General features: G+C 70.5%; 56 protein-coding genes and 1 pseudogene (1 of these 57 running past the window's edge). 23 read left to right on the top strand and 34 right to left on the bottom strand.

Annotated elements, in window-relative coordinates; translation table 11 throughout:
• Together H295_RS0141445 and H295_RS0141440 are read left to right on the top strand one after the other, a co-directional pair.
• Window positions 1-106: the final stretch of an aldehyde dehydrogenase family protein gene (locus H295_RS0141445; RefSeq protein WP_020141259.1), read on the top strand. Its footprint begins 1337 nt before the window's first position; the window shows 106 of its 1443 coding nt (coding positions 1338-1443); the start codon falls outside the window, past its left edge; its stop codon occupies window positions 104-106.
• On the top strand, window positions 99-986 hold the full coding sequence (locus H295_RS0141440) for an aldehyde dehydrogenase family protein (RefSeq protein WP_028810222.1): 888 nt from the start codon (window positions 99-101) through the stop codon (window positions 984-986). The genes H295_RS0141445 and H295_RS0141440 overlap by 8 nt, the downstream gene beginning before the upstream one ends.
• Window positions 987-1093: 107 nt before the next feature.
• Here H295_RS0141440 and H295_RS0141435 read toward each other — a convergent pair whose 3' ends face one another.
• Window positions 1094-1486, bottom strand: a complete 393-nt coding sequence (locus H295_RS0141435; RefSeq protein ID WP_020141257.1) for a hypothetical protein — start codon at window positions 1484-1486, stop codon at window positions 1094-1096.
• A 60-nt stretch (window positions 1487-1546) separates the two neighbouring features.
• On the opposite strand from H295_RS0141435, the gene H295_RS0141430 reads away from it, so the two are divergent.
• Both H295_RS0141430 and H295_RS0141425 read left to right on the top strand, forming a co-directional pair.
• Window positions 1547-2251, top strand: coding sequence for a uridine kinase (locus H295_RS0141430; RefSeq protein ID WP_078616902.1), 705 nt, complete (start codon window positions 1547-1549; stop codon window positions 2249-2251).
• 58 nt (window positions 2252-2309) lie between these two features.
• Window positions 2310-2642, top strand: a complete 333-nt coding sequence (locus H295_RS0141425) for a DUF6281 family protein (protein ID WP_020141255.1) — start codon at window positions 2310-2312, stop codon at window positions 2640-2642.
• Window positions 2643-2824: 182 nt separating this feature from the next.
• Here H295_RS0141425 and H295_RS0141420 read toward each other — a convergent pair whose 3' ends face one another.
• The gene (locus tag H295_RS0141420; RefSeq protein WP_020141254.1) at window positions 2825-3568 is read right to left on the bottom strand and encodes a SigE family RNA polymerase sigma factor; all 744 of its coding nucleotides are present in this window, start codon (window positions 3566-3568) and stop codon (window positions 2825-2827) included.
• A 230-nt stretch (window positions 3569-3798) separates the two neighbouring features.
• Here H295_RS0141420 and afsQ1 point away from each other — a divergent pair, with 230 nt between their 5' ends.
• The 5 genes from afsQ1 to H295_RS0141395 all read left to right on the top strand — a co-directional run bounded on the left by afsQ1 (window position 3799) and on the right by H295_RS0141395 (window position 7777).
• Window positions 3799-4476, top strand: a complete 678-nt coding sequence (afsQ1, locus tag H295_RS0141415; RefSeq protein WP_020141253.1) for a two-component system response regulator AfsQ1 — start codon at window positions 3799-3801, stop codon at window positions 4474-4476.
• Window positions 4473-6050, top strand: a complete 1578-nt coding sequence (locus H295_RS0141410; RefSeq protein WP_020141252.1) for a sensor histidine kinase — start codon at window positions 4473-4475, stop codon at window positions 6048-6050. The genes afsQ1 and H295_RS0141410 overlap by 4 nt, the downstream gene beginning before the upstream one ends.
• 197 nt (window positions 6051-6247) lie before the next feature.
• Window positions 6248-6841 carry a hypothetical protein gene (locus H295_RS0141405; RefSeq protein ID WP_028810221.1) on the top strand — a complete coding sequence of 198 codons (594 nt, stop codon included), beginning with the start codon at window positions 6248-6250 and terminating at the stop codon, window positions 6839-6841.
• Window positions 6842-6932: 91 nt separating this feature from the next.
• Window positions 6933-7484 (top strand): VanZ family protein, encoded by a 552-nt coding sequence (locus H295_RS0141400; RefSeq protein WP_028810220.1) that lies wholly within the window; start codon window positions 6933-6935, stop codon window positions 7482-7484.
• 92 nt (window positions 7485-7576) lie between these two features.
• Window positions 7577-7777, top strand: a complete 201-nt coding sequence (locus tag H295_RS0141395; RefSeq protein ID WP_020141249.1) for a PspC domain-containing protein — start codon at window positions 7577-7579, stop codon at window positions 7775-7777.
• 82 nt (window positions 7778-7859) lie between these two features.
• On the opposite strand, the gene H295_RS0141390 is transcribed toward H295_RS0141395, so the two are convergent.
• Window positions 7860-8222, bottom strand: coding sequence for a hypothetical protein (locus H295_RS0141390; protein ID WP_020141248.1), 363 nt, complete (start codon window positions 8220-8222; stop codon window positions 7860-7862).
• Window positions 8223-8360: 138 nt separating this feature from the next.
• Window positions 8361-9524 carry an adenosine deaminase gene (locus tag H295_RS0141385; protein ID WP_020141247.1) on the bottom strand — a complete coding sequence of 388 codons (1164 nt, stop codon included), beginning with the start codon at window positions 9522-9524 and terminating at the stop codon, window positions 8361-8363.
• 113 nt (window positions 9525-9637) lie between these two features.
• Between H295_RS0141385 and H295_RS0141380 the strand changes: the two genes are divergently transcribed.
• Window positions 9638-10396 carry an alpha/beta fold hydrolase gene (locus tag H295_RS0141380; protein WP_043218854.1) on the top strand — a complete coding sequence of 253 codons (759 nt, stop codon included), beginning with the start codon at window positions 9638-9640 and terminating at the stop codon, window positions 10394-10396.
• Window positions 10397-10431: 35 nt separating this feature from the next.
• Here the strand turns inward: H295_RS0141380 and H295_RS0141375 are convergent, their stop codons facing one another.
• Window positions 10432-11382 (bottom strand): LysR family transcriptional regulator, encoded by a 951-nt coding sequence (locus H295_RS0141375; RefSeq protein WP_020141245.1) that lies wholly within the window; start codon window positions 11380-11382, stop codon window positions 10432-10434.
• Window positions 11383-11445: 63 nt separating this feature from the next.
• Here H295_RS0141375 and H295_RS0141370 point away from each other — a divergent pair, with 63 nt between their 5' ends.
• Together H295_RS0141370 and H295_RS0141365 are read left to right on the top strand one after the other, a co-directional pair.
• A complete protein-coding gene (locus H295_RS0141370) occupies window positions 11446-12729 on the top strand; it encodes an MFS transporter (RefSeq protein WP_020141244.1) in 1284 nt (427 codons plus the stop codon).
• A gap of 348 nt (window positions 12730-13077) precedes the next feature.
• Entirely contained in the window at window positions 13078-14094 is a 1017-nt protein-coding gene (locus H295_RS0141365; protein ID WP_020141243.1) for a sigma-70 family RNA polymerase sigma factor, read from the top strand.
• Here H295_RS0141365 and H295_RS46365 read toward each other — a convergent pair.
• Entirely contained in the window at window positions 13978-14364 is a 387-nt protein-coding gene (locus H295_RS46365) for an STAS domain-containing protein (RefSeq protein WP_158691132.1), read from the bottom strand. The genes H295_RS0141365 and H295_RS46365 overlap by 117 nt on opposite strands.
• 143 nt (window positions 14365-14507) lie before the next feature.
• On the opposite strand from H295_RS46365, the gene H295_RS0141355 reads away from it, so the two are divergent.
• Window positions 14508-15431 carry an AEC family transporter gene (locus tag H295_RS0141355; RefSeq protein ID WP_020141242.1) on the top strand — a complete coding sequence of 308 codons (924 nt, stop codon included), beginning with the start codon at window positions 14508-14510 and terminating at the stop codon, window positions 15429-15431.
• A 1-nt stretch (window position 15432) separates the two neighbouring features.
• On the opposite strand, the gene H295_RS0141350 is transcribed toward H295_RS0141355, so the two are convergent.
• The 9 genes from H295_RS0141350 to H295_RS0141310 form a co-directional block, all read right to left on the bottom strand.
• Window positions 15433-16038 (bottom strand): Uma2 family endonuclease, encoded by a 606-nt coding sequence (locus H295_RS0141350; RefSeq protein ID WP_020141241.1) that lies wholly within the window; start codon window positions 16036-16038, stop codon window positions 15433-15435.
• 57 nt (window positions 16039-16095) lie between these two features.
• The gene (locus H295_RS0141345) at window positions 16096-17379 is read right to left on the bottom strand and encodes a thymidine phosphorylase (protein ID WP_020141240.1); all 1284 of its coding nucleotides are present in this window, start codon (window positions 17377-17379) and stop codon (window positions 16096-16098) included.
• Window positions 17380-17400: 21 nt separating this feature from the next.
• The gene (locus H295_RS0141340; protein ID WP_020141239.1) at window positions 17401-17793 is read right to left on the bottom strand and encodes a cytidine deaminase; all 393 of its coding nucleotides are present in this window, start codon (window positions 17791-17793) and stop codon (window positions 17401-17403) included.
• Window positions 17790-19073 carry an ABC transporter permease gene (locus tag H295_RS0141335; protein WP_020141238.1) on the bottom strand — a complete coding sequence of 428 codons (1284 nt, stop codon included), beginning with the start codon at window positions 19071-19073 and terminating at the stop codon, window positions 17790-17792. The genes H295_RS0141340 and H295_RS0141335 overlap by 4 nt, the downstream gene beginning before the upstream one ends.
• A complete protein-coding gene (locus H295_RS0141330; protein WP_020141237.1) occupies window positions 19073-20200 on the bottom strand; it encodes an ABC transporter permease in 1128 nt (375 codons plus the stop codon). Before H295_RS0141330 ends, H295_RS0141335 begins: the two co-directional genes overlap by 1 nt.
• The gene (locus H295_RS44470; protein WP_020141236.1) at window positions 20197-21690 is read right to left on the bottom strand and encodes an ATP-binding cassette domain-containing protein; all 1494 of its coding nucleotides are present in this window, start codon (window positions 21688-21690) and stop codon (window positions 20197-20199) included. Before H295_RS44470 ends, H295_RS0141330 begins: the two co-directional genes overlap by 4 nt.
• 275 nt (window positions 21691-21965) lie before the next feature.
• Window positions 21966-23024: a BMP family lipoprotein gene (locus H295_RS0141320; RefSeq protein ID WP_020141235.1), complete on the bottom strand. Its 1059-nt coding sequence runs from the start codon at window positions 23022-23024 to the stop codon at window positions 21966-21968.
• Between the two features lie 345 nt (window positions 23025-23369).
• Window positions 23370-24590: a M20 family metallopeptidase gene (locus H295_RS0141315; protein ID WP_020141234.1), complete on the bottom strand. Its 1221-nt coding sequence runs from the start codon at window positions 24588-24590 to the stop codon at window positions 23370-23372.
• A 620-nt stretch (window positions 24591-25210) separates the two neighbouring features.
• The gene (locus tag H295_RS0141310) at window positions 25211-25612 is read right to left on the bottom strand and encodes an ATP-binding protein (protein WP_020141233.1); all 402 of its coding nucleotides are present in this window, start codon (window positions 25610-25612) and stop codon (window positions 25211-25213) included.
• 202 nt (window positions 25613-25814) lie between these two features.
• On the opposite strand from H295_RS0141310, the gene H295_RS0141305 reads away from it, so the two are divergent.
• The 4 genes from H295_RS0141305 to H295_RS0141290 are packed head-to-tail and all read left to right on the top strand — an operon-like array spanning window position 25815 to window position 27787.
• Window positions 25815-26669 (top strand): helix-turn-helix domain-containing protein, encoded by an 855-nt coding sequence (locus tag H295_RS0141305; protein ID WP_020141232.1) that lies wholly within the window; start codon window positions 25815-25817, stop codon window positions 26667-26669.
• 8 nt (window positions 26670-26677) lie between these two features.
• The gene (locus tag H295_RS0141300; protein ID WP_043218863.1) at window positions 26678-26878 is read left to right on the top strand and encodes a DUF397 domain-containing protein; all 201 of its coding nucleotides are present in this window, start codon (window positions 26678-26680) and stop codon (window positions 26876-26878) included.
• Complete coding sequence (locus tag H295_RS46360; protein ID WP_028810218.1) at window positions 26875-27075, top strand: DUF397 domain-containing protein; 201 nt, start codon at window positions 26875-26877, stop codon at window positions 27073-27075. Before H295_RS0141300 ends, H295_RS46360 begins: the two co-directional genes overlap by 4 nt.
• Window positions 27076-27127: 52 nt before the next feature.
• Window positions 27128-27787, top strand: a complete 660-nt coding sequence (locus H295_RS0141290) for a class I SAM-dependent methyltransferase (RefSeq protein ID WP_020141230.1) — start codon at window positions 27128-27130, stop codon at window positions 27785-27787.
• A 70-nt stretch (window positions 27788-27857) separates the two neighbouring features.
• Here the strand turns inward: H295_RS0141290 and H295_RS0141285 are convergent, their stop codons facing one another.
• The 9 genes from H295_RS0141285 to H295_RS0141245 form a co-directional block, all read right to left on the bottom strand.
• Window positions 27858-28889, bottom strand: coding sequence for a DUF1266 domain-containing protein (locus H295_RS0141285; protein WP_020141229.1), 1032 nt, complete (start codon window positions 28887-28889; stop codon window positions 27858-27860).
• 253 nt (window positions 28890-29142) lie between these two features.
• On the bottom strand, window positions 29143-29592 hold the full coding sequence (locus H295_RS0141280; protein ID WP_020141228.1) for a hypothetical protein: 450 nt from the start codon (window positions 29590-29592) through the stop codon (window positions 29143-29145).
• 13 nt (window positions 29593-29605) lie between these two features.
• A complete protein-coding gene (locus H295_RS0141275) occupies window positions 29606-34342 on the bottom strand; it encodes a putative T7SS-secreted protein (protein ID WP_020141227.1) in 4737 nt (1578 codons plus the stop codon).
• Window positions 34342-34932, bottom strand: a complete 591-nt coding sequence (locus H295_RS44465) for a hypothetical protein (protein ID WP_020141226.1) — start codon at window positions 34930-34932, stop codon at window positions 34342-34344. The genes H295_RS0141275 and H295_RS44465 overlap by 1 nt, the downstream gene beginning before the upstream one ends.
• A complete protein-coding gene (locus H295_RS0141265) occupies window positions 34929-35279 on the bottom strand; it encodes an SseB family protein (protein ID WP_020141225.1) in 351 nt (116 codons plus the stop codon). Before H295_RS0141265 ends, H295_RS44465 begins: the two co-directional genes overlap by 4 nt.
• Window positions 35280-35460: 181 nt before the next feature.
• A complete protein-coding gene (locus tag H295_RS0141260) occupies window positions 35461-36534 on the bottom strand; it encodes a hypothetical protein (RefSeq protein ID WP_020141224.1) in 1074 nt (357 codons plus the stop codon).
• Window positions 36535-36638: 104 nt separating this feature from the next.
• Window positions 36639-37580, bottom strand: a complete 942-nt coding sequence (locus tag H295_RS0141255; RefSeq protein WP_020141223.1) for an N-acetylneuraminate synthase family protein — start codon at window positions 37578-37580, stop codon at window positions 36639-36641.
• 14 nt (window positions 37581-37594) lie between these two features.
• On the bottom strand, window positions 37595-38815 hold the full coding sequence (locus H295_RS0141250) for an N-acylneuraminate cytidylyltransferase (protein ID WP_020141222.1): 1221 nt from the start codon (window positions 38813-38815) through the stop codon (window positions 37595-37597).
• Between the two features lie 50 nt (window positions 38816-38865).
• Window positions 38866-40227, bottom strand: coding sequence for a DUF6716 putative glycosyltransferase (locus H295_RS0141245; RefSeq protein WP_020141221.1), 1362 nt, complete (start codon window positions 40225-40227; stop codon window positions 38866-38868).
• A gap of 198 nt (window positions 40228-40425) precedes the next feature.
• Between H295_RS0141245 and H295_RS0141240 the strand changes: the two genes are divergently transcribed.
• The 4 genes from H295_RS0141240 (at window position 40426) to H295_RS0141225 (ending at window position 45023) form a co-directional block, all read left to right on the top strand.
• Entirely contained in the window at window positions 40426-41412 is a 987-nt protein-coding gene (locus H295_RS0141240) for a glycosyltransferase family 2 protein (RefSeq protein WP_028810215.1), read from the top strand.
• Window positions 41412-42755 carry an alpha-2,8-polysialyltransferase family protein gene (locus tag H295_RS0141235; RefSeq protein ID WP_020141219.1) on the top strand — a complete coding sequence of 448 codons (1344 nt, stop codon included), beginning with the start codon at window positions 41412-41414 and terminating at the stop codon, window positions 42753-42755. Before H295_RS0141240 ends, H295_RS0141235 begins: the two co-directional genes overlap by 1 nt.
• A 183-nt stretch (window positions 42756-42938) precedes the next feature.
• Window positions 42939-44072 (top strand): acyltransferase family protein, encoded by a 1134-nt coding sequence (locus H295_RS0141230; protein WP_020141218.1) that lies wholly within the window; start codon window positions 42939-42941, stop codon window positions 44070-44072.
• Window positions 44073-44150: 78 nt separating this feature from the next.
• A complete protein-coding gene (locus tag H295_RS0141225; protein ID WP_020141217.1) occupies window positions 44151-45023 on the top strand; it encodes a class I SAM-dependent methyltransferase in 873 nt (290 codons plus the stop codon).
• 33 nt (window positions 45024-45056) lie between these two features.
• On the opposite strand, the gene leuE is transcribed toward H295_RS0141225, so the two are convergent.
• Window positions 45057-45707 carry a leucine efflux protein LeuE gene (gene leuE, locus H295_RS0141220; protein WP_020141216.1) on the bottom strand — a complete coding sequence of 217 codons (651 nt, stop codon included), beginning with the start codon at window positions 45705-45707 and terminating at the stop codon, window positions 45057-45059.
• A 17-nt stretch (window positions 45708-45724) separates the two neighbouring features.
• Window positions 45725-47305: an acyl-CoA mutase large subunit family protein gene (locus H295_RS0141215; protein ID WP_020141215.1), complete on the bottom strand. Its 1581-nt coding sequence runs from the start codon at window positions 47303-47305 to the stop codon at window positions 45725-45727.
• A 174-nt stretch (window positions 47306-47479) separates the two neighbouring features.
• Between H295_RS0141215 and H295_RS0141210 the strand changes: the two genes are divergently transcribed.
• Window positions 47480-48319 (top strand): L,D-transpeptidase family protein, encoded by an 840-nt coding sequence (locus H295_RS0141210; RefSeq protein WP_020141214.1) that lies wholly within the window; start codon window positions 47480-47482, stop codon window positions 48317-48319.
• Between the two features lie 225 nt (window positions 48320-48544).
• On the opposite strand, the gene H295_RS0141205 is transcribed toward H295_RS0141210, so the two are convergent.
• Both H295_RS0141205 and H295_RS0141200 read right to left on the bottom strand, forming a co-directional pair.
• Window positions 48545-49723, bottom strand: a complete 1179-nt coding sequence (locus H295_RS0141205; RefSeq protein WP_020141213.1) for a hypothetical protein — start codon at window positions 49721-49723, stop codon at window positions 48545-48547.
• Window positions 49723-50385 (bottom strand): RNA polymerase sigma factor, encoded by a 663-nt coding sequence (locus H295_RS0141200; RefSeq protein WP_020141212.1) that lies wholly within the window; start codon window positions 50383-50385, stop codon window positions 49723-49725. The genes H295_RS0141205 and H295_RS0141200 overlap by 1 nt, the downstream gene beginning before the upstream one ends.
• Before the next feature lie 17 nt (window positions 50386-50402).
• On the opposite strand from H295_RS0141200, the gene H295_RS47405 reads away from it, so the two are divergent.
• Window positions 50403-50606 carry a hypothetical protein gene (locus tag H295_RS47405; RefSeq protein WP_158691131.1) on the top strand — a complete coding sequence of 68 codons (204 nt, stop codon included), beginning with the start codon at window positions 50403-50405 and terminating at the stop codon, window positions 50604-50606.
• A gap of 272 nt (window positions 50607-50878) precedes the next feature.
• Here the strand turns inward: H295_RS47405 and H295_RS0141195 are convergent, their stop codons facing one another.
• The 6 genes and pseudogenes from H295_RS0141195 to H295_RS0141170 all read right to left on the bottom strand — a co-directional run.
• The gene (locus H295_RS0141195; protein ID WP_020141211.1) at window positions 50879-51295 is read right to left on the bottom strand and encodes a nuclear transport factor 2 family protein; all 417 of its coding nucleotides are present in this window, start codon (window positions 51293-51295) and stop codon (window positions 50879-50881) included.
• Window positions 51296-51308: 13 nt separating this feature from the next.
• A complete protein-coding gene (locus H295_RS0141190; protein ID WP_020141210.1) occupies window positions 51309-52706 on the bottom strand; it encodes an FAD-binding oxidoreductase in 1398 nt (465 codons plus the stop codon).
• 81 nt (window positions 52707-52787) lie between these two features.
• Complete coding sequence (locus H295_RS44460; RefSeq protein ID WP_020141209.1) at window positions 52788-53024, bottom strand: acyl carrier protein; 237 nt, start codon at window positions 53022-53024, stop codon at window positions 52788-52790.
• 86 nt (window positions 53025-53110) lie between these two features.
• Window positions 53111-54130 carry a beta-ketoacyl-ACP synthase III gene (locus H295_RS0141180; RefSeq protein WP_020141208.1) on the bottom strand — a complete coding sequence of 340 codons (1020 nt, stop codon included), beginning with the start codon at window positions 54128-54130 and terminating at the stop codon, window positions 53111-53113.
• A 66-nt stretch (window positions 54131-54196) separates the two neighbouring features.
• Window positions 54197-55210: an AvrD family protein gene (locus H295_RS0141175; RefSeq protein ID WP_020141207.1), complete on the bottom strand. Its 1014-nt coding sequence runs from the start codon at window positions 55208-55210 to the stop codon at window positions 54197-54199.
• Window positions 55211-55241: 31 nt separating this feature from the next.
• A pseudogene (locus tag H295_RS0141170) lies at window positions 55242-55601 on the bottom strand (ketol-acid reductoisomerase); the annotation flags it as partial.

The raw sequence follows: 55601 nt of genomic DNA, 5'->3' as shown, positions 1-55601 counted from the left end.
CACCTTCAACAAGTTCGACCCGACCTCGCCCTTCGGCGGCTACAAGGAGTCGGGCTTCGGCCGCGAGGGCGGTCGCCACGGCCTGGAGGCATACCTCGATGTCTGACCGCTTGAATGTGCTCAAGACCTACAAGCTGTACGTCGGCGGGAAGTTCCCGCGTTCCGAGAGCGGCCGGGTGTACGAGGTGACCGACGCAAAGGGCAAGTGGCTGGCGAACGCGCCGCAGTCCTCCCGCAAGGACGCCCGTGACGCGGTCGTGGCCGCGCGCAAGGCGTTCGGCGGCTGGGCGGGCGCCACCGCGTACAACCGCGGCCAGGTCCTGTACCGGGTCGCGGAGATGCTGGAGGGCCGCAGGGCGCAGTTCGTCCACGAGGTGGCCGACGCGGAGGGCCTGTCGAAGTCGAAGGCCGCCGAGCAGGTGGACGCGGCGATCGACCGCTGGGTCTGGTACGCCGGCTGGACCGACAAGATCGCCCAGGTGGTCGGCGGCGGCAACCCGGTGGCGGGCCCGTACTTCAACCTGTCCTCACCGGAACCGACCGGCGTGGTCGCGGTCCTGGCCCCGCAGGAGTCCTCGCTCCTGGGCCTGGTGAGCGTCCTCGCCCCGGTGATCGCCACGGGCAACACCGCGGTCGTGGTGGCTTCGGAGAGGTCCCCGCTGCCCGCCCTCTCGCTGGCGGAGGTCCTGGCCACCTCGGACGTCCCCGGAGGCGTGGTCAACGTCCTCTCGGGCCGTACGGCGGAGATCGCGGCCCCGCTCGCCTCCCACCAGGACGTCAACGCGATCGACCTGGCGGGCGCGGACGAGGTCCTCGCGAAGGAGCTGGAGATCGCGGCGGCGGACAACCTGAAGCGGGTCCTGCGTCCACAGCCTGTGGACGACTGGGCGGCGACGCCGGGCATCGAGCGCCTGACAGCCTTCCTGGAGACGAAGACGGTCTGGCACCCGACGGGTTCGCTGGGCGCCGGGGGCTCCTCGTACTGAAGACAGCGGCCTCAGGCCGCGTCTTCAGGGGCGCGGGGAACTGCGCGACCAGCCACGACGCACCTTCACCCGGCAACGGTCCGCCGCTCCCCGCCGCCCCCTCCGTGTCACCCGCCGAGCAGCCCCGCCACCTGCCCCACCACCGGCAGCGACCCGATCGACTGCGCCTGCGCGACCGGTCCCGTCAGCGCCTGCGTGGCCAGCGGCTGGAAGTCGGCGAGCTGGGTGCCGACCCCGTTGTCGAGCGGGTCGACTCCCGTGCCCGCGAGCGGGTTGGGCTTGAGTCCGGCCACCGGCCCGGTGACGTATCCGACCGTGCCGGTGAGGCCCTGCAACCCCGCCTGCGGGTCGACGTTCCCCAGGGAGGTGGGCCGGGTGCGCATCACGTCGACGACCGGTTCCGCGGCTGAGGCCGCCGCCGCTCCGGCGCCGAGCGCCACTCCCGCGGTCGCCAGGGCGACCAAAGCCCGCTGGGCGGTCGGGTTCTCGTATCGGGCCATCGTTGCTGCCACCTTCTCCGTACGCGGGGTAATCGAGTCGGCACGAAGGGTAGTTGAAGTGTGACGCGCGCTTCAAAGCCGACCCGCGGGGTCGATGAACAGCAGGTGAATGCCTCACACTGGTGTCCCGTGAGCTCCCAACCGCCCATACCGACGCGAGTCGTGCTGCTCTGCGGCCCCTCCGGCTCCGGCAAGTCCCTCCTCTCGGCCCGGTCCGGCCTTCCGGTCCTCCGGCTCGACGACTTCTACAAGGAGGGCACCGACCCCACGCTGCCGCTGGTGGCGGGGAGCTCCGACATCGACTGGGACCATCCCGGGTCCTGGGACGCGGACACCGCGGTCGCGGCGATCGTGGACCTGTGCCGTACGGGCCGTACGCACATCCCCGTCTACGACATCTCGCTGAGCGCCCGCACCGGCGAGGAGGCGGTCGACCTGGGCCGCACCCCGCTGTTCATCGCGGAGGGCATCTTCGCCGCGGAGATCGTCACGCGCTGCCGGGAGCTGGGGGTGCTGGCCGACGCGCTGTGCCTGAGCCGGGGCCCGGTGCGCACCTTCCGGCGCCGGTTCCTGCGGGATCTGCGGGAGGGCCGCAAGTCGGTGCCGTTCCTGCTGCGTCGCGGCTGGCGGCTGATGCGCCTGGAGCGCTCGATCGTCGCCCGCCAGACCGCCCTCGGCGCCCACCCCTGCGACAAGGACGAGGCCCTCGCCCGGCTCACCGCCGCGGCGGCCCACCCCCGCCCGGCGGCGACTCCGGCGGCCTGAACGCGAACGGCTCCTTCTCCGTCGTAGGACCGGAAAACGGTCCCTCGAAAGGAAGCCGATGACAACTGCCCTGCGGGTCCTCGCGTTCGTCCTCCTCGCAGCCGTCGCCGGCTGCGACCCGGCCGAGGAGCACGGTGCGGCCGCCTCCTCCTGCGCGGGCACTGTGCGGTACGAGAACCGTGTCTATCTGCCTGCCGGAGAGATCGGCTTCACGGTGGGCGAGCGGCTGGGGATTGCCGAGATCCCCGAGTGCGACGACACCCCGGGCGACTCCGAGGTCACGATCCCGCGGGGCACCACCGTCGCGTACGCCGTCGAGGGGCGCGAGCCCGCCGAGGCCGTCGCCGTCGGTGACACGCCCGCCGGGGCCCGGCTGATGGAGGCCGGCTGACCGGAAAACGGCGAAGCGGGACTGGACGGACCCCCCGGCCCTCCAGTCCCGCTTCCTGGTGCTTCCCCGTTGTCCCCCGCCCGGGTACCGGCCCCCCAGCCGATACCCGGTCCCCCACTCTGTGGTGCGGTCCCCCCGCTTGTGGTGCTCTCCCCCACTGGTGGTGCTGTCCCCCCGAACCCTCAGGCCACGAGCTCCCCGAAGGCGTTCTCCTCGTCACGGCCGAAGCTGAGGACCTCGTCCTCGCGCAGCCGGCGGAGCGACCGCCAGATGCTGGACTTCACCGTGCCGACACTGATGTCGAGGATCTCCGCGATCTCCGGGTCGGTGCGGCCCTCGTAGTAACGGAGGACCAGCATCGTGCGCTGGAGTTCGGGGAGCCGGGCGAGCGCCTGCCACAGGACCGCGCGCAGTTCGGTGCCGCGCATCGCGTCCGTGTCGCCGGGCGTCTCCGGCAGTTCCTCGGTCGGGTACTCGTTCAGCTTGCGGCGGCGCCACGCGCTGATGTGCAGGTTCGTCATGGTGCGGCGCAGGTAGCCCCCGACCGCGGCCTTGTCGCTGATCCGGTCCCACGCCCGGTATGTCGAGAACAGCGCGCTCTGGAGCAGGTCCTCGGCCTCGAAGCGGTCACCGGTCAGGTGGTAGGCGGTGGCGTACAGGGAGGCGCGGCGCTCCTGGACGTAGGCGGTGAACTCCGCCTCCGACAGCGAACGACGCTCCCCCGAGCCCTCCCTGTACGACGATCCCCCGTGCGTTTCCCCCGTGCTGGTGTCAACCACCGACATGTACGTCGTGTGCTGACGCCCGGTGCCGCGAGCGCACCCCCGCCCGCTTGCGGCACCGGACTTCTCCGGACCCCGGCCCCCGTTCACGTCGTGGAGACGCGTGATCACTGCGCCAGTGTTGGTGCTGTGCAGCGTGTTCATCTCGCGCCCCCCGTCGTGGACTTCCGGTGTTCGGTCGTTCCGGGCGGTACTTCCTTGCCCGTGCCGAGAAGCTTGCCCTCGCACCTTCATGGCCGTGTCCGCCGACTGTCACAGACCTGTCACAGGGCACCGTTGCAGGAATCGCACAGGACGGGCACAGAGAGCAGCGGTATGCGCACGCACGTGTACAGGTGTCGATACCCGACCGTGCCATGGGCCAGAATGAGCCCGTGCCTTCCCTGTTGCTGATCGAGGACGACGACGCCATCCGTACGGCCCTGGAGCTGAGTCTCACGCGCCAGGGCCACCGGGTTGCCACCGCTGCCACCGGCGAGGACGGCCTCAAACTGCTGCGTGAGCAGCGGCCGGACCTGATCGTGCTGGACGTGATGCTGCCCGGTATCGACGGGTTCGAGGTGTGCCGGCGCATCCGGCGCACGGACCAGTTGCCGATCATTCTGCTGACCGCGCGCAGCGACGACATCGACGTGGTGGTCGGGCTGGAGTCCGGCGCCGACGACTACGTGGTCAAGCCGATCCAGGGACGGGTCCTCGACGCCCGGATCCGGGCCGTGCTGCGCCGCGGCGAACGCGAGTCGACCGACGCGGCGAGCTTCGGGTCCCTGGTCATCGACCGTGCGGCCATGACCGTCACGAAGAACGGCGAGGACCTCCAGCTCACGCCGACCGAGCTGCGGCTGCTCCTGGAGCTGAGCCGGCGGCCCGGACAGGCGCTGTCCCGGCAGCAGTTGCTGCGGCTGGTGTGGGAGCACGACTACCTCGGCGACTCGCGCCTGGTGGACGCCTGTGTGCAGCGGCTGCGCGCCAAGGTCGAGGACGTGCCGTCGTCCCCGACGCTGATCCGGACCGTGCGGGGCGTGGGCTACCGGCTGGACACACCTCAGTGACCGAAGCGCAAGGGGGGCTCCGCGGCTGGCTCGCGGCGCGCAAGGGTGCGTGGTCACGGCTGCGCTTCACCAGTCTGCGGCTGCGTCTCGTCGTGGTGTTCGGGCTGGTGGCGCTGACCGCGGCCGTGTCCGCGTCCGGTATCGCCTACTGGCTCAACCGCGAGGCGGTCCTCACCCGCGCCCAGGACGCGGTGCTGCGGGACTTCCAGCAGGAGATGCAGAACCGCGCGGGCGCACTGCCCGAGGAGCCCACGCAGGACGAACTCCAGCAGGCGGCGGGGCAGATGGCGGGCAGCAGCCAGCGCTTCAGCGTGCTGCTGGTGGGCACCGACGGGAACGGCAAGACGGTGTACGGCACTTCGGGCGCCCTGGACGGGTTCACGCTCCAGGACGTGCCGGTGTCGCTGCGCGAGGCGGTGAACGAGAAGCAGAGCGTCAACTCCTCCAACAAGTCCGCCTACCACCTGTACTGGCAGCGGGTCGTCGACCACGACACGCCGTATCTGGTCGCCGGCACGCGCGTGATCGGCGGTGGCCCGACCGGGTACATGCTCAAGTCCCTGGAGCCGGAGGCCAAGGACCTCAACTCCCTCGCCTGGTCGCTGGGGATCGCCACCGGCCTCGCCCTGATCGGCTCCGCGCTGCTCGCGCAGGCCGCCGCGACGACCGTACTGAAGCCGGTGCACCGGCTCGGGGTCGCCGCCCGGCGGCTCGGCGAGGGCCGCCTCGACACCCGGCTCAGGGTGTCCGGCACCGATGAACTCGCGGACCTGTCAAGGACGTTCAACTACGCGGCCGAGGCGCTGGAGAAACGGGTCGACGACATGGCGGCCCGGGACGACGCCTCGCGCCGTTTCGTGGCGGACATGAGCCATGAGCTGCGGACGCCGCTCACCGCGATCACCGCGGTGACGGAGATCCTGGAGGAGGAGCTGGAGGCGGAGTCCGGCTCGATCGACCCGATGATCGAACCGGCGGTGCGTCTGGTGGTCAGCGAGACCCGCCGGCTCAACGACCTCGTCGAGAACCTGATGGAGGTCACCCGCTTCGACGCGGGTACGGCCCGGCTGGTCCTGGACGACGTGGACGTGGCGGACCAGATCACCGCGTGCATCGACGCGCGCGCGTGGCTGGACGCGGTGGAGCTGGACGCCGAGCGTGGTATCCACGCCCGTCTCGACCCGCGGCGCCTCGACGTCATCCTCGCCAACCTCATCGGCAACGCGCTCAAGCACGGCGGCTCCCCGGTGCGGGTGGCCGTCCGGGCCGCCGACGACGAGGTGGTCATCCGGGTCCGGGACCACGGCCCCGGCATCCCCGAGGACGTCCTGCCGCACGTCTTCGACCGCTTCTACAAGGCCAGCGCCTCCCGCCCGCGCTCCGAGGGCAGCGGCCTCGGCCTCTCCATCGCCCTGGAGAACGCCCACATCCACGGCGGCGAGATCACCGCGGCCAACTCCCCCGACGGCGGTGCCGTGTTCACCCTCCACCTCCCCCGCGACGCCTCGGCCCTGACGGAACAGCCGACGGATGCCGAGAAGGACGAAGCCGGGGCGACGAAGGGGGACGCGTGATGACCGGGCAGCGGGAACAGCGGGGCCGGGGCAGCCGGGCGACACGGACGCTGGCCGCCTCGCCGGTGCCTCCCGCGGCCTCGCCGGTGCCTCCCGCCGCTCCCTCGCTCGACGGCCGCGCGGCCCGTCAGGGCGGCGGTTCGCCGTCGCGGCGGCCGGACGCGGAACAGTCCCGGACGCGGCGCCCCGGTGTCACCGTGCGGCGGCTGCTCGCCGTGCCCCTGCTCGCCGTGCTGGTCGCCGGGTGCGGCATCCGCTCCACCGAGGTGCCCACCGACTTCGGCCCCGCGCCCTCCCGGGTGCGCTGCTCGCTGTCGGAGTCGGGGGCGGCCCAGGCGACCGGAGGACTCGACGTGCAGGTGTTCCTGCTGTGCGGGTCGTCACTGGTCGCCGTGGACCGGACCGTACGGGTACCGGACGGCACCGAGGACTCCGCCCGGCGGGTGCTGGTCGCCCAGGGACTCCTCGATCAGCTCGCCGAGGCGCCGTCCGCCGCGGAACGGGACGCCGGCTACCAGACGTACGTCCGCGGCGGCACGACCGTCAGCGGGCCGCGCCCCAGGGACCCCGAGGACACCCTCCGGCTGAGCACCCCGCCCACCGAGCTCTCCCGCTACGCCCTCGCCCAGCTCGTGTGCACGTTCTCCGGCTCGGCCGCGGCCGAGGGCGACGGCTCCGTCATCCTGGGCGGCCCCGGCACCGCCCCCGTGCGCCGCTACGACTGCACCGACGAGGTCCGCTCCCAGCCGGGCAGCCACCAGCCGCCGTCGAGCGAGGTGACGAAGGGCTGACGGGGGGCCTGACCACCACGTGTGGCGCAGACCTCACCCAGGTACCTCGGGGTGTTCCGGAACCGATCGTGCCGAGCCCGGCGTCTACGCGATCGTGCAGCAAGGCTTCATCGGCGGCAATGCCGCCCTTCGCGTCCGTGTGGCAGGAGGTGTCCTCCTCGTCGCACATCTCGCGTTCGTCGCCTGGTTCACCCTGCGCCCCCTCGACGTCCCCTGGGTCGTCCCCGCCAACCTGCACCCCCTGGCCGGCATCCGCGCCGACCTCGCCCTCGGCTGGCAGGAGGCGGCCCGCCGGATCGGCGAGGGGCTCGCCCTGCTCGCCCCGCTCGGCATCCTGATCCCGATGGCGCACGGCAGGCTCTGGGCGTCCACGCTGGGCTCCCTCATCCGTACGTCCGCCGCCGGCGCCCTGATCTCCCTGGGCATCGCGCTGCTCCAGACCGGTGTCCCCGGCCAGGTCGTCGACATCGACTCGCTGCTCCTGAACACCGCCGGTGTGGCGCTCGCGCACCTCGCGGTCGTGCCGGCCGCCCGCCACTGGCTCCGCCGCGGGACCGGACACGGCCCGCGCCCCTCCGTCCGCCAGGAGGAGCCGGCTCAGGGTAGGACCCCGACGATTCCCAGGGTCGGGATCGCCCCGTAGAGCGACGCTTTGTGTCTTTCGTCTCCGTAGCGTGGAAAGCAGTTGGGACGGGTCACTCGGACTCCCCCACCGACGCTCACGAAGGAGCCGCAATGTCCCGCCTCGCCCGCCCCACCAACGGCCGCATGATCGGCGGCGTGTGTGCCGCGCTGGCACGGCGCTTCGGCACCTCCGCGACCACCATGCGCGTGATCTTCCTGGTCTCCTGCCTGCTGCCGGGCCCCCAGTTCCTGCTCTACATAGCGCTGTGGATCCTGTTCCCCTCGGAGGAGAAGGCACAGACCGCCTGGTGACATCCCGTGCGCACGTACGCCGGTGGGGCGCACCCCGTGTCCAGGGGTGCGCCCCACCGGCGCGTGCGAGGAGCGGCGGGCGTCAGCCGAGCGGCAGGCCGTTCACACCGGTGCCGGCGCCGCCGCCGGGCAGGACCTTGCCGATCGGCAGGCCGCCGAGGAGACCGGCGACGGGCGCGGTCGGACCGTCGGCAAGCACACGCTCGGCGGCGGGCTGCGCGGCCGCGAGGCCCGCGCCGAGAGCCGGCTGGGCCTGCGCCAGCGCCTCACCGGCACCCGGCAGCGCCTTGGTGAGGTTCTCGGTGGGGAGCCCCTGGGAGACGGAGCCCAGCGCCTGGGTGGCGTCCGGGACCGCCGGAGCGGCGTTCGCGGCACCCGCGCCGGCCGCGGCGAAGGCGGCACCGAGGGCGGCGACACCGAGGGTCTTGGCAGCAGACTGCTTCATGAATTGCGTCCTCGAAATGGGTTTACGGGGATGTGAGCGGTCCACGACCGTAAACATGCACACCCGCCCGCCGCAAACATCGAAATGCGGACGGATTGTGAACACCCGCCCGCATTCCGCACCAGGGAATTCCCGCGCTCAGCCTTCCTCGGCGACAGAACCGCTGGTGGAGGCCGTCTGCTGGAACAGCCATTCGGACTTCAGCTCGGCATATCCGGGCTTGATGACGTCATTGATCATGGCGAGTCGTTCATCGAAAGGAATGAACGCTGATTTCATCGCATTGACGGAGAACCACTGCATGTCGTCGAGCGTATAGCCGAACGCATCGACCAGGTGATCGAATTCGCGGCTCATACCGGTACCGGACATCAGCCGGTTGTCGGTGTTCACGGTCGCCCGGAAGTGCAGCCGCCGCAGGAGTCCGATCGGGTGCTCGGCGTACGAGGCGGCCGCCCCGGTCTGGAGGTTGGAGCTGGGGCACAGCTCCAGCGGGATCCGCTTGTCCCGGACGTAGGAGGCGAGCCGGCCGAGCTTGACCGTGCCGTCCTCGTGGACCTGGATGTCGTCGATGATGCGCACCCCGTGCCCGAGCCGGTCGGCGCCGCACCACTGGAGGGCCTGCCAGATGGACGGCAGCCCGAAGGCCTCGCCGGCGTGGATCGTGAAGTGGTTGTTCTCGCGCTTGAGGTACTCGAAGGCGTCGAGGTGCCGGGTGGGCGGGTAACCGGCCTCGGCGCCCGCGATGTCGAAGCCGACCACCCCGAGGTCGCGGTAGCGGTTGGCGAGTTCGGCGATCTCCAGGGCCCGGGCCGCGTGCCGCATCGCGGTGAGCAGGGCGCCGACGCGGATACGCCTGCCATTGGCCCGCGCCCTGCGCTCGCCCTCCCGGAAGCCCTCGTTGACGGCCTCGACGACCTCTTCGAGGGTCAGGCCCTTTTCGAGATGCTGTTCGGGGGCGTACCGCACCTCCGCGTAGACGACGCCGTCCTCGGCGAGGTCCTCGGCGCACTCGGCGGCCACCCGCACCAGCGCCTCGCGGGTCTGCATGACGCCGACGGTGTGCGAGAAGGTCTCCAAGTAGCGTTCCAGCGACCCCGAGTCGGCGGCCTCGCGGAACCAGACGCCGAGCCGGTCCGGGTCGTCCTCGGGGAGGCCGGTGTACCCGGTCTCGCGGGCGAGGTCGACGACCGTGCCGGGGCGCAGCCCGCCGTCGAGGTGATCGTGCAGCAGAACCTTGGGTGCTCGGCGGATCTGGTCCGAGCTCGGGGAGTTCCCCGTCCGGTCAGTCGTGCTCGTCATTTCCGCACTCTAACGCCTACGCGCGTAGATCGCCCGTTGTACGAATCCGTCGATACGTAACGGTGACCGCCCCGCCCCGTGTCGTCCACTCGCACTTCTGACACTGTTCTGTCATGGCACAGCAAGCGACGCCGGTTCGCAGCGCCCGACTGGGCAGGACACTCGGCCCGGAGCCGGCGGCGGTGAGCGGTGTGGTGCTGCTCCTCCCGAGCGGCGACGAGACCTCTCTGCGCAGGCCCTCCGCCATGCGACTGCCGTGCGCCGCACGGGCGTTGGGGCGGCGACTGGCCCGCGCGGGCCGGCGGGACGGGCTGGCGGCGCACCTGGTGCACTACCGCTACCGCGGGTGGAACGGCAGCGAGGCGCATCTCGCGCACGACGCCAACTGGGCCGCGGACGAGGTCGTACGGCGCTACGGGGACGTACCCGTGGCCCTGGTCGGTGTCGACATGGGCGGGCGGGCGGCGCTGCACGCGGGTGGGCACGAGGCCGTCAACTCCGTGGTGGCGATCGCACCTTGGCTGCCCGAGGAGGACGTGGCGGCCTCGCCCGAACCGGTGAAGCAGCTCGTGGGGCGGCGGGTGCTCCTGGTGCACGGCACGAACGACCGGCGCACCGACCCCGAACTGTCGTTCCGGCTCGCCTCGCGGGCGAAGAAGGCGAACCGGGAGGTGTGCCGGTTCGAAGTCCACTCCGACGGACACCGGTTGCACCAGTACCGCTCCGAAGTCCAGGCGCTCACCGAGGACTTCGTGATGGGGGCGCTGTTCGGGCGGGCGCTGTCCCGTCCGGTGCAGGACGCGCTGGCGGCGCCCCCGCCACTGGGGCTGCGGATGCCGCTCGCTTCGGGGTTCGGGGCACGGCGGCGGTAGGTCGGGGCGGGCGGTAGGTCGGGGCGGGCGGCAGGTCAGGGCAACAGGCTGCCCCTTCTCGACAGCAGGAACTTCTTGAAGGCGGCCACCGGGGGTGTGTCCGGGTGGCCGTCCAGCCAGGCGACGCCGATCTCCCGTACCGCTCGTGGCGCGGTGACCGTCAGTTCCGAGACCCCTGGCCGGGGGAAGGCCGGCGGCGGAAGCAGCGCGACCCCGAGTCCCGCCGCCACCAGGCCCCTCAGGGTCTCCGCCTCCTCCCCCTCGAAGGCGATCCGCGGTTTGAAGCCCGCCTCCTGGCAGAGGTCGTCGGTGATGCGGCGCAGGCCGTAGCCGGGTTCCAGGGTGACGAAGACCTCGTCGGCGGCCTCGGCGAGGCGGACCCGCTTACGCCCGGCCAGGGGGTGGTCGGCGGGGACGACGAGCCGCAGCTTCTGCTCGTCGAGGCGGCGGGCGACGAGGTCCGGGGCGTCGGGGACCGGTGAGGTCAGGCAGAGGTCGAGTTCGCCCGCGCGCAGGCGCTCGATCATCGCCTCGCCGTAGTTCTGGACCAGGCTGAAGCGGACCCGGGGGTGGTCGGCACGGAAGGCGCGGATCAGGCCGGGCACGGTCTCCGAGCCCATCGTGTGCAGGAACCCGAAGGCGACCTTGCCGGTGGCCGGGTCGGCGTCGGCCCGGACCTCGTCGGCGGCGCGCTCGATCTCGGCGAGGGCCCGCTCGACGGAGGCGAGGAAGGTGCGTCCCGCGGGGGTGAGCGAGACCGTACGGCCGATGCGGGCGAACAGGTCGACGCCGAGGTCCTGCTCCAGCCGGACCATCGCACGCGAGAGCGTCGACTGGGGTACGTCCATCTCCTGGGCGGCGCGGGTGACGTGTTCGGTGCGGGCGACACCGGCGAAGTAGGCCAGGCGGGGCGCGAGGAGGGGGACGATGTCTTCTGTGTCACTGGACGGTGACAGGCGAGCCTGTGACCTCTGCTGATGCACCATGGGAACGATTATGGCGAATCCATGCATTGGACGGATGAGAGGAACCGTACGTAACTTCGAGGCATGCCTGCCAGTACCGAGGCGTCCACCCGCGTGGACGCCGTGTCACCCGTCTCCGCCTCCGACGCCCCCGACTCCCCCGACTCCCGTATGGCCCCGGGCGGCCCCGGCTACCGCCGGATGAGCTTCGCCCTCTTCCTCGCCGGTGTCGCGACCTTCGCGCTGCTGTACTCCACGCAGGCCCTCCTCCCGCTGATCTCGGGCGAGTTCGGGGTGGCGGCGAGCGAGGCGAGCTGGACGGTGGCGGCGGCTACCGGCGGACTGGCGCTGTTCGTGCTCCCGATGAGTGCCCTCTCCGAGCGCTTCGGACGCCGTACGGTCATGACGGCCTCGCTGGCGGTCGCGGTGACGGTCGGTCTGCTGGTCCCCTTCGCGCCCTCGCTGCCCGCGCTGGTCGCGCTGCGGGCGGTGCAGGGGGCGGCCCTGGCGGGGCTGCCGGCCTCCGCGACCGCGTATCTGGCGGAGGAGGTCCGCCCCAAGGCCCTGGTCACGGCGATCGGCCTGTTCGTCGCCGGCAACAGCGTCGGCGGGATGAGCGGCCGGGTCATCACGGGCTGGGTCGCGCAGGAGTGGGGCTGGCGGGTGGCCGTCGGGGTCATCGGCGCGCTCGCGGTGGCCTGTGCGGTGGCGTTCCGCCTGCTGCTGCCGGCGCCGAGGCACTTCACGGCGGGCTCGCTGCGGCCGCGTGTGCTGCTCGGCACGGTCCGCGGACACCTCTCCGACCCTCTCCTGCGCCGCCTCTACGCCATCGGCGCGCTGTTCATGACGGTCTTCGGCGGCGTCTACACGGTGATCGGCTACCGCCTGACCGAGACGCCCTTCTCGCTGCCCCAGGGCATCATCGGCTCGATCTTCCTGGTCTACCTGGTGGGCACGGTGTCCGCGTCGACGGCGGGCCGCCTGGTCGGCCGCCTCGGCCGCCGGGGTGCCCTGTACGCGGCGGGCGGCACGACGGCGACGGGTCTGGTCCTGTCCCTCGCGGGCTCCCTGCCGCTGGTCCTGCTCGGCCTGGTCCTGATCACGGGCGGCTTCTTCGCGGGGCACGCGGTCGCGTCCTCGGCGGTGAGCAAGACAGCCGTCCACGGCCGCGCCCAGGCCTCGGCCCTCTACCAGTCCGCCTACTACATCGGCTCCAGCGCGGGCAGCACGATCGGCGCGCTCGCCTTCCACGCGGGCGGCTGGACCGGAACGGTCACGGTAGGCCTCCTCGCGGTGCTCGGCGTGGTGTCGATCACCGTCCTCGGAACACGTGCGGCCCGGACGGAGCAGCGGCTCGCGACGGCCTGAGCCGCACGTTTCTCTTCCCCCTGACCGGGGTCGGCCGGTCAGGGGGATTTTTTGACCCTGCCGCCCTGTCCGTCCCGCCCCTGGGGGCTGCGCCCGCAGACCCCCATCGGCCCGAAATGCCTCGTCCTCAAACGCCGGACCGGCTGAAGTCAGCCCCTCCGGCATTTGAGGAGCGGGGGTCGGAGGGGGCAGCGCCTTCTGGTGACGGGACCGGTAGGGGCGGAGGGGGCGAGAAGCCTCCGACCTGCACGTTCTTCCACTCCGCACGCCATTGTCAGACCCCTGCGGTAGTTTCCGAGTACTGGGCGCAAAGGCGCGAGACAGCACGGCCACAGGGGTGGGTGGACGATGACGGACAGCACGGCGACGACGACGGACCTCGACATCAGGCTCGAGAAGCACCGCACCGAGCTCACCGGGTACTGCTACCGCATGCTCGGCTCCTCCTTCGAGGCCGAGGACGCCGTCCAGGACACGATGGTGCGGGCCTGGCGCAGCTACGACAAGTTCGAGGGCCGCTCCAGCCTTCGCTCCTGGCTGTACCGCATCGCGACCAACGTCTGTCTGGACATGCTGACGGCCGGCAACAAGCGCGCCCGCCCCATGGACCTCTCCGAGTCGACGCCCCTCGCCCAGGCCGCCCTCTCCCCCCGCCCGGACCACACCTGGCTGGAGCCGATGCCCGACAACCGCGTCCTGCCGACCGTCGAGGACCCGGCCGAGGCGGCCGTCGCCAAGGAGACCGTGCGTCTCGCCTTCATGGCCGCCCTCCAGCAACTGCCCCCCAAGCAGCGCGCGGTGCTGATCCTTCGCGAGGTCCTCGCCTGGAAGGCGAGCGAGGTCGCCGAGCTGCTCGACACCTCCGTCGCCTCGGTCAACAGCGCCCTCCAGCGCGCCCGCGCCACCCTCGCCGAGCGGGAGCAGCAGGGCGCCGACGCGGCCGTCTCCGACCCGCTGGACGAAGAGCAGCAGAAGCTCCTGGACCGCTATGTGAAGGCGTTCGAGGGGTACGACATGACGGCCCTGACAGCCCTCCTCCACGAGGACGCCATCATGACGATGCCGCCGTTCGACCTGTGGCTGACGGGCCACGACGACATCACCGGCTTCATGACCACCCTGGGCTCCGCCTGCGAGGGCTCCCGCCTGATCCCGGTCCAGGTCAACGGCCTGCCGGGCTTCGCCCAGTACAAGCCGGACCCCGAGAAGGGCGGCTACGCCCCCTGGTCGATCCAGGTGCTGGAGATCTCAGACGGCCGGCTCACCGGGTTCCACTTCTTCCTGGACACCCAGCGCTGGTTCCCCCTGTTCGGTGTCCCCCTCCACCTCGAAGCGGAGGCCGACGAGGTCGAGGAGGGCGTGTAGTCCGGGGTCGGGATCGCGGAGTCTGATCCGGCCGCCGGCCCGCCGGGCGGCCAGCTGGAGCCGGGCGAGCAGGTCCACCGCACCGAGCCCGGGCGGCCCGAGCCCGGCGACATCGCACACCACGACCCGGGCACCGGTGGCCCGCAGCAGCGTTCGCACCTCGTCGCCGAGCCCCGTCACCTCGTCCCGGGTGACGGGGCCGGTCAGCACGAGCACAGCGGGTGTCATGGCGTCCACGATCGGTAGACCGGGCGGGTCGGCGTAACTCATCGGCCCCGCGTGAGGACGGCCCGCTCGGCGCGGGCAGGATCACGTTGACCTGGGCGGCGGCTTCCCCCGAGGGTTACCTGTATGCGCCACCCATCAGCACCTCCCTGGATACGCCACCCCCTCCTCACCCTTGGGGAGTCCCCGTGCAGGGAGTGCTGACCGGCTTCGCGGTGATCGCGGTGGTGATCGGGGTCGGCTATCTCATCGGCCTGCGCGGCTACCTCGGCGACCAGGGCCGCGAGGTCCTGACCAAGCTGGCGTTCCATGTGGCGTCCCCGGCCCTGCTGTTCACCACGCTCGCCCGGGCCGACCTGTCGGTGATCTTCTCCAGCCGCCTGCTGGTGACCGCGCTCAGCACGGCAGCGGCGGCGGGCGTCTTCGTGGCGGTGGGTGTCGTACGGGGCTGGGGTCTTGGCCGTACGACGATCGGCGCGCTGTGCTCGTCGTACGTCAACTCCGGCAACCTCGGCATCCCGATCGCGGTGTACGTCCTCGGCGACGCGTCCCTCGTCGCACCCGTGCTGTTGTTCCAGCTGGTGGGGGTGACACCGGTCGCGCTGACGGTCCTCGACCTGGCCTCGGGCGAGGGTGCGAAGGGCCCTGTGTGGCGACGGCTGCTCACTCCGCTGCGCAATCCGATCGCGGTGGGCTCGCTGGCCGGGGTGGCGGTCTCGGCGGCGGGCCTGAAGGTACCGGCCCCCGTGATGGACCCCCTGACCCTCATCGGCGGCATGTCGGTCCCGGCGGTCCTGCTCGCCTTCGGCATCTCCCTGTGCGGCAGCACGATGCCCGGCCGGGGCCCGGACCGCGGGCTCGTCCTGCTCTCGGTCGCACTGAAGTCGGTGGGTCAGCCGGCCGCGGCCTGGGCGCTGGCCGCCGGGGTCTTCGGCCTCCACGGAGCGCAACTCCTCGACGTGGTGGTCACCTCGGCGCTCCCGGCCGCGCAGAACCTCTACACGTACGCGTCGACCTACGGCGTGGGCGAGCGGTTGGCCCGGGATTCGATCCTGGTGTCCACCGTGTTCTCGGTGCCGGTGCTGGTGGTCGTGGCGACGCTGCTCGGTTGACTCACGTCTCGGGGAACTCGCCGGTGTCGATGACGAGGTCGAAGGGCGCGGGGAGGGTGAGCAGCTCACCGAACTTGGCGACGGCCAGCGGGCGGTAGACGTCTCCCTGGGGCTCTCCGTAGAGGGTCGCGGTGGGGCCTTCGGGTGCCCAGCGGTCGACGAGGAGGTAGAGGGGGATGCCGGCGGAAGCGTACGCGGCGGGCTTGCTCACACGGTCGTGGCGGGCGGTGGCCCGGGAGGTGACCTCGACGACGAGTTCGGCCCTACCGGCGTCCACGAAGCCGGGGTCGGTCGTGCGCAACGCGTCCTCGGGCACCACGGCGGCATCGGGGACGTAGAGACCGAGTCGTGGCGGCACCGCGAGAGCCAGTCGCTGGTAGACGCCCCAGTCCTCCGGGAGTCCCTCGTAGAGGCGCCTGTGCAGGTGTTCGATCGTGCCGTGATGAGCCTGCGCGGAGTACGGCGTCACGGTGACCAGCCCGTCGATGATCTCCAAGCGGCAGCCTCGGGGAACGTCGGACTGGCGCCAGACCCAGACCAGTTCGTCCCACTCGCTGTCGGTCATGATGTAGTCGCCGTCGAGCACGTCCATGGCGTCGGCCAACATGCCGAACGGGACCGGCGCGCAACCGCACCGATCCCGTTCACCCGAAAGAGCCTCTGCTCAGGCGATGCGCTCCAGCACCACCGGCGACGCCGTGAACGCCGTACCCGGCGCCTCGATGTCGTAGGAGCCCTCGATCGACTGGAGGGCGTACTCGAAGCGTTCCGGGGTGTCCGTGTGCAGGGTCAGCAGGGGCTGGCCCTCCGTCACCGTGTCGCCCGGCTTCGCGTGCATCTCCACGCCCGCGCCCGCCTGCACCGGGTCCTCCTTGCGGGCACGCCCCGCACCGAGGCGCCAGGCGGCCACGCCGATGCCGTACGCGTCGAGACGGGTCAGGACGCCCGAGGACGGCGCCTTGATGACGTGCTGCTCGCGCGCCACCGGCAGTTCCGCGTCCGGGTCGCCGCCCTGGGCCGCGATCATCCGCCGCCAGGCGTCCATCGCGGAGCCGTCGGCCAGCGCCTTCGCCGGGTCGGCGTCCCGGATGCCCGCCGCGGCCAGCATCTCGTGGGCCAGCGCGACGGTGAGCTCCACGACGTCCGAGGGGCCGCCGCCCGCCAGGACCTCCACCGACTCGCGGACCTCGAGGGCGTTGCCCGCCGTGAGGCCGAGCGGGGTCGACATGTCGGTGAGGAGCGCGACCGTCCGGACGCCGTGGTCGGTGCCCAGGCCCACCATCGTGGACGCAAGCTCGCGCGCGTCCTCGATGGTCTTCATGAAGGCGCCGGTGCCGACCTTGACGTCGAGCACGAGCGAACCCGTGCCCTCCGCGATCTTCTTCGACATGATCGAGGAGGCGATCAGCGGGATCGCCTCGACCGTGCCGGTGACGTCCCGCAGGGCGTACAGCTTCTTGTCGGCCGGGGCCAGGCCGTCGCCCGCCGCGCAGATCACCGCGCCCGTCCCCTCCAGAACGGAGAGCATCTCCTCGTTGGACAGCAGGGCGCGCCAGCCGGGGATCGACTCCAGCTTGTCGAGCGTGCCGCCGGTGTGGCCGAGGCCCCGGCCCGAGAGCTGGGGCACCGCCGCGCCGCAGGCCGCCACCAGGGGCGCCAGGGGCAGCGTGATCTTGTCGCCGACACCGCCCGTGGAGTGCTTGTCGGCGGTCGGGCGGGAGAGGGACGAGAAGTCCATCCGCTCGCCCGAGGCGATCATCGCGGCCGTCCAGCGGGCGATCTCGCGGCGGTTCATGCCGTTGAGGAGGATGGCCATCGCGAGCGCGGACATCTGCTCGTCGGCGACCTCCCCGCGGGTGTACGCGTCGATGACCCAGTCGATCTGCTCGTCGCTGAGTTCGCCGCGGTCCCGCTTGGTGCGGATGACGGAGATGACGTCCATGGCCATGCAGGGCTTTCCTTCCGGGAATTACTTGGTGAGGTGCTCAGGGCCGAAGGCCTGCGGGAGCATCTCGGAGAGCGGCAGGATCCCCTCCGGGGTCTCCAGGAGGAGATCGGCGCCGCCGAACTCGTAGAGCAGCTGGCGGCAGCGGCCGCACGGGACGAGGACCTCGCCCCGGCCGTCCACACAGGTGAAGTGCGTGAGGCGGCCGCCTCCGGTGTTCTGCAGCTCCGAGACCAGACCGCACTCGGCGCACAGGCCGAGGCCGTAGGAGGCGTTCTCGACGTTGCAGCCGGTGATGGTGCGGCCGTCGTCGACCAGGGCGGCGACGCCGACCGGGTAGCCGGAGTACGGGGCGTACGCCCGGGACATGGCGTCCCGGGCCGCAGCCCGCAGCGCACCCCAGTCGACGCCCGTCACTTGCCCTGGCCCTTCCGGTAGCGCATGCCGTCCGCCTTGGGCATCCGCAGGCGCTGCGCGGACAGCGACAGCACCAGCAGGGTGACGACGTACGGGGTGGCGCCCACGAAGTCGCTCGGGACCTCGTCGGTGACCAGGTACCAGACCAGGACGCCCGCGGCCACCAGGAGGCTGATGCCGCCCTGCCAGTGCGCCTTCTTGTACAGCTTCCAGCCGGCCATCGCCAGCAGCAGCACGAACAGCAGGAGCAGCAGCGCGTGGACGGTCTCGCCGCCGTTGCGCAGCTGGAGCGCGTCGGAGTAGCCGAACAGGCCCGCGCCCATGGCGAGGCCGCCGGGCCGCCAGTTGCCGAAGATCATGGCGGCGAGACCGATGTAACCGCGTCCGCCGGTCTGGCCCTCGAGGTAGGTGTGCGAGGTGACCAGCGCGAGGAAGGCGCCACCGAGACCGGCGAGGCCGCCGGAGACGGCCACGGCCACGTACTTGTACTTGTAGACGTTGACGCCGAGGGACTCCGCGGCGATCGGGTTCTCGCCGCAGGAGCGCAGGCGCAGACCGAACGCGGTGCGCCACAGCAGCCACCAGCTGCCGACGAACAGCGCGAACGCGATGACCGTCACCACGGACAGGTCGGTGACCAGGCCGCCGAGGATGCCGGCGATGTCGGAGATCAGGAACCAGTGGTGGTTCTCGATGGAGTGCAGTCCGCTGGACAGGCCCGGGATGTCGAAGTTGGGCAGGGAGTCGACCGGCGGGGACTGCTTGGGGTTGCCGCCCGCCTCGGCCGCCTTGCCGTCGACGAAGAACAGCTTGGCGAGGTACTGGGTGGTGCCGAGCGCGAGGAGGTTGATGGCCACACCGGAGACGATGTGGTCGACGCCGAAGGTGACGGTGGCGACCGCGTGCAGCAGACCGCCGACGACGCCGAAGCCGACACCGCACAGCAGGCCGAGCCAGGGGCTGGACTGCCAGCCGATCCAGCCGGCGCCGAAGGTTCCGAGGATCATCATGCCCTCGAGGCCGATGTTGACCACGCCGGAGCGCTCGGACCACAGACCGGCGAGACCGGCGAGGCCGATCGGCACGGCGAGGCTGAGGGCGGCGGAGACCTGGCCCTCGGAGGTGAGCTGGTCGGAGCCGGAGATGACGCGGACCGCGGCGACGAGCAGCAGCGCGCCGGCGACGATCATCAGGATCTGGCCGAACGAGCGGCCCGACCGGGCGGCGGAGTCCGCCTTGGGTGCCGCGGGGGGCGGCGTCTCGGTCATCGTGGCAGTCATCACGCCACCTCCTGCTTCTGGGTCGGGGTGGCGGCCTGGGCGGCGAGCTCGGCGCCGACCCGCTGCTGCTGACGCTTGAGTCCGTAGCGTCGTACGACCTCGTAGGCGATGACGACGCACAGGACGATGACGCCCTGGATCACGCCGAGGATCTCCTTGTCGTAGCCCTCGAACTCCAGGTGGTTGGTGGTGCGCTCCAGGAAGCCCCAGAGCAGGGCGCCGAGCGCGATGCCGACCGGGTTGTTGCGGCCGAGCAGGGCGATGGCGATACCGGTGAAGCCGATGCCGACGGGGAAGTCGTTGCTGAACTGGTGGCTGTCGTTGAGCAGGGTCGGCATACCGATCAGGCCGGCCACCGCGCCCGAGATCACCATGCTGGTGGCGATCATCTTCTTCACCGAGACACCGCTCGCGGAGGCGGCGGACTCGGACTGGCCGACCGTGCGCAGGTCGAAGCCGAAGCGGGTGCGGCCGAGCACGAACCAGTACGCGATGCCGACGATCACGGCGATCACGATGAAGCCCCACAGCTCGCCCGCGGCACCGGTGTCGATCTGGAAGAAGTACGACGACTCCGGCAGCGGCTTGGTGGAGACGACGGTGCCGCCGGCCTGGAGCTCGGCGAGCTTCCCGGGCTGGAGGAGGTAGGCGATGATCGCGGTGGCGATCGAGTTCAGCATGATCGTGGAGATGACCTCGCTGACCCCGCGGGTCACCTTGAGGACGCCCGCGATGGCCGCCCACAGGGCACCGGTGGCCATGGCGCACAGGATGATCAGCGGGATGGAGATCCAGCCCGGCGTGGTCAGCGCGCCGCCGAGGACCGCGGCGAAGAACGCGGCGATGCGGTACTGGCCGTCGACGCCGATGTTGAACAGGTTCATCCGGAAGCCGATGGCCACCGAGACACCCGCCAGGTAGTACGTCGTCGCCTTGTTGAGGATGTAGACCTGGCTGTCGCTCGCGGAGCCGTAGGTCAGCATGTCGCTGAACGCGGCGCCCGGGTTCTTGCCGGTGGCGAGGATGACCAGGGTGGTGACGACGAGCGCGGCGACGACCGCGAGCAGCGGGGCCGCGATGCCGAGGAGCAGCCGCTCCTTGTCGATGCGTTGGGTCAGCTTGTTCATCGGGCGTCCTCGTCGTCCTCGGCGGAGACCGCTGCGGAGTCGTCTGCGGAGCCCTCTGCGTGCTCCAGGTGGCCGGTGACCGCACCGGTCATGGCGGAGCCCAGCTCCTCGGGGGTGATGGTGGCGGGGTCGGCGTCGGCGACCAGCCGGCCGCGGTACATCACCCGCAGGGTGTCGGACAGGCCGATGAGCTCGTCCAGGTCGGCGGAGATCAGCAGCACGGCCAGGCCCTCGCGGCGGGCCTCGCGGATGTGGTCCCAGATCGCGGCCTGCGCGCCGACGTCCACACCGCGGGTGGGGTGGGCGGCGATGAGCAGTTTGGGCGCGTGGCTCATCTCGCGGCCGACGATCAGCTTCTGCTGGTTGCCGCCGGAGAGGGAGGCGGCGGTGACGTCGATACCGGGGGTGCGGACGTCGTACGCCTGGATGATGCGCTCGGTGTCGGTGCGGGCGCCCTTGATGTCGAGGAGCTGGCCGCGGGAGTTGGGCTTCTCGGTGACATGGCCGAGGATGCGGTTCTCCCACAGCGGCGCCTCGAGGAGCAGGCCGTGGCGGTGGCGGTCCTCGGGGATGTAGCCGACGCCGGCCTCGCGGCGGTGGCGGGTGGGGACGTGGGAGATGTCGGTGGCGTCGAGGGTGATCGTGCCGGCGTTCAGGGCACGGATGCCCATGATGGCCTCGACGAGCTCGGACTGGCCGTTGCCCTCGACGCCGGCGATGCCGAGGACCTCGCCCTTGTGGATGGTGAAGTCGATGTCGTCGAGGATGATGCGCTCGACGCCGTCGAGGTCGGTCTGGGCCAGGCGCAGGCCGTCCACCTTGAGCAGCGGGACGTCCGTGACCGTGGACTCCTCGGTCGCCGGCGTGGGCAGTTCGCTGCCGACCATGAGCTCGGCGAGCTGCTTGGTCGTGGTGCCGGCGGGCTCGACGGTGCCGACGGTGGTGCCGCGGCGGATGACGGTGATCTCGTCGGCCACCGACAGGACCTCGCCGAGCTTGTGCGAGATGAAGATGACGGTGAGGCCCTCGGCCTTGAGCTCGCGCAGGTTGTCGAAGAGCGCGTCGACCTCCTGGGGCACGAGGACGGCGGTGGGCTCGTCGAGGATGAGGGTCTTGGCGCCGCGGTAGAGGACCTTGAGGATCTCCACGCGCTGGCGGTCGGCGACGCCGAGCTCCTCCAGGAGGACGTCGGGGCGGACGTTCAGGCTGTACGCGTCGGAGATCTCGCGGACCTTCGCGCGGGCGTTGGCGCCGATGCCGTACAGCTTCTCGGCGCCCAGGACGACGTTCTCCAGGACGGTGAGGTTGTCGGCGAGCATGAAGTGCTGGTGCACCATGCCGATGCCGCGGCCGATGGCGTCGGCGGGGGTGTGGAAGGTGACCGTCTCGCCGTTGACCGTGATGGTGCCCTCGTCCGGCTGCTGCATGCCGTAGAGGATCTTCATCAGGGTGGACTTGCCGGCACCGTTCTCACCGCACAGGGCGTGCACGGTGCCCGTGCGGACGGTGATGTCGATGTCCTTGTTGGCGACGACGCCTGGGAATCGCTTGGTGATGCCGCGCAGTTCGACGGCAGCGGGAGGGCTGGACGCGTTGATGGCGCACTCTCCTCGGGGAAAAGGGGCTGCGTAGGGGAGGGCAGGCGTCGGCGACGCTAGCGCGGCAACTCCGTGCTACACGCGTAGAGTTGACACATTGTTATGGCTCGACGAGGGGGTTGTCGAGGCCCCCTCGCCGAGCCCGGGTTCCGGCGGGAACCGTCAGGTCAGCTGGTCTTGACCGTGATGGTGCCGTCGACGATCTTCTTCTTCGCGGCGTCCAGCTGCGGCTGGATGTCGTCGATGAAGCCACCGCTGGTGGAGAGGCCGACACCACCCTTGGCGAGGGAGTAGAGCTGGTTGCCGGTCAGCGGCTTGCCCTCGTGGACGGACTTGATGAAGTCGTAGACACCGACGTCGACGTTCTTGACCATCGAGGTCAGGATCGAGTTCTTGAACTTGGCCAGACCCGGGATGTTGTACTGGTCCGAGTCCACGCCGATGGCCCAGGCGCCCTTGACGCCGGAGACGGCCTCGATCGAGCCGTTGCCGGAGGAGCCGGCCGCGGCGTAGATCACGTCGGCGCCGTTGTCGAGCATGCCGGACGCGGCCTCCTTGCCCTTGGCGGGGTCGGCGAAGCCGGAGAAGTCCGAGCCGTGGGTCAGGTACTGGACGTCGACCTTGACCTTGGGGTTGGTGTCCTTGACGCCCTGGGCGTAGCCCGCCTCGAACTTCTTGATCAGCGGGGTGTCCACGCCGCCGATGAAGCCGACGTGGTCCTTCTTGGTCTTCAGCGCCGCGGCGACACCGGCCAGGTAGGAGCCCTGCTCCTCGGTGAACGTGATGCTGTCGACGTTCGGGGACTTCGCGACCGAGTCGATGAGGCCGAAGTTGACCTTCGGGTACTTGGGGGCGACCTTGTCGACCGAGGTGGCGTAGGAGAAGCCGACGGCAACGATCGGGTTGTAGCCGGCGTCCGCCAGGTCGGTCAGACGCTGCTCACGGTCGGCCTCGGTGTCGGAGCTCTTGGCGGTCAGCTCCTTGATGGAGCCGCCGAACTCCTTCGCCGCCTTGTCGGCACCGCGCGCGGCGGAGTCGTTGAAGGAGCGGTCACCACGGCCGCCGACGTCGTAGGCGAGACCGATCTTGATGCCGCCCTTGCCGCCGCCGGACGACGAGGAGGACGAGCTGTCGTTCTCGGAGGAGGTGCTGCCACACGCGGTGGCAGTCAGTGCGAGAGCTGCGGTGGCGATACACGCAGCAGAAAGCTTGGCTACCCGGCGCACGGGAGGCTCCTTCACCTGACCTGAGCGCCTTGTCGGCGCTTCATGTGAGCACCATGCCAGTGCTCGGGCCTGGACGCCCCTGCGGCGTCGGCTTCGCGGCATCGTAACGCGCGTAGATGTCGGAAACAGACCTCTTCCGAAGCCGTTATCGATTCGAGGCAAACAGGGTCTGAACTGAGGGTCTTCGGCCTTCGCACAGCGGGATTGCGAAGAGTGCACGATTGGCTTACGAGCATGTTGCGCCGGGCGGCGGAACGGCCCCCGAGGGGGCCGTTCGTCTGCGTCGGGGCGGGATCGGCGGGCGGCGTCGAGCAGGGCGGACCGTTGTCCGGCCACCGGGCCGGGTCAGCTCGCGGCGTCGAGCAGGGCCGCCGCCGTGAACATCTCCACGCCCACGGTGATCGCGGACTCGTCGGCGTCGAAGTCGCCCTGGTGGAGGTCGCGCACGGTCCGCTCCCCCGGCGTCCGCACGCCGAGGCGGGCCATGGCGCCCGGCACCTGCTGGAGGTACCAGGAGAAGTCCTCGCCACCCAGGCTCTGCTCGGTGCTCTCGACGGAGTCGGCTCCGCGCCGGGCCGTCATGGCCGCACGGATCAGCCCGGTCACCTCGGCGTCGTTGACCACGGGCGGGACACCGCGCACGTAGTTGATCTCGGACTTGGCCCCGTGCAGATTGGCGACCTCGTCGATCGCGGCCACGACGACGTCCGGGGCCTGCCGCCAGGTGTCCAGGTCGAGGCAGCGCACGGTCCCGGAGAGCTCGGCGTGCTGCGGGATGACGTTCGGGGCGTGCCCCGACTCGATCCGGCCCCAGGTCACGGCGAGCCCGGCCCGGGTGTCGACGCGCCGGCCGACGATCGCGGGCACGTCGGTGACGACACGGGCGGCGGCGGTGACGAGGTCGGTGGTGAGGTGCGGCCGGGCGGTGTGCCCGCCGGGGCCGTTCAGCGCGATCTCCAGCCGGTCGCAGGCGGAGGTGATGGCACCGGTCCGCAGCCCGATCTTCCCGGCGTCGACGCGGGGGTCGCAGTGCACCGCGATGATCTTCCCGACGCCTTCCAGCACCCCGCAGTCGATGGCGTCGGCGGCGCCGCCGGGCAGCACTTCCTCGGCGGGCTGGAAGAGCAGTCGTACGGGCCGGGGCAGCAGCCCCTTCCTGTCCAGCTCGGCGAGGACGAGACCGGCGCCCAGTACGACGGTCGTATGAACGTCATGCCCACAGGCGTGCGCGCGATCCGGCACCGTCGAACGGTACGAGCACTCGGTCTTCGTGTCCGGGATGGGCAGGCCGTCGATGTCGGCACGCAGCGCGAGCATGGGCCTCTGCCCGTCCCACTCGCCGATGTCACAGACGAGCCCGGTCCCCATGGCGAGCACACGGGGCTTCAGCCCTGCCCGCTCCAGCCGCTCCTTGATCGCCGCGGTGGTGCGGAACTCCTGGTTGCCGAGCTCCGGGTGCATGTGCAGGTCACGACGGAAGTGGACGAGTTCGGCGTGCAGCGCGTCACTCAGCACGCCGGGAAGCACGGCTTCCCCGGGCAGATCGACCTCGGACTCCAGTGACATCAGTTGCTTCACCCTCTAAAGGGTAGGACGCCGGGGCGACCGACCGACCCGAGATCAACAAAACTTCAACCCTCACCGGGAAGAAAATGTGGCCGCGCGACGCATGGATACGTTTTGAGGTGGGTAGGAACCTCTTTTCCCACACATACCATGCTGCGCATACCCCCGGTGGTTCTGTTCATCTGTCGAAACGGGATCGGAACGGAGTGGGGGCGAGGCGGGGACGGCGTGCCGGAACGGTCACGACCGGTTGTGGGGAGCGATGTCGCAGGTGGGCGGTGGAGTGGGTGGGGGATCCCCGACTTCGACGGCCCCCCTCTGTCGACTACGTCACTCCGGACGGCGCTCGGCAGAGCTCTGACCGAACAGTTGGATTCACCTGCCCGGCTGAGCCCCCGCGACCGCGCACCCCACCCCGGCCCACGACCCGACCGGCCCAAGCATCAGCCCACCCGGGCCCCCACCCCTCCCCGGCCGCCCGCTCGCTTCTCCCCCGTGCTGGAGTGAGCCGAGTCAAGGGTGGCCCGGAGGGCCATCGCCGAAGGCGACGCGCGAGCGCCCGTTACTCGGCTCACGGAGGCACGACACTGCCGAGGAAGCGGGCGGTCCGACGGCCACGTCTAGGCCGCGGCCAGCTCGCACCACACGTACTTGCCCCGGTTGCCGTGTCTGGCCAACGGCTGCCACCCCCACAGATCCGCACACGCCGCGACCAATGCCAGCCCCCTCCCCTCCTCCCCCAGCACCTCCAACTCCCCCGGCGGCGGCGGAGGTTCGGGATCCGCGTCCCACGCCCCGATCCGCAACACCCCCGCCGCCCACCGCACCCGCAGCGCGGCCGGACCCTTCGTGTGCCGTACGGCATTGGAGACCAACTCCGCCGCGAGCAGCTCCGCGGTGTCCACCAGGCGGATCAGGCCGTGCATCGTCAGGACGAGACGGAGGGTTCTGCGGGCGACTGTGACGGCTCGGAGGTCGTTGGGGATGTACAGGGTGTACTCCCAGGGGTCGGCTGAGGACATGGGTCAACTCCGGACCGGTGAGCGGGGGTTGGGTGCGGTGGCGGTGCCGCGGCCGTCATGGCAGGACGGAGCGGTGCACTTCCGCAGAGTGTGCGTTACGTGACTGACAGTAGACCTGCAATTCCAGGTCTAGCAATCAGATCGCGTAGTCTGAACCCGAAAGAGTCGCGCCCGCAGGCGTGTTGATTCCGAGGAGCACTCCATGGCGGGACTGAGGCAGGAACCCACCGCACGGCAGATGCGACTGGGATCCGAGCTCCGTAGGCTTCGAGAGGAGGCCGGCCTCAGCGGAAGGGAAGCAGCAGCCCTGCTCGGGGTCAGCTCCGGCCAGATCAGCCAGATCGAATTCGCCCAGACCGGGGTGAGCGAGAAGCGCCTGCGCAGTATGGCGGCGAACTACGCCTGCTCCGACGAGGAGTTGATTGCAGCCCTGGTACGGATGGCCACCGACCGGACACGTGGCTGGTGGGAGGAGTACCGGGAGCAGTTGCCCACGCCGTTCCTGGACCTCGCCGAGCTGGAACACAACGCCACCTTCCGATGGGACGTGGACCTGCTGCACGTATCGGGCCTCCTGCAGACCGAGGACTACGCACGGGCACTCTTCTCAACCCGCATCCCAGAACTCCCGACTGAAGAAAGAGAGTTGCGCGTACGGCATCGCAGGCAGCGTCAAGCAATCCTCGAAGGGCCAACACCGACCCCATACCAGGCGGTGATCCACGAGGCAGCGCTACACATCAGGGTCGGCGGCCGGACCACCTCGCAAACCCAGCTCGCGAGCATCCTGGAGCTGTCCGAGGCGGAGCACATCACCGTCCGGGTCATCCCGTTCGCCCTGGAACGCTTCGACGACACCGGTAGCGCGATGATCTACGCCGGTGGCGACATCCCGAAACTGGACACGGTCGTCCGCGACGGACCCCACAGCACAGCGTTCATCGACGCCGAGGCCCAACTCGGTGTGTTCCGAACGCTCTTCCGTAGAGTAGAAGCTGCGTCACTCGACCCCGAACAGTCACGCGACCTGATCCACAATCTGGCCAAGGAACTGTGAGGAACCTGATGAGCACTCTCGAGCACTGGCGGAAGTCCTCCTACTCCGGCGGCGGCGACGGCAACGCCTGCGTAGAGATCGCCACCCGCCCCACGCGGATAGCCGTCCGCGACTCCAAGAACCCGGCCGGAGCAGTCCTCACGTTCCCCCCGACCCCCTTCACCGCCTTCCTCGAAGCTCTGAAGTCTGGGCGCCCCGCCCCTCAATGACGCCGCCGATTTCGTGGAAGAAGTCGTCCTACTCAGGCGGAGGCGAGGGCAACGACTGCATGGAGATAGCGGACCTGTGCTCCCGCGTAGCCGTCCGTGACTCGAAAGCCCCCACCAGGGCCACCCTCACCTTCCCGGCCGGGACTTTCGCCGCCTTCCTCGACGCCCTGAAGTCCCCACACCCGACCCCCCGATGACCGTCAGGGAAACTCCACCCGCCGCTCCGAGACGCCCCGCTAGGGTCGGCCCGTGACCGCCGAGACTCCCGACTTCATACGGGCCACCCGCACCGCGTACGACACGATCGCCGAGCCCTACACGGAGCAGTTCTCCGACTGGGCCGGTATCCCCACGCTGGACAGAGCGCAGATCACCGGCTTCGCGGAGTTGGTGAAGGAGCAGGGGAAGGGCCCGGTGGCCGACGTCGGAAGCGGCCCGGGTCACGTGACCGCGGCGCTCCACGCCCTCGGTGTCCCGGTCTTCGGCGTGGACGTCTCCCCGAGGATGGTGGAGCTGGCCCGCCGGGCTCACCCGGACCTCCGCTTCCACGTGGGTTCGATGACGTCGCTGGACCTGCCGGCGGAGACGCTCGGCGGCATCACGGCCCTCTACTCGATCATCCACGTCCCCGACGACCACCTCCCGACGGCCTTCGCCGAGTTCCACCGCGTCCTCGCCCCCGGCGCCCACGCCCTGATCGGCTTCCAGTACGAGCCCGGCGGCACCCACATGCACCTCGACGAACGCTTCGGCCACAAGATCTCCCTGGACTACTGGCTGCGCGCGCCGGAGACGGTGGCAGCGCCGCTGGCCAAGGCGGGTTTCCAGGTCATCCTCCGAGTGCTCAGGGAGCCCCTTGGCGAGGAGAAGTTGTCTCGGGCGTACTTGGTGGCGCGGAAACCGGCATAGGACGGCATCGGCACGACCCGTGGTCGACGACCGGACGATCTGGTACGCCATGACAGCACCGGTGGAGGCGCTACCGGAAGGGAATGTTGAGCCAAGGGCTGCCCGGGTCCGAGGCAAGGATTTTGTGGACCGTGACCATTTCCTGATACCAACTGCCGAACTTCTCGTCGTCGAAGTGCAGACAGCGGCCCAGGATGAACCCCCTGGAGAAGTCCTCCCAGGATTCGTAGCAATGGGCCGCTCGGCGTCCGGCCTCGACAACGGCTGCCTCTGCCTCCGGCAGGTCGCAGTAACGGGTACTCAGGCCCCAGCGGGCCATGCAGGAGGCCCGCCCGAGGTCCCAGGCGTCCGCAGAGCGAATGTACTGGTCCTCCCGAAGGATGCCGTCGGCTCGCATGCGGTCCTCGTAGCGGGTGATACGGCCGATGAGTTGCTGGATCTCCTTGATGCGGGTCTCGGCTTCAGCGAAGGGTGCGGGAACAGCCCCGCCCTCCGCTCGGCGGTACAGGACGCGGCCGGCGGCATCGCACCAGTCGCCGGTCTCGACATGTCCGCCGGACTCGCGGGCGATGGCGCGGCGGAGACCGAGTGCGAACTCCCAGTCCGGGCGCGCGCCTTCAGTGGCCAGCAGGGCACGCTGCTGGGCCTGCCATTCCTGGTGGCTGGTGATGCCCCACCCGGAGCGCAGCATCCGGCGATCAGCGCGGTATCCGTGGCCGTGGTACGCCAAGGCGTTCCAGAACCGGCCCTGGTGGACGATGAGATGGGCACCGCAGGCCAGGCCGCCGTGAGCCACGGGTCCCACCAGCGGGGCACCGACCCGCAGGGTCCGCAGCTCCGCCTCGTCCGAGGGGCCGTCGTTCTCCTTGGCGTACCGGATCCACGCCCAGGAATGGGGTGGCGCGGTCGGCAGGAATGCCTCGCACGGAGTGTCCGGGTTCACGACGATGGTCGCCGGATAACTGGAGTTCAGGTCCTGTGCGATCCACTTGAGCTTTTTCCAGTCAAAGACGCGGTCCGGTTCGGGCGCGGGCAGCACACCCTCGGTGTAGACCGGCCAGACCCACCCTCCGACGACCCGGGGATCCCGCCTGAACGGCACGAGACCACGAGTGAACCTGGCGTCCTCCTCCTTCCTGCCCACCTCGAAGTACAGCCGGTTCCGCGCGAGGGTTTCGAAGTAAGCAGGCCAGTCCTCACGCGACTTGGCGTCCAGCAGCGCTTGCTCGACTCCCGAGGGGGGACTCCAGGTTGGGGGTGGCGGGCCGAAACCTGCAGGAGGAGGACCGATCGGCATACGCTGTGAATACCTCGAAAGTAGTTCGATCGACTAGGGCAGTCTCTGCTCACAGAAATCACCAGGAGTAGTAAACCGGTACCCCAGATTTTTCATCCGAGAAGGGGATCCCACTGCCCCCTGGAGAGAAGACATAACGGGAATTCTCTGCGTCGTATTCGATGTTTATATCTGCAGCCGCCAAGCCGAACTCTTCCCGCACCCAGCCCTCCATGGCCAGGGCAGCCACTTCGGGAACGTAGTCACTGAGCGGAAAGGAGAACGAGTGCACCTTTACGACGAGCCCCTGCGGATGCATTTCATTCAACCGCTCCGAATGCAGAGACAAACCGTACGCCATCCAGGCGACATCACGCCAGTGCAGCGGCGACCCAGGTAGTTCCAGCCAGATCTTCGCTTGGATTTGGATGGACGACCGCGGCTCCATAACAGAGGTTTCGACCTCTGCGGTGATGTCGGCAAGCAGCCCGCCGATCGGGCTCCGTTTTCTGTAGCGGAACGTCTTCACTGCCAGACCCCTCTCAGTTCAAAAACTCCAGCAGGTGGAACACTCTCCGGCTGAAAAAGTGCTCGTCTCCCATGCCGGTATGGCCACGTATGTAATCGTACCCATGAGGTTCCCCGGCACCATACAGTCGGCTGTGCCGGTCCACGAAAGCCTCGGCATCACCCGGGGACATGCCGACAATGTCGGCTCTACGCATTCCTTCGAAATCGGTGCCTGACACTCTGAATTTCAGGATCTCCACATCGGCCCCTCGCCCGCGGAGGCGTTCAGCGTAGGCCAACGCCTCCGCCTCGGAGCCCCACGAGTAGACGCCTTCCCCGTACTGCCCCCTGATGTCTTCCGCCGGCCAGGGTTCCCCACCATTCCGGAGCCTTTCAGCGTCCGCTCGACTTTGCACGGTGTGGAATTCTTGACACGGCGTCAGCCCGAGGGGATCACTCCAGGAATGTGGATTATGGACGTAGGTGACGGGGTTCGGAGAGGGCGTGAGCCCGAGGGGGTCAGGAGTGGCATATCGGGCCGACTCCGGGTCGTAATGGCGGAAGTAGTTGTAGTGCAGCCCCGTTTCGGGGTCGTAGTACTGGCCCGGGAAGCGCAGCGGGGTGTAGGCCGTGCTGTCCGTGGCCCAGGCCGTTGTGCCCCACAGGGTGCTGCGAGTGCGCCAAGCGATCTCGCCCTGCTCGTCGATGAGTTCCGTGGGCGTGCCGACCAGGTCTGTGACGATCGCGAAGAAGCGCGAGTCGATCTCCTGTTGCGGGGCCTCGGCGGAGGTAAGGCGTTCCGTCTGGGACAAGGGGTGCAGACCCTGGTGGTCCCAAGTCAGGGTTACCGGGTGGGGAGCGGACGGGGACCTCGTCGTCTGTTCGCAGAGCGTTGTGCCGTCCCACGTGAAGTCCACTTGTTCCAGGACCGATTCGCCGTCCGGAGCCAGGCGTTGCTTCGCGATGCGGCGGCCCAGCGGGTCGTAGCGGTAGCGCCAGCGCGTGCCGTCCGGGGTGGTCACCGACGTCAGGCGGTCCTCCGCGTCCCACTCGTAGCGCCACGTGTCCGGCTTGCGCGAGAGGCGGGTTTTCTGGCGGAGGGTGACGCGGCCCGCTTCGTCGTGTTCGTAGCGGACGGAGCCGGCTCGGGTGATGCGGGTGCCCACGTACTCCCGGGTGCCGGTCGACTCGCTGCCCGGGTGTTCCGTCGGCCAGGAGGCTGCGGTCTGGTTGCCCGCGTCGTCGTACGCGTACGTCTCCGTCCAGTTCGCCGCGTGGACCGCCGTCACACGGCCAACGACATCGACGTCGAACCGGCGTGTGCCGTTGAGGGCGTCGTCGACGGCCGTGAGGTTGCCGTCGGGGCGGTAGGTGTACGTGCGGTGCTGGAGGCGGGTGCCGGCCCGCCCCACCAGGTCCTGTTTCGTCAGGCGGCCCAGAGGGTCGAAGGACTGGGTCAGGGTCACCGACTCACCTATGTGGCGGGCCAGTTCGCGGCCCGCCTCGTCGTGCGTGAAGGTGAGGGTGCGGCCCGACACCACCATGTCGGTGCGGTTGCCCGACGCGTCGTACGACCAGGCGGTGGTGGCACCCGTCGGAGTGCGTCGGCCGATGCGTCGCCCCAGGTCGTCGTAGGCGTAGGTGATCACGCGATCGTTGACCGATTCCGCCAGGACGCGGCCCGCTTCGTCCCGTTGGAGGGTCAGCGTCGCGTCCGGGCCTGTCGCCTCGGTCAGGGCGCCGGTCAGGTCGTACGCGTATGTCGTGACCGCTCCGGCCGCGTCCTTGCGGAGCACCTGGCCGAGGACGTCCCTCGTGAAGTGGATCGAATCGCCGGAGGCCGTGGTGCTGGAGGTCAGTTGGCCTGCCGCGTCGTGGGTGTACGTCAGCATGCGGTCGTCGAAGTCCGTCTCCGCGACCAGGCGGCCTGCCGCGTCGTAGGCGTAACTCCACTTCAGGCCCTGTGGGTTCGTCACCTGCGTCAGGCGCAGTTCCGTGTCGTGGGTGAACTCGTAGCGGACACCGTCCGGGCCCGTGCGGGCCGCCAGCAGGTCGAAGTGGGTGTACTCGTAGCGGGAGACCGCGCCCGACGCGTCCGTGTGGGCTGTGCAGTTGCCCTCTCCGTCGTACGTCCAGGATTCCGTGGTGCCGTCCGCGGCCGTACGGCGGGACAGGCGGCCCTCCACCGTCCATTCCAGGGTCGTCACCGCGCCCGTGGGGTCGGTGATCCTCACCGGGCGGCCGAAGGCGTCGCGTGAGTAGCGGGTCACGGCGCCCAGGGGGTCGGTGATCTCCAGGGGGAGGCCCGCCGCGTCGCAGCTCACACGCGACACGTTCCCGAGGGCGTTGGTGACGGATGCCAGGTGGCCCCGGTCGTCGTACGTGAAGCGGGTCGTCGCGCCCGAACTGTCCGTCACCGCCGTGCGGTTGCCGAACTCGTCGAATTCCTGGACGACATGGGTGCCGTCCACGCCGGTCACCGCGATCGGCAGGCCCTGGTCGTCGTAGGCGATGCTCGTGTAGTGGCCGTCGGGTCGGATCGCCAGGACCGTGCGGCCCGCCCCGTCGTAGGCGTAGCTCACCGTGCGGCCCAGCGGGTCGGTGACCGTGAGGGGGCGGTGGGCGCGGTCGTGGGTGGTGCGGGTCGTGGCGCCGTCCGGGGTGGTCACCGAGGTCACCTGTACGTCGCTGTTGATCTCGTACAGCGTGCTGTGGCCCAGGGAGTCGACCGCGGTGACGGTTCGGTGGCCCGTCGTCGGGTCCAGGTCGCCGTAGGTGTACCGGTAGCTCAGGTGGCCTGCCTCGCCGCCCTGGGAGACGCAGCGGTCCTCGTCGTCGTAGACGTAGTGGTACGAGGAGTTGTTCGTGTCCGTCCAGGCCGTGACGCGGCCGGTCGCGTCGTTGGTGAAGCGGGTGGGGAGGCCGGAGGACTTCGTCACCGACGACAGGTGGCCCCCGTCGTCGTAGCCGAAGCGGACCAGTTCGATGTCCTCGGACGAGGCCAGACGGAGGGACGTGATGCGGCCGCCCTCGGTCGTGATCCGCACGTGGTGGCCCGCCGAGTGCGCGATCCCCGTCGGGGCGCCCTCGCCGTCGTACTCGAAGGTCAGCCACTGGCTGCCCGAACGGTCGATGACCTGGGAGAGCAGGGCGATGCCGTTGCCGTCGCCGCCCGGACCCGCGAAGTCCCACACCTGCCCGGTGGCCGGGTCGGTGACCATGTAGTCGCCGTACTCGTCGACCGTCAGGGGGTGGCCCGCGCCCGCCAGGGGCAGGGTCGGGACTCCCGGGGCCGGGTGCGGGTACGCCAGCAGGGAGCCGTCCTCGCGGACGAAGACGACTCCCTCGGCGTCGATCTCCAGCCGCTGGTCGGCCGTCGACGTCCAGCACGGGCCGAACCAGCGGCCCGCCCGGTACGACGACTCGAACTGGCGGGAGAAGACCAGCGGGAGACGGGCGGGGAGCGACACGTCCGTCTGGGGCAGGGACATCCGGCCGGTGGCCATGTCGATCGGGTCGCTGCCGAAGATCTTGCACTTGAGTTCCCGGGCGACGTCCATCAGGCCCCGGCGCGTGCCGTTGCGCGCCGCTCCGGTGGCCGCGTCCTTGGCCACCCCGCGCAGAGCATCCCGCGCAGCCGCCCGGCCCACACCCCCCGCGCCCTTCCCGCCGATCAAGTTCGACGCCAGGTAGCCCATCGCGTCCCCGGGGTCGCTCGACCACCCCGTCCCCAGGATCGACATCGGCAGGCGCTCGGGGTGGGCCGCCGTGCCCACCAGGCCCGCCAGCAGCATCGAGGAGTTCTTCGACCACTCGCCGGGGTGGGTGAGGTTGTAGGGGTCCAGCGGGTTCACCGTGCGGGCCAGTTTCAGGACGTCCGTGCCGCCCCGCACCAAACCGCCCAGGACGTGGACCGAGTTGATCTGGGTGCCTACGAACAGGTCCGCCGCGTCCGCGCCCATGCGGTCGGTGAACTCCGGCTTCGGTGGGGCGGATTCCAGGGCGGCGGCCATCTTGCGGCGGGCCTCGTCGGCGGCTTCCCCGCGCCGGTTGCGGGCGTGCGTCAGGATCTCCTGCGCCTCCTCCCGGCCCGCCGTGCCCGGGTCGACGTACTCGCCCGGGTCGGTCGGTCTGACCCCCGGGTCCTGGCCCGCCGACGCCTTCGCGTTGTACTGCTCCGCCGCTCGCGTGTACGCCTTCGCCTCGGCGTCGTACGCCTCCTGTGCCTTGCGGCTGGTCTCCTGCGCCCGGCGGTACGTCTCGATCGCCGTCTGCGCCTGCCCCTGCGCCCAGGTCACCATCTCGGCGTACGAGTCCAGCGCCCCCGCCGCCGCCGTGCAGGCGTCCGCCGCCGTCAGCCACTGCTTGGGCTGGACGTCGAACTTCGCGCGGAACGCGTCCGCCGCCTTGCCGCGCCATTCGCCCGGGTCGAGGGAGCGCATGCCCTGGCCGACGTTCTCGAAGGCCGTCGCGAACTTCCGCAGGTGGCCTGCCCGTTCGCGGAGCGCGCCCACGCTGCCGTGGATCAGTTCCCTCGGGTCCTCGGTCTCGCCCAGGGCGCGTTCCGCGACCGTGCCGCCCAGGCGGTTGTTGACGCTCTCGCCCACGTCGCGGACCTTCTCGGCCGCGCCGTCCGCGCCCACGTCCGACAGGAGCCCCGCCGCCTTGTCCGTACCCCAGTTGACCGCCTCGCCGACGCCCTTGTTCAGGCCGTCGGCCGCGCTCTCCAGACCGTCGCCGAAGTCGTCGACCAGGTCCCCGAAGCCCATCAGTCCTCACCCTCGGCGGAGTCGGGCGGTCCGCTCCACTGCCAGTCCGTCCGCGGGTCGAGGAACGCGTCCGGTGTCACCGTCGAGGTCGACACGTCCTCCGCCGCCTGCGACCAGGCCGCCTTGACCTCGTCCTGGCCGGCCGTGAACGACTCCGCGCTGTAGTCCGCGTGCGCCGCCTGGGAGAGGGGGTTGTCCTTCAGCGTCTCCGACCAGGAACGTTCCTTCACCTCGTCCGGGGAGAGGTACGGGTTGCCCGTGCCCGCCGTCCACACCGTCTTCAGGGTGTCGGCGACGTACTGCTCCTGCTCGTGGTAAATCCCCGCCGACAGGCCCAGCCGGCCCGCGAACTCGTTCGCGTCCTGCATCAGGGAGCGCACGCCCCAGCCCCAGCGGTCGCAGAAGTCCCCGAAGACCTGCTGGAGGCCGTCGTCGCCGGCTTCCAGGCCGGTCATGGACAAGCCGTCGAAGCCGCGGCCCAGGTTCGCCTCGATGTCGAAGCCGAACTCCTTCAGCTCCGCCATGGCCTGGTTGATGCCACGGGTGATCCGTTCCATCGCCTCCGGATCGACCTGATAGCCGTCGCTCACGCCGCCCCAGCTCCTTCCGGAACAGAGTCCACGGCCACCGCGTCCGGCACGATCCCCGTCACCGGCGGCAGGACGAAGCCCGCCTCGCTGCCCGCGTCCACCGCGACACCGGTCGGGCCGTCCACCCTCGGGATCACCTGGTCCAGCAGGCGGGCACCGAACACCGGCACCCATGCGGGCACGTCCTCGGCCCTCGCCTCGGCGAACCGTTCCAAGGCGGTGACGTCCGTGAACGCAAACAGCCAGCGGATGCCGCCCGCGTCCGCCGACAGCAGCGCGCCGTCGACCACCGGCACCAGGAGCTCCCTGCGTCGGAACTCCCCCACGAGCTCCCGCGGTTCGTCCACTCCAGCCACCCCGTCGCATCTCTCATCGAAGATCGCACAAGCGAACGACGATGCTAGACGATCCGACTGAGAGCCGCCCTCGGGGTTTCAGACAACCGGTGGCGGTCAGACACCCGGTGGCGGTTCAGACAACCGGTGGCGGTTCAGACAACCGGTGGCGGTTCAGACAACCGGTGGCGGTTCAAACGACCGGTGCCACCGACACCGCCGACAGCCGGTGCACATCCCTCGCCGATCCCGTGACCCCCGACAGGAACCCCTGCGCCCGGGGGGACGCCGTCTCCGTCAGCCAGTCCGGGTCGATGTCGCAGACCGAGACGCGGACCTCCGTGCCGGCCAGGGCGAGGGGGAGGGTGTGGACGACCGTGGACGGGAAGCTGAGGATCGTACGGCCGATGGGGCCCCGGCGGGCGATCAGTTCGAGGGGGAGGTCGGGGCGGACGATCTCCAGGCCCGTCTCCACGGCCAGCCGGTGGAGCTTGTCGGTCGCCTCGCGGCGGTGGGCGAAGTACCGGGTGGCGCCGTGGGTCTTGGCGAGGCCGGTCACCGCCTCCAGGTAGCGGTCGGCGTCGACCACGCCGGTCTCCACCAGGGACGTGCCCACCATGTCGGCACCCTTGGTGATGCGGGGCGGGCCGAAGCGGGCGCGGGTCCAGGCGAAGGCGTTGACCGACACGGTCACTCCCGCCGGCGTCTCCGTCATGGGCATCGAGGAGAAGATCCCGACTCCCCGGCCCTCCCCCGGCGTCAGGCGTCTGCGGGCCGCCGCCGAGATCGGGGCGAAGGCGAGGTCGCGGGGGCTCGGGCGGCCGCCCTTGCGGTGCCAGCGCACCAGGCGTTCACCGCGGGCCAGTTGGGCGACGAACTCCATCGTCGCCGTGCCGTCGTCGACGACGACCAGGTCGGGGGCGCGGGTGATGGTCAGGAGGAGCTGTACGTAGCGGGAGAAGGGGTCGCCCAGGACGACACGGTCGGCCCTGCGGAGCATCCCCGCCAGGCCGCCGATGGTCTGGAAGGGGGCCCCGGGGCCGCCCCTCGCCTCCTCCCAGCGGACCTCGTGGCCCTCCTCGCGGGCGAGTTCGGCCATCCGGCGCAGCTGGCCGCGGGTCATGGGGTCGGTCGGGGACAGCACGACGAGGGTGAGTTCGGCGCCGGGCGCGTGGGCGTGCGCCCACTCCAGCACGTTCAGGAGCTGTACCGGGCTCTCGACGAACGCGAGGGTGCGGGGGCCGGTGTTGCCGGCGCGGGGGCTCATCGACGTACGACCGTCCCGTCGTAGGGCGCTCATGTGGGGCGCGTCAGCAGGAGAGGCGCCGGGTCCCCAGGCGAACGACGCCTGAGGACCCGGCACTTGGTGGATCAGACCGAGACCGGCTCGCCCGCCGCCGCGGCGATCTCCGCCTCGGCGACGACGCCCGACACGCGGCGCAGCTTCTTCATCGGGCCGAGCTCGGAGTCGTAGACCTTCTTGACGCCGTCGCCCAGGGAGGCCTCGATGGTGCGGATGTCGCGGACCAGGCGCTGAAGGCCCTGCGGCTCGACGGAGGCGGCCTGGTCGGAGCCCCACATCGCGCGGTCCAGGGTGATGTGGCGCTCGACGAAGGTGGCGCCCAGGGCGACCGCGGCGAGGGTGGTCTGGAGGCCCGTCTCGTGGCCGGAGTAGCCGATCGGGACGTTGGGGTACTCCTCCTGGAGCGTGTTGATCACGCGCAGGTTGAGCTCCTCGGCCTTGGCCGGGTAGGTCGAAGTGGCGTGGCAGAGAAGGATGTTGTCCGAGCCGAGGACCTCGACCGCGTGGCGGATCTGCTTCGGCGTCGACATGCCGGAGGACAGGATGATCGTACGGCCGGTCGCGCGCAGGGCGCGGAGCAGCTCGTCGTCGGTCAGGGAGGCGGAGGCCACCTTGTGGGCCGGGACGTCGAACTTCTCCAGGAAGGCGACGGCCTCGGTGTCCCACGGGGAGGCGAACCAGGCGATCCCCTTCTCCTTGCAGTACTCGTCGATCTGGCGGTACTCGTCCTCACCGAACTCCACGCGGTGGCGGTAGTCGATGTAGGTCATGCGGCCCCAGGGGGTGTCGCGCTCGATGTCCCACTGGTCGCGCGGGGTGCAGATCTCGGGGGTGCGCTTCTGGAACTTCACGGCGTCGCAGCCGGCCTCGGCGGCCACGTCGATGAGCTTGAAGGCGTTCTCCAGCTCGCCGTTGTGGTTGATGCCGATCTCGCCGCAGATGTAGACGGGCTGGCCGGGGCCTGCGATGCGCTCGGTGCCGAAGGTGCGCAGACGGGAGTTGACAGACATGGCGGGTGATTTCCTTACTTGGTGAGGGAGTCGAGAGAGGGGCCGAGGATCCAGCTGGCGATCTCTCGGATCGCGCCGTCGCCACCGGGGACGGTGGTGACCGCACGGGCGGCGCCGCGTACCACGTCGTGGGCGCTCGCGACCGCCACGGGCCAGCCCACGAGGGCGAAGCACGGGAGGTCGTTGACGTCGTTGCCGACGTAGAGCACGCGCTCGGGCGCGATGCCCTGCTCCTCGCACCACTGCTTGAGGGCGAGGTCCTTCCGGTCGATGCCGTGCAGCACGGGGATCCTGAGCTTCCGTGCGCGGGCGGCGACGACCGGGTTCTGCTCCGTGGAGAGGATCAGCATCTTCAGGCCCGACTTGCGCAGGGCGGCGATGCCGAGTCCGTCGCCGCGGTGCACGGAGACGAACTCCTTTCCATCGGCGTCGATCAGCACCCGGTCGTCGGTCTGGGTGCCGTCGAAGTCCAGGACGACCGCGTCGACGTCCTCGAAGGACGGGAGCGCGCCGGGGCGGTCCGCGTCGAAGAGGGGGGCCAGCGCGCGGGCGCGGGCCAGGTCGTGCGGGTCGTCGATCTCCAGCACGCGCGCGGGGTCGGTGCGCACGAGTTCGGTGCGGCCGAAGAAGCGGTGCTGGTGCTTGCGGAAGCCGGACGCGTCCATCGCGTAGGCGGCGCCGGTCTCCAGGAGGTCCTGGGGGCGGTCCTGGCGGCGGGGGCGGAAGGACTTGTCGTGGTTGACGCCGTAGCCGCCGGGCTCTTGCGTGGGGTCGACCTCGTCGCGCCAGACGAAGCCGTGGAAGGGGGCCACGGTGACGGCCGTGTCGGCGCCGTTCTCGACGATCGCGGAGGCCACGCCGTCGATGTCCTCACGGACGATGAAGGGGCTGGTGCACTGCACGAACACCACCACGTCGACGGCGGAGCCGTGCAGGGCCTCGTGGGTGTCCATGGCATGCAGGACGGCGGCCTCGGAGGTGGCGGTGTCCCCGGCGATGGCGGCGGGGCGCAGCACGACCTCGGCGCCGGCCGAGCGGGCGGCGGCGGCGATGGCCTGGTCGTCGGTGGAGACGACCACGTCGGTCACCAGGCGGGTGGCACGGCACTCGCGCACGGCCCGGGCCACCAGCGGGACTCCGCCGACGGACGCGAGGTTCTTCGCGGGCACGCCCTTGGAGCCGCCCCGCGCGGGGATCACGGCGAGCACCCGGCGCACGGCGTGCGGGTGGGACATGAGGTCTACTCCTTGATACGGGGTCACAGCTCCCCCATGCGGATACGTGGTCACAGCTCCCCCATCCGCCGGATCACCGGAGCCACCCGCTGCACCCCGTGCCGGTACGCGCCGCGGGCCGCCCGGCGGACGATCTGCCGTACCGGGCCGGGGTCCTTGTCGGCGGCGGGGGCGCCCGGCAGCGGTGTGCCGTCGGGGCCGAGGTGGTGGCGGGCGAGGATGCCGGGCAGGTAGCCGGGGGCCGTGACGGGTGTGTAGTACGGGGTCAGCGGAGGCAGTTCGGGGGAGGCCAGCAGCTTGGTGATGCGTTCGCGGGCCGCGTCGAAGGCGTGCGCGTACGTCCCGTCGGCGACGACGCCCTGCCGGGCCACCCACTCCTCGTCGGGCACCGGCCGGTGTCCGGCGTCGAGCTGGTCCCAGGAGGCGAGGCAGCCGGAGCCCACGAAGTGGTGGTTGCCGAGCACCTCGCGCACACCGAGGTCGGTCAGGACGACCGTCGGGATACGCCGGTGCAGGGACTCCAGGGCGGCGGTGGAGCTGATGGTGACCAGCAGGTCGGTGTGGTCGAGGACCTGGCCCATGTTCCCGTACACGAGACGGAAGTTGGCCGGCGGATCGAGCCGCTGGACCAGCTTCTGGTACGGCAACTCCTCGATGTGGGTGGTGTGTTCGCCCGGCCTGGAGCGGAGCTTGAGCAGCACCTCGCGCTCGGGGTGCAGCCGTGCGTGCCGTACCAGCCGCTCCAGCAGGTAGGTGCGGTCCCTGCGGTTGTCGGGCACCGAGGGCTGCACCGCGAACACCACGGTGTACGGGGTGTGTTCGCCTTCGTAGGCCGTCCCGCCGAGGAACGGCAGGGCCACCTCGGTCACCGCGGAGGCGTCGGCGCCCACCCCCTCGTACACCGCGCGGAAACGCTCGGCGTCCTGGCGGGAGTTGGCGAGGACGAGGTCGGCTCCGTGCCGCAGGAGCAGGCCGTCGGCGAGCTTCTCGTAGACGACGCCGACATAGCCGGTGACGACGACGGGCCGCTTCCCAGGACCGAACCCGTTCTCCAGGCCGTCCCAGACCCGCGCGAGGCCGTGCAGCATCGCCTGGACGCCGCCGCCGACCAGGGCCAGCACGACGATGTCGTACGACGTCTCGGCCATGGCGCGCAGGAACTCGACGGCGGTGACCTCCCGCAGCGAGTCCGCGCGCACGCCCACCTCGTCGAGCTGACGCGCGGTGGGGGTGGCCCGGCCGCGCAGCAGGAATCCGTCCAGCGTGAAGCCGGCTTGCGCCCCGCCGCGCGAGGCGGCTTCCATGGACGAACCGGGGGCGATGCGGTCGGCGGTCAGCGCACCCCATTTCCAGCGGGTGTCGGAGTCCGCGAGGACGGCGATACGAAGGGACTTCGGAGAACTTGGCGGCACGACGAAGACGCTAGGAATCAATTCCAAGGTCCGGCCCAACCGCGAATCAACGAAAAGTTAACAACACCCCACCGAGAGCCGAACTGGCCCGCCGGAACCCCGGAAGTACACGGGATGCACCGATCCGACACATCGAGTTCACCCGAAGTACCCTTTCCGTAAAGTTCAGCTGCCGGACCGCCTTCTAGCGTTTCTCGGGTGCCTAAGCTCTCCGTCATCGTGCCGTTCTACAACGTGCAGCAATACGCCCCTGACACGCTCCGAAGTCTCCGTCTGAATGCCCGCCGGGATTTCGAGTTCGTGCTGGTGAACGACAAATCCAAGGACGAAACCCCGGCCATTCTCGACCGCGCGGCCGAGGAACTGTCGGACGTCGCCCAGGTGCAGGTGCTGCACCACGGGACGAACGGCGGGCTCGCCACCGCGCGCAACACCGGCCTGGACGCGGCCCGGGGCGAGTACCTGACCTTCCTGGACGGTGACGACTGGCTCGCGCCGGGCTACCTCACCGAACTGGTCACCGCCATCGAGGAGTTGGGCTGCGACTTCGTCCGCACCGACCATGTGCAGACGGTGGCGCGCGCCCGGACCGTGCACCGGGTGCCGATCGGGCGGCGGAACGAGGTGCTGAACCCGCGGGAGGCGATCCTGCCCGCCGACCGCTCGACCTCCGTGGACTACGCGTACGCGTGGGCCGGCGCCTACCACCGCCGGCTGCTCGACCGGGGTCTGCTGCACTTCACCGACGGACTGCGCACGGCCGAGGACCGGCCGTGGATCTGGAAGCTGCACCGCGAGGCGGAGTCGTTCGCCGTGCTGAGCCTGCTCGGCGTGTTCTACCGGCGCGGGGTGGCCTCCTCCCTCACCCAGATCGGCGACGCCCGACAGCTCGACTTCATCCGCGCCTTCGACCAGGTCATCGAGGAGACGGCGGCGGACCCGGACGCCGACCGGCTGCTGCCGAAGGCGGTGCGCACGTACTGCGCGATCATCGCCCACCACCTCTCCGACGAGTCCAAGTGGGAGCCCTCCGTGGCCCGGCAGCTGCGGACCCTCAGCGCGGCGGCCGTCAAGCGGATGCCGCAGGACATGCTCGGTGACGTGCTCGACACCATGGACCTGGACCGCTCCGCCAAGCTGCGGCGGCTGCGGCGGCGGGTCACCACGACTAAGGCGGTCGCGTGATGTCCCCGTCCGTTTCCCCCACCACACAGATCTTCTGTGCCTCGACGCTCTACGGCGCCGTCACCCTGGCCGCCGCGATCGACTCGGACCTCTTCGACGAGGCCGAGCGGCGGGTGCTGCTGGTGTTCAACAACACCGCGACACCGGAGATCTCGACCCCGCTGGACGAGATGCCGGGCTTCGCGCCCCTGCGGGACCACTTCGACGAGGTGCTGTCCTGGAACGAGGCCATCCGCCCCTTCCACCCGGGTTCCTGGGCTCCGCGCCCCGACGACATCCCCCTCTTCGAGCGCTATCTGCGGCTGCTGTGGGGCCTCGGCGAGGACCGGGTCGAACTGGTCCTGGAGTCCATCCAGGTCGCCCCGGCCCTCACCGTCGCCCAGATCTTCACCGGCGCCACCGTCGACGTGTACGCGGACGGCCTGATGAGCTACGGCCCCACCCGCAACAAGCTCGACCCGCTGGTCGGGACGCGGGTGCGCCGGCTGCTGCACCTGGACCTGATCCCGGGCCTCACGCCGATGCTGCTGACCGAGTTCGACGTGCCGCCGGTCGTGGTGCCGACGTCCGCGTTCCTCAAGGCCATGGGTGAAGTGACCGCGTCGGTCGAGGAGTTGCCCCGGGTCCCGGACGAGACGGCCCTGCTGCTCGGGCAGTACCTCTCCGCGCTGGACATCCTCTCCCCCGAGGAGGAGGAGGACCTGCACGTACGGATGCTGAAGGGCGCGGTCGCCAAGGGGCACCGCTCGGTCGTCTTCAAGCCGCACCCGAGCGCACCGGCCCGCTTCAGCCGCGCCCTGGAGACCGAGGCGGAGCGGCTGGGCGTCGAACTCACCGTCCTGGACGTGCCGGTGCTCGCCGAGGTGCTGTTCGAGAAGGCGCGGCCGGCGCTGGTCGTGGGCTGCTTCTCCACCGCGCTGTTCACGGCCTCGGCCCTCTACGACCTGCCGGCCGCGCGGATCGGCACCGAGCTGCTCCTCCAGCGGCTGACGCCGTACCAGAACAGCAACCGCGTCCCGGTGGTGCTGGCCGACGCGGTGCTGCCGGACCTGGAGGGCCGCCGCGGCGAGGAGGCGATGCCGGTGGACTCGCTCAACGAGCTCATCCCCGCGCTGAGTTACACCCTTCAGCCGAAGATCTACCCGCCGCTGCGCCCGGTCGCGGAGCGCTATCTCTCGCAGCACTTCGGCCCGCGCACCCGTCGCTACTTCCGCAAGAAGCGGCTCACCGCGCTCGGTCTGCCCGGCGGCATTCCCGGACGGCTGGCCTTCCTGCCCCGCAACGCGACCGCCCGCCGGGTGGTGCGCCGGGCACGGGCGCTGAAGAAGTCCGTGAAGCGGTAGGGGTTGCTCCCCGAGCGGCCGAGGTTGCTCCGGGGGGCCGGGAACAGTGCGGGAATCCTGCCCGTCGCCCCGGTGAACCCTTGGAGAGAGCTGGGCGAAGAGCGATCTCGTCGAACAGAAGTACTCAAGCGTGGTGCCTAACCTGCTGGTGGACGCCACTTCTCCCTGCTAGGGGTTACCACCGTGACCGAGACGGTCGTGAGCACCACCCAGCCGCAGCCCGTCCCGGCCGCGCCCGTTCAGGTCGCGCCCGTGAAACGCTCCGGGGGCCGCCTGCGGGCGCTGGACGGGCTGCGGCTGATCGCCGCGCTGATGGTGGCGCTGTACCACTACGGGGGGCGTGGCGGCGAGGTCACCAAGGCCTGGGGCAGCCCGGCCGACCAGCAGTTCCCCACCCTGCACACGCCGTTCGCCTACGGCTGTCTCGGCGTCCAGATCTTCTTCGTCATCAGCGGCTTCGTGATCTGCATGAGCGGCTGGGGCCGCCCGCTGCGCTCGTTCTTCGCCTCCCGGGTGTCCCGGCTGATGCCGGCGTACTGGGCGGCCGTGCTCCTGGTGGCCGGAGTGTTCGCGCTGCCGTGGGTGGCCTACAGGACGGTCTCGCCGAGCGACGCGCTGGTGAACCTCACCCTGCTCCAGCAGCCGCTGGGCGTGGACCGGGTGCTGGGCGTGGACTGGACGCTGTGGGCGGAGATCCGCTTCTACGCCCTGTTCGCGCTGGTGGTCGTCCTGCCGGGGGCGACCCGGCGCCGGGTCGTGATGTTCTGCGCCTGCTGGACGCTGGCGGCGGCGATCGCGCAGGGCGCGAGGATGCCGCTGCTGGACATCGTGCTGATGCCGGAGTACGCGCCGTTCTTCATAGGCGGGATGGGGCTCTACCTCGTCCACCGCGACCGCAGGGACGCCACCGCGTGGGGCATCGTCGCCGTCAGCTTCCTGGTCGGCCAGCACTACGCGGTGCGTGACCTGTGGAACGTCTCGGACCCGAACGCCTTCGCGCACCGGACGTCGTACGGGATCATCCTGGTCGTCGCCTTCGGGTTCCTGGCGGTCGCCGCGATCGCGCTCGGCTGGCTGGACCGGGCGAACTGGCGCTGGCTGACGGTGGCCGGGGCGCTGACGTACCCCTTCTACCTGGTGCACGAACACCTGGGCTGGGTGGTCATCCGCGTCCTGCACCGCGACCTTGGCCTCCCGTCCGCGGTGACCTTCGCCCTGACGATCGCCTCGATGCTGACCCTGGCCTGGCTCCTGACCCGCTTCGTCGAGGACCGCCTGACGCCACGCCTGCGGACAGCGCTCACCAGGGCACGCTGAGACAAGGCGTGCGGAGCTGTTCATCCGGCGTTCGCTTCTCCGCCCGCGGAGCCCTCGTCGGCCGAGCAGACTGGTCCCATGGGCGACGCACAGCAGACGCACACGTATCCCGGTGAACTCGGTGACGTACCCGGGTGGTTCCCGGCGCTCGACCAGACGCTGTTCACCTGGTTCCTGGAACGCCAGGCGGAACCGGGTGACCTGCTGGAGCTGGGCGTGTACATGGGCAAGAGCGCGATCCTGCTGGGTCGGCACCTGCGGGACGGCGAGCGGTTCACGGTGTGCGACCTGTTCGGGGGCGAGGCACCGGACGGCGCCAACCGCGCGGAGGCGACGAAGTCGTACGCCTCCCTCACCCGGCAGGCCTTCGAGCGGAACTACCTCTCCTTCCACGACGTCCTGCCGAAGGTGATCGAGGGCCCCACCTCGGTCGTCCCGGGCGAAGTGGCTGCGGGCACCTGCCGGTTCGTGCACATCGACGCCTCGCACCTCTACGAGCACGTGCACGGCGACATCGGCGCCGCCCGCGAGATCCTGCGCCCGGAGGGGATCGTCGTCCTGGACGACTTCCGCTCCGAGCACACCCCGGGCGTCTCGGTCGCCGTGTGGGAGGCAGTGCTGAACCGCGGTCTGCGACCGATCTGCCTCAGCACCCAGAAGCTGTACGCCACCTGGGGCGATCCGGAGCCCGTCCAGGAGGAGCTGCTGGCGATGCTGCGCGGTCGGACCGACGTGGGCCTGAGCGTGCAGGAGGCCGCCGGTCACCGGCTGGTGCGGGCGCGGGCCCAGAAGATGCAGCCGCCGCCGTTCCCGCGCTCCCGGCACTACGTGCCCCCCGCTGCCGCCCCCGGCCCCGCCCCGAGGCCACGGCGTTCCCCGGCCCGCCGTATCGCCGTGGACCTGCTGCCGCCCGTGGTCACCCGCGCGGTACGGAAGGCCCTCGCCCGGTAGCCGAACAGCAGTCCCGCCCTGTCCGGCGGCCGATCACGCGCTGGCCAGCGACAGCTTCACCGCGAACCCCAGGAACAGCGCTCCCGCGGCGGACGTCGCCCCGGCGGACAGCAGCCGCCTGCGCCGGAAGGCCTCCGCCAGCCTCGTCCCGCTGAATATCAGCACGGTGAGGTACAGGAAGCTGGCCACCTGGGCGAACGCCCCGAGCACCACGAAGGAGACGGCCGGATACGCGTACGCCGGGTCCACGAACTGCACGAAGAAGGCGATGAAGAACAGGATCGCCTTGGGGTTGAACAGGCTGATCACGAGGGCCTTGCGGTACGGCCGTTCCGCGGGACCTGCCGGGGCCACCTCCGCGTCGGCCACCGGCGAGCGCCGGCTCCGCCACATCCCCCACGCGGCCCGCAGCATCCCGACCGCGAGCCAGGTCAGATACCCGGCCCCGGCGTACTTCACGATCCCGAACAGCACGGCGTTGGCCTGGAGCAGCGAGGCCACCCCGGCCGCGGACAGTGTCATCAGCACGGTGTCCCCGCACCACACCCCGGCCGCGGCGGTGTAGCCGGCCCGCACGCCCCGCCGCGCGGCGACGGAGACGACATAGAGCGAGTTGGGCCCGGGCAGCAGCACGATCAGGACAAGGCCTGCCAGGTAGGTGGGGAGGTCGATGACACCGAACATGCAGACGAGTGTCGCATTCAGAACGCGTCCGAAGGAACGTACGTGCCCCACACCTCGCGCAGGGCACCGCACACCTCGCCGACCGTCGCCCGGGCCCTGAGGGCGTTCTTCATGGGGTACAGGACGTTGTCCTCGCCCTCGGCGGCCTTCTTGAGGGCGGCCAGGGCCGCGTCCACGGCGGCGCCGTCGCGTTCGGCGCGGAGCCGGGCGAGGCGTTCGGTCTGCTGGGACTCGATGGCGGGGTCGACCCGGAGGGGCTCGTACGGCTCCTCCAGGTCGAGCTGGAACCGGTTGACGCCGACCACGACCCGCTCGCCCGCGTCGGTCTCCTGGGCGATGCGGTAGGCGTTGCGCTCGATCTCGTTCTTCTGGAAGCCGTGCTCGATCGCGGCGACCGCGCCACCGAGGTCCTCGACCTTCCGCATCAGGTCCAGCGCGGCCGCCTCCACGTCGTCGGTCAATCGCTCGATGACGTACGACCCGGCGAAGGGGTCGACCGTCGCGGTCACGTCCGTCTCGTAGGCCAGCACCTGCTGGGTGCGCAGGGCCAGGCGGGCGGACTTGTCCGTCGGCAGGGCGATCGCCTCGTCGAAGGAGTTGGTGTGCAGGGACTGGGTGCCGCCGAGGACGGCCGCGAGGCCCTGGACGGCCACCCGGACCAGGTTCACCTCCGGCTGCTGCGCGGTCAGCTGGACGCCGGCGGTCTGTGTGTGGAAACGCAGCATCAGCGACTTCGGGTTCTTCGCGCCGAACTCCTCGCGCATCACCCGCGCCCAGATGCGGCGGGCGGCACGGAACTTGGCCACCTCCTCCAGGAGCGTTGTGCGGGCGACGAAGAAGAACGACAGGCGGGGTGCGAAGTCGTCGACGTCCATGCCGGCCGCGACGGCCGTACGCACGTACTCGATGCCGTCGGCGAGGGTGAAGGCGATCTCCTGCGCGGGCGAGGCACCCGCCTCCGCCATGTGGTAGCCGGAGATCGAGATCGTGTTCCACCTCGGGATCTCGGTCCCGCAGTACTTGAAGATGTCCGCGGTCAGACGCAGGGAGGGCTTGGGCGGGAAGATGTACGTGCCGCGCGCGATGTACTCCTTCAGCACGTCGTTCTGGATCGTGCCGGTGAGCTTCTCGGCCGGGACGCCCTGTTCCTCCGCGACCAGTTGGTACAGGAGCAGGAGGAGGGCGGCGGGGGCGTTGATCGTCATCGACGTCGACACCTGGTCCAGCGGGATCCCCTCGAACAGCACCCGCATGTCGTCGACGGAGTCGATCGCCACGCCCACCTTGCCGACCTCGCCGTGCGCGATCGGGGCGTCGGAGTCGTGGCCCATCTGGGTGGGCAGGTCGAAGGCGACGGACAGGCCCGTGGTGCCGTGGGCGATCAGCTGCCGGTAGCGGGCGTTGGACTCCACGGCCGTGCCGAAACCGGCGTACTGGCGCATGGTCCAGGGTCGGCCGGTGTACATGGACGGGTACACGCCCCGCGTGAAGGGGTACGCGCCCGGCGCACCGAGCTTCTCGGCGGGATCCCAGCCCTGAAGGGCCTCGGGACCGTAGACGGGTTCGATGGGCAGTCCGGACTCCGACTCACGCGTCATGTCCACCACGGTATTGCGGTGTCGCGGGGAGCGCCGCCGGGTGGTCGGCGAGCGGGGGAAACGGGCCGGGTCGTTCGTCGGCGGGCGAGTGGGTCGTTCGTCGGCGGGCGAGTGGGGGGAGACATCGAGGGGATGTCGGTGAGACGGCTGGGGGTCCGGATGCGTACTACGGGCATGGGGCGAGGGTTCGCGGCACTGCTGGTCCTGGCGCTGGCCTGCGGCTGCACGGTGCAGGGCACCGGCGAGGACGGCGACGGCAAGCGGCACCTCCCCGTGCGGATCGAGGTGCCGAAGCGCAGTACCCCGCCGGCGCGGGACCCCGGCCCCGGCGCGACGCCGTCGGCACAGGACCCCAAGTCCGGCACGACAGCGCCGAGCGCCTCCGCCGTGCTGTGGTCGCGCGGCGACACCGGGCCCGGCGTGCGGGAGCTCCAGGCCCGGCTGCGGCAGGTCGCATGGCTGTACGACGGCCCGACGGGGTCGTACGACGATCTCACCGAGCGGGCGGTGAAGGGGTTCCAGGGCAAGCGCGGGCTGCCGAGGACCGGGCGGACCGACACGGTCACCTGGAAGCGGCTGAAGGCCATGACGCACGAGCCGGGCCAGTGGGAGCTGTACCTGATGGGCGGACAGCCGGCCGACGCCCCGGACCCGCGCTGTCTGACCGGGCGGGTGCTGTGCATCAGCAAGACGAGCCGGACCCTGCGCTGGATGATCGACGGCCGCACGCTGACGACTGTGTCGGTCCGTTTCGGCTCGGTGGGCACCCCGACCCGGGAGGGTGTGTTCAGCGTCTACTGGAAGTCACGGCACCATGTGTCAACGCTCTACGACTCCCCCATGCCGTACGCGATGTTCTTCAGCGGGGGCCAGGCGGTGCACTACTCGGCCGACTTCGCGGCCCACGGCTACGCGGGCGCCTCGCACGGTTGCGTCAACGTGCGGGACGAGGGGGCGATCGCGAGCCTGTTCGCCCAGGTGCGGAACGGCGACAAGGTCGTCGTCCACTGGTGAGCGCGGGAAGTTCGGGAAGCTAAGGGGCGCGGACGGGACCGGGGGAACGTGTCCCGCCCGCGCCAGGTGCACGAGCCGTAGGTACGGGGGGAACCCCGGCTCTGTGCGACGGCCGATGACCAGTCGGCTCACTCATTACTGCGCCATGGCGTCCGAAAACGTCACACCCACCGGGACGGGAGCTGTCGCGGGCGCGAAAGATGCAGGTCAGCGGGTTGGGAAGGGTCAGAGCGCGCTGTACGACGGGCTCGGCTCCGGGTCCGGGCCGGGGCTCGGTGACATCGTTTCCCCGCTCGGGCCGGGCGTCGGGGCGAGGGAGGCGGGGTGGGTGGCGCCGCCGTGGGGTCCGGGGCGGTCGTCGTGGGGGGCGGAGCGGTCCTGGGGGGCCATGAACTGGCTGTTGTGCCGGCCGTCCTTGTCTCCCTGATCGCCCTGATCGCCCTGGTCGCCTTGTCCGTTGCCGCCGCCGTCGCGGTCGCGGTCGCGGTCGCGGTCGTCGCGGCCCTTCCCGCCGCCCCGGCCGTTCCCGTCCTTGTCGTCGTTCTTGCCGCCGTGCCCGCCCCGGCCGCCGCCCTTGCGGTCGTCGCCTTTGCGGTCGTCGCCCTTGTGGTCGTCGGAGCCGGCGTGGGCGCCGCCCTCGGACAGGACGCCCTTGCAGAACGTCCACACCCTCGGCGAGCCGCCCGCCGCGCCCTCCAGCGAGCGCCTGCGGTTCGGGGTCAGTCCCTTGCCCTCGTGCAGGTCACGGCAGGACGAGAGCGCGGATCTCCAGTCGCCCCCGGGACGGACGCCGAGCCCCTCGGAGGCCGAGCCGCGGGCGGTGTCGCGCGAACCGGCCTCGCCCGACGGGGACCCCCCGGGCGAGGGCGAGGCCTCGGGGACCCGGGGCGAAGAGGACCCGGGCGGACGGGTCGGGGAGACGTCCGCGGACACCGACGCGCCGGGCTCCGGTTCGTCGTTGCCGGACGGCGCCAGGGCTCCGGTTCCGGCCACGACCGCGGCTCCGCCCACCACCCCGGCGGCCAGGACGGCGGCCAGGCCGAAGTGCGCGGAGCGGCGCCGGCGGGCAGACGCGGCCTTCGGACCAGGGGCGCCGATGCGTACGAGACCGGCGTCGGCGGGGTCGGCGGAGTCGCGTCCGCTGCCCTGGGGCAGGCCGGGCACGGGAGGGCTCTCCCAGTCGTCCGCACGGTCCGCGCGCGCCTTGCGGAAGGCGGCCAACGCGGCCTCCTCGCCGGGCAGTTCGGTGCTGGTCGGCGGGGGTTCCGCGGTCAGTGCGGCGAGGGTCCGCGCGAGGAGTTCGACCTGGTCGCGGGTGGTCGCGTCGACAGCTTCCAGTGACTCGCCGCGCAGCAACCGCTCCGCTGTCTCGAGGTCCAGCCACCTGTAGCTCTCGTCGGCCATCACATGTCCTTCTGCGTCCGCGGACGCATATGCGTCACAGTCGCGGACGTCACCGCACGGTCCTGCGGTTCTCGCTGGGGCGGCAGGGCATCGAGCGCGCCGGTGGATTCCGGATCCGCGTCGAGGAGTTCGGCGAGCCGTTTCAGTCCCCGGTGCGCGGCGGTCCGTACGGCGCCCGGACGCTTGCCCAGGGTCTCGGCGGCGGTCTTGGCGTCCAGGCCGACCACCACCCGCAGCACCACGGCCTCGGCCTGGTCCTGGGGCAGCCGGGCGATGAGCGAGAGGGTGGTACCGGTGGTGAGCGCCTCGATGGCCTCGCCCGCGGTGTCCGACTCGGCGGGCTTGCCGGTCAGCTCGGTCTCGTCACCGCCGATGGCGGGGCGGCGGCCGCGCATCCGTATGTGGTCCAGGGCGCGGTTGCGGGCTATCCGGGCGGCCCAGCCGCGGAAGCGGTCCGCGTCGCCGTCGAAGCGGTCCAGGTCACGGGCTATCTGGAGCCAGGCCTCGGAGGCCACGTCCTCGGCGTCCGGATCGCCGACCAGTGTCCGGACGTATCCGAGCAGCCGCGGGTGCACGGTGCGGTACACAGTACGGAACGCGGTCTCGTCCCCGTCCTGTGCCGCAAGCACCGCGGCAGTCAGCTCCGCGTCGTCCCCCAGCACCCGTGAATCCTCAATACGTGGTCGCGATCGATGGTCGTCGCTTCGAGCCGTCGAGGGTGGTGGTGATCGTTCGTGAGTCGCGTTTGATCATTCAACATCCGCGCCCGGCGCGAAAGGCACGTTACGACCTGAAACCGCTGCTCGTCCATGTCCGTACAAAAAGCGGCCGGGTCGTGATCAGGGGGCGGGGTGTGACACAAACCGCACCCGCGGCGCTGTAGAGAGTACGGGCCGCCGCGCGGCCCGTGCCGCGCGACGGCCGGGGCCTCTCCTGTGGGGGGTGGCGGCCTCGGCCGTCTCCCGGGCCATCGGCTCTGCGCCGTGGTGATGCGCCCGTGGGAGTTGTCTGGGACCTTCCTGGGACCTCCAGCCGCATCACCCAGTGCGAGCGCGAAACAACCGAAAAGGCATTCATACAGATATCTGACAGTTCCCTGAAGGACTGCCGCAGCACCGAGAGAGGTGCGGCGGCAGTCCCGGCGCTCCGCTGCGGTCAGGCGGCCGGGGGAAAGGCCGTGCTGATGGCGTGGGTGTCCTCGTACATGTGGTAGCCCACGATTCGGCCGTCGGCCACGGTGATGTGCAGGGCGAAGTCGTTGGTGAACGTCCTGCCTGTGACCCGCACCCCGAAGCGGCTGCGGCCCAGAACCACCGCGTGCCGGTCGTCGGCGACCGTGGTGTGGAGGGTGAACTCCTCGGCCGGGGTCAGCTCCTTGGTGAGGACGGCGAAGAAGTCTGCTATCTCCGACCGGGTGGAGCGGCTCCCGGCCCAGGGCACGTTGGCAGCGCCGCCGACCTCGAAGTCGACCCGCTCGGCGAACAGGTCGAGGGCGCCAGGGAGGTCTCCGCTGCCGAAGCGGTCGAAGAAGGCGTTGACCACCGCGCGAGCGGTCGGTGCAGCCGTGGTCATGGCCGTGCTCCCTTCAGGACTGGACCGACGGCGCCGGCTTGATGTTCTGGTTCACCCGGAACACGTTGTTCGGGTCGTACTTCGCCTTCAGCTGCGACAGCCGCTTGTAGTGACCGGCGCCGTAGGCCGAGATGATCCGCCGTTCACCCTCGTCGAGAAGTTCGTTGACGTACACGCCGCCGGACGTGAACCGCTGCATGCGGTCGTACGCCTCCCGGCACCAGGCGGTGTTGACGTCGTCGTCCTTCTCGTCGGTCCAGCCGCCGAGCAGGGTCACCAGGAAGCCGTCCTCGCGGTGCGGGAAGGCCGTCGCCTCCGGCGCGACACGAGACACCTGTCCGCCCAGCAGCATCATGCCCACCTGGGTCAGCGGCGACCTACGGTCCTGGAACCCCTCGAGCAGCGTGCCGAGGGCGTCGGCGGTGATGGTGGGAATCATGAAGGACCGGGTGTAGTAGCGGCGGTGGTGCACCATGTCCGCGTCGCTGAGCTGCTGGACCTTCGGGTAGGTCATCGTCTCGGAGGTCCGCAGGAACGGCTCGGGGCCGAATCCGGCGAGAGCTTCGACGAGCTGGTCCGTGTCCTCGGCGGGCGCCGTGTCGACGTAGCGGATGGCGATGCCCGGCTCGCCGTCCTCCAGGTCGAGGCAGCCCAGGGCGAGCCCCAGCCGGTCGGGAGCGGTCCGGGCAAAATCGGACACGCCCTCGGCGACGGCGCGGTGGTCGGCGCCCCGGTAGACCACGACGCCGGTGCGGCACGCGCCCTGGGGGTGCAGCTTGTACTCGAACGACGTCACGATGCCGAAGTTGCCGCCGCCGCCCCGGATCGCCCAGAAGAGGTCGGCGTCGTCGTCCGCACTGGCCCGTCGCACCTCGCCATTCGCGAGCACGACGTCGGCGGCGATGAGGTTGTCGACGGTGAGGCCCTGCGCCCGGCACAGCCATCCGATGCCACCGCCGAGGGTGAGACCGGCGATGCCGGTGTGCGAGACCTGGCCGCCGGTCACGGCGAGTCCGAACCGGTAGGTCTCATCGTCGAGGTCGGCCAGCAGCAGACCGGGCTCGGCGATCGCCACGCCCTGCTGCAGGTCGACCCGGATGCCCTTCATCCGGGTCAGGTCGACGACCAGGCCGTCGTCGATCGTCGAGTGCCCCGGATAGCTGTGCCCGCCACTGCGTACGGCCAGCGACACGTCGTGCCGGGTGGCGAAGCGCACGGCCTCGACCACGTCGGCCGCTCCCGCGCAGCGCACGATCAGCCCCGGGTTGCGGTTGAAATATCCGTTCCACACCAGTCGGGCCTGGGCGTACCCGTCGTCCTGCTGTCCGAGGACATCACCGCGTACGGCGGTGCGCAGCGCGTCGATGTCGGCCGCCGCGACGGGCTGTCCGGAACGGTTCTTCAGCGTCATGGTGTCTCCTGCGTGGCTCGTCGGTGCGGCAACTGCGGCCGACGGAAGAAGGTTTGGGTGGGAGGTGGAACGGCCCGCAGGTCACGCGGCCCGGCTGCCGGCGGTGATCAGCGCGACAATGCCGTCGACGCTCCCCGCCTCCAGAAGCTCGTCTTCGGGTATGCGCAGCCCGTGGTCGCGCTCGATGATGACCGAGAGCTCGAGCATGACCAGCGAGTCCAGTTCGAGGCCGGAGAACGCAGTGGCGGGGGTGATGTCGTCTTCGACGGCGAACTTCTCCACAAGAATGTTCACGATGCGGTCGGCGATGGCGTCCATGACTGCCTTTCACGAGTGGGTCGGACCGCCCAACGGTGGGTGGTCGTCGAGGGAGTGGGCCGGGCTGTGCGGCGGGCGCCTGCCCGTCAGGCGCGGGAGGTCGGCGCGAGGGCCTTGACGTCGGGCCAGCGCAGGGCGGTTGAACCCCAGCTCAGGCCGCCTCCGAAGGACGTCAGCAGGACGTTCTGTCCCGGCTTGAGGTCTCCGCCGGCCGCCGCGTCGGCCAGCGCCAGGGGGATGGAGGCGGCGGAGGTGTTCCCGACCCGGTCGAGGTGGACCAGGACGCGGGAGCGGTCGACGTGCATCACGTCGGCCACGGTGTTCAAGATGCGCGCGTTGGCCTGGTGGCCGACGAACCAGTCGACGTCGTCTGTGCTCCAGCCGATCCGCCGGAGCAAGGCCGCGGAGGAGCCGGACATCCGGTCCACGGCGTGGGTGAAGATCTCCTTGCCGCGCATGGACAGGTAGTTGTCCGCCTCGCGCAGCGGCTCCCGTCGGGACCGCTGCCGCGATCCGCCGGCCGGCAGGACGGCCAGGTCCTTGTGGGCGCCGTCGCTGCCCAGGTCGAACCCGGCGAGCGCGCCGGGCTCGCTTGCGTCCCCGGCACGCAGGACGGCGGCGCCCGCACCGTCACCGAAGATGATGGCGGTCGCGCGGTCCTGCGGATCGAGCCGGGTGGACCAGATGTCCGCGCCGATCACGAGGACCCGTTCACAGTTGCCGGAGGCGATCGCTCCGGTCGCCGAGTGGAGTCCGTAGATGAATCCCGCGCAGGCCGCCGAGAGGTCGTAGCCGGGAGTGCCGTCCAGGCCCAGGTCGGACGCGACACGCGGGGCCGTGGCCGGCATGGGCTGGTCCGGGGTGCTGGTCGCCAGGACCACCAGGTCGACCGAGTCGACGCCCGCTGACTCCAGGGCCCGCCGGGCCGCCTCGACCGCGAGGTCGCCGGTGCTGACGCCCGCGTCGGCCCAGTGGCGGCTGCCTATGCCCGTTCTGGTGCGGATCCACTGGTCGTTGGTGTCGACCAGGGTGGAGATCTCGTCGTTGTCCACCACCCGCTCCGGAACCATGGCTCCGATGCCGGCGAGGACGGCGGCACGGTTCATGACCGGCCCCGGCGTAGGTGGGAACGGTGGTCGCCGTTCATTCTTGTGTTCCTTCCATGTCGGGCGCTACGGCAGCCGGTGAGCGGCCGAGCAGGTGACGGACATGTGCTGGAGCTCCCCGGCGATCTCCACGGACCGCCAGGTGTCTCCCTCACGTGTGGTGAGGAGCTGGGGTTCGGCCAGCCGAACGGAGAGCGGGGCGGGCGAGGTCACCGGCCGCGCTGTGTCCGCGATCGTGAGGACGGACTGGCGCATCCACAGCGTGTTGCTCTCGGAGCGCGGTACGCCGTCGAGTTCGTAGAGCAGGATCTGCCCGAGCTGGATGGCGCAGACGAAGACATCGAGGATCGAGGTGGCCGGGTGGCTGTAGCTCTCGAGTCCCTGCACGGTGAGCGCAGCCGGGGCCGAACTCCGGGAACCCACCGTCGCCCGGGCGCTCAGCTCCCCGAGATCCACCCGAAGGTCCTGGATGAGCTGGCTCTTGGTCTTGTGCGCGGCCCGGAACGGCCGGAGTTCGGCGGGGCCCAGAAGGTCGTCCGGACCGTGGTACCCGCCGGTGCCCGGTCGTACGGTGCCGGCCGGGTGCTCGATCTCGCACCGGACCCGCAGCGCGCCCACCTGGCAGTCGGCCACGGAGACCCGCCGTGCTGTGTGCGCCTGCGGCGGCAGCGAGGTGATGGCGGCCCGGACTTCGAACCCGTCGAGCGCCTCCTCCACCGGGCTGGTGCCCGCCTTCATCCGGACTTTGCGCAGCCGCATCTCGCTGCGGCTGCGCGCGTCGAGGCCCAGGGCGTGCGTGAGGTACACCTCCGCGACCTCGCCTGCCAGCAACAGCACGTCGATGCTGCTCAGATGCGGTGCCTGGTTCCGCCGGCCCTTCCTGGACCAGTCCTCCGGGTAGCGCACGGACGCCCGTGCGCGCACGGATCCGGCGCCGTCGGGGCCCACGTCCAGCACGATGTCCCCGAGTGTCTGCACGGCCCGTTTGTAGCCGTCCCCGAAGAACCGTTTCTCGCCAGGACCCAGATAGTCGTCGACGGTACGGCGCACAGATTCCGGCGCGGTAGTCGTGTCGGTCATGTCGTTCCTCCCGTTGGGTGGCGCGGTGGGGCTAGTTGTGCTCGTCGACCCAGCTCATGAGCCCGCGCAACTGCTTGCCGGTGGTCTCCAGCAGGTGCTCGGAGTCCGCCGTCCGGCGCGCCTCGTACTTCTTCAGACCGCCGTGGTACTCGGCCATCCACTCACGCGCGAAGGTGCCGTCCTGGATCTCGGCGAGGACCTTCTTCATCTCGGCCTTGGTGGCGTCCGTGATGATCCGCGGGCCGGTGACGTAGTCGCCCCACTCGGCGGTCTCGGAGATCGACCAGCGCATCTTCTCCAGGCCGCCCTCGTACATGAGGTCGACGATGAGCTTCAGCTCGTGCAGGCACTCGAAGTACGCGATCTCCGGCTGGTAGCCGGCCTCGGTCAG

The organism is Streptomyces sp. 351MFTsu5.1 (assembly GCF_000383655.1).
GTDB classification, from domain to species: Bacteria; Actinomycetota; Actinomycetes; order Streptomycetales; family Streptomycetaceae; genus Streptomyces; species Streptomyces griseorubiginosus.
This window is presented reverse-complemented; position numbering and strand designations above follow the sequence as displayed.

Excerpts from the sequence above, each read along its gene's own strand:
- H295_RS0141440 (WP_028810222.1), top strand. The coding sequence starts at position 99 with ATGTCTGACCGCTTGAATGTGCTCAAGACCTACAAGCTGTACGTCGGC.
- H295_RS0141435 (WP_020141257.1), bottom strand. The coding sequence starts at position 1,486 with ATGGCCCGATACGAGAACCCGACCGCCCAGCGGGCTTTGGTCGCCCTG.
- H295_RS0141425 (WP_020141255.1), top strand. The coding sequence starts at position 2,310 with ATGACAACTGCCCTGCGGGTCCTCGCGTTCGTCCTCCTCGCAGCCGTC.
- H295_RS0141420 (WP_020141254.1), bottom strand. The coding sequence starts at position 3,568 with ATGAACACGCTGCACAGCACCAACACTGGCGCAGTGATCACGCGTCTC.
- H295_RS0141395 (WP_020141249.1), top strand. The coding sequence starts at position 7,577 with ATGTCCCGCCTCGCCCGCCCCACCAACGGCCGCATGATCGGCGGCGTG.
- H295_RS0141390 (WP_020141248.1), bottom strand. The coding sequence starts at position 8,222 with ATGAAGCAGTCTGCTGCCAAGACCCTCGGTGTCGCCGCCCTCGGTGCC.
- H295_RS0141385 (WP_020141247.1), bottom strand. The coding sequence starts at position 9,524 with ATGACGAGCACGACTGACCGGACGGGGAACTCCCCGAGCTCGGACCAG.
- H295_RS0141380 (WP_043218854.1), top strand. The coding sequence starts at position 9,638 with ATGGCACAGCAAGCGACGCCGGTTCGCAGCGCCCGACTGGGCAGGACA.
- H295_RS0141375 (WP_020141245.1), bottom strand. The coding sequence starts at position 11,382 with ATGGTGCATCAGCAGAGGTCACAGGCTCGCCTGTCACCGTCCAGTGAC.
- H295_RS0141370 (WP_020141244.1), top strand. The coding sequence starts at position 11,446 with ATGCCTGCCAGTACCGAGGCGTCCACCCGCGTGGACGCCGTGTCACCC.
- H295_RS0141365 (WP_020141243.1), top strand. The coding sequence starts at position 13,078 with ATGACGGACAGCACGGCGACGACGACGGACCTCGACATCAGGCTCGAG.
- H295_RS46365 (WP_158691132.1), bottom strand. The coding sequence starts at position 14,364 with ATGAGTTACGCCGACCCGCCCGGTCTACCGATCGTGGACGCCATGACA.
- H295_RS0141350 (WP_020141241.1), bottom strand. The coding sequence starts at position 16,038 with ATGTTGGCCGACGCCATGGACGTGCTCGACGGCGACTACATCATGACC.
- H295_RS0141345 (WP_020141240.1), bottom strand. The coding sequence starts at position 17,379 with ATGGCCATGGACGTCATCTCCGTCATCCGCACCAAGCGGGACCGCGGC.
- H295_RS0141335 (WP_020141238.1), bottom strand. The coding sequence starts at position 19,073 with ATGACTGCCACGATGACCGAGACGCCGCCCCCCGCGGCACCCAAGGCG.
- H295_RS0141330 (WP_020141237.1), bottom strand. The coding sequence starts at position 20,200 with ATGAACAAGCTGACCCAACGCATCGACAAGGAGCGGCTGCTCCTCGGC.
- H295_RS0141315 (WP_020141234.1), bottom strand. The coding sequence starts at position 24,590 with ATGTCACTGGAGTCCGAGGTCGATCTGCCCGGGGAAGCCGTGCTTCCC.
- H295_RS0141310 (WP_020141233.1), bottom strand. The coding sequence starts at position 25,612 with ATGTCCTCAGCCGACCCCTGGGAGTACACCCTGTACATCCCCAACGAC.
- H295_RS0141305 (WP_020141232.1), top strand. The coding sequence starts at position 25,815 with ATGGCGGGACTGAGGCAGGAACCCACCGCACGGCAGATGCGACTGGGA.
- H295_RS0141300 (WP_043218863.1), top strand. The coding sequence starts at position 26,678 with ATGAGCACTCTCGAGCACTGGCGGAAGTCCTCCTACTCCGGCGGCGGC.
- H295_RS46360 (WP_028810218.1), top strand. The coding sequence starts at position 26,875 with ATGACGCCGCCGATTTCGTGGAAGAAGTCGTCCTACTCAGGCGGAGGC.
- H295_RS0141275 (WP_020141227.1), bottom strand. The coding sequence starts at position 34,342 with ATGGGCTTCGGGGACCTGGTCGACGACTTCGGCGACGGTCTGGAGAGC.
- H295_RS0141260 (WP_020141224.1), bottom strand. The coding sequence starts at position 36,534 with ATGAGCCCCCGCGCCGGCAACACCGGCCCCCGCACCCTCGCGTTCGTC.
- H295_RS0141255 (WP_020141223.1), bottom strand. The coding sequence starts at position 37,580 with ATGTCTGTCAACTCCCGTCTGCGCACCTTCGGCACCGAGCGCATCGCA.
- H295_RS0141250 (WP_020141222.1), bottom strand. The coding sequence starts at position 38,815 with ATGTCCCACCCGCACGCCGTGCGCCGGGTGCTCGCCGTGATCCCCGCG.
- H295_RS0141235 (WP_020141219.1), top strand. The coding sequence starts at position 41,412 with ATGTCCCCGTCCGTTTCCCCCACCACACAGATCTTCTGTGCCTCGACG.
- H295_RS0141225 (WP_020141217.1), top strand. The coding sequence starts at position 44,151 with ATGGGCGACGCACAGCAGACGCACACGTATCCCGGTGAACTCGGTGAC.
- leuE (WP_020141216.1), bottom strand. The coding sequence starts at position 45,707 with ATGTTCGGTGTCATCGACCTCCCCACCTACCTGGCAGGCCTTGTCCTG.
- H295_RS0141215 (WP_020141215.1), bottom strand. The coding sequence starts at position 47,305 with ATGACGCGTGAGTCGGAGTCCGGACTGCCCATCGAACCCGTCTACGGT.
- H295_RS0141210 (WP_020141214.1), top strand. The coding sequence starts at position 47,480 with ATGGGGCGAGGGTTCGCGGCACTGCTGGTCCTGGCGCTGGCCTGCGGC.
- H295_RS0141205 (WP_020141213.1), bottom strand. The coding sequence starts at position 49,723 with ATGGCCGACGAGAGCTACAGGTGGCTGGACCTCGAGACAGCGGAGCGG.
- H295_RS0141195 (WP_020141211.1), bottom strand. The coding sequence starts at position 51,295 with ATGACCACGGCTGCACCGACCGCTCGCGCGGTGGTCAACGCCTTCTTC.
- H295_RS0141190 (WP_020141210.1), bottom strand. The coding sequence starts at position 52,706 with ATGACGCTGAAGAACCGTTCCGGACAGCCCGTCGCGGCGGCCGACATC.
- H295_RS44460 (WP_020141209.1), bottom strand. The coding sequence starts at position 53,024 with ATGGACGCCATCGCCGACCGCATCGTGAACATTCTTGTGGAGAAGTTC.
- H295_RS0141180 (WP_020141208.1), bottom strand. The coding sequence starts at position 54,130 with ATGAACCGTGCCGCCGTCCTCGCCGGCATCGGAGCCATGGTTCCGGAG.
- H295_RS0141175 (WP_020141207.1), bottom strand. The coding sequence starts at position 55,210 with ATGACCGACACGACTACCGCGCCGGAATCTGTGCGCCGTACCGTCGAC.